Genomic DNA, 55546 nt, shown 5'->3' with positions numbered 1-55546 from the left:
GTGCCGTCCGGACGGAACACCGGCTTGAGCTGGCTGACCTTCTCGTACGTGGTGCCGGCGCGCGGGCCGTCGTCGGTCGAGACGACCGTGCCGTCGGGGAGTGTGAGCGGCGTGATTTCCTTCTCGAAGAACCCCGACTTGATGGCTTCCTCGGCCCGGTTGTGTGAGCGCACGCCCCACCGGTCCTGGTCTTCGCGGGAAATCCCCGTGTAGGACGCGACGTTCTCGGCGGTCTGACCCATCGCGATGTAGACGTCGGGCAGTGTTCCTTCGGACCGCGGATCCGTCCAGGCCGTACCGCCCTGGGCAAGAGTTTCGGTCCGCGCCTCTGCGTCCGCGAACAAGGGGTTCTTGGTGTTCGGCAGGCCGTCGGCGTTGCCGGTCACGAAGCTCGACACCGACTCCACACCGGCGGAGATGAACACGTCGCCCTCGCCGGCCTTGATCGCGTGAAGCGCCATGCGGGTGGTCTGCAGCGACGACGAGCAGTACCGGTTGACGGTCACGCCGGGAAGGAAGTCGTAGCCGAGCTGCACGGCGACCACGCGGGCGATGTTGAAGCCGGACTGGCCGGCGGGCTGGCCACAGCCGACCATCAGGTCGTCGATCTCCGCCGGATCCAGGTCCGGAATCTTCGCGAGTGCCGCGGCGACCATCTGCGTGGTCATGTCGTCGGGCCGGAGCGTCTTGAGAGACCCCTTCATCGCGCGCCCGATGGGCGAGCGTACTGCTGAGACGATCACTGCTTCGGGCATCGGAAGCTCCTTCGAGAGTTGTCGGTCGGGAATCGTCTGCCGGGACTACAGGCCGAGATCGCGGCCGATGAGTTCCTTCATGATTTCGTTGGTGCCGGCCCAGATCTTCGTCACACGGGCGTCCCGCCATGCCCGCGCGACACGGTATTCGTTCATGTACCCGTACCCACCGTGGATCTGAACACACGCGTCGAGGACCTCGGACTGGGTCTGCGCACTCCACCACTTGGCCTTCGCCGCGTCGACCGCGGTGAGCTTGCCGTCGGCGTGGGCCTCGACAGCCTGGTCGACGTACGCTTCGGCGACCTCGATCTTGGTCACCAGTTCGGCGAGCAGGAACTTGTTGTACTGCATGGTGCCGATGGCCTGACCGAATGCCTTGCGTTCCTTCGAGTACTCGAGAGTCTCCAGGAGAATGTGCTTGGCATGGTGCACGTTGTTGACGGCGGAGCCGAGGCGTTCCTGCGGCAGCAGTTTCATCATCGAGATGAAGCCCATACCTTCTTCGCCGAGGAGATTCGCGCCCGGAACCCGGACGTCCTTGAAGAACAGTTCGGCGGTGTCGGCCTCGGGCTGTCCCACCTTGTCGAGCTTGCGGCCGTTCTCGAAGCCCTCCATACCGCGCTCGACGACGAGCAGCGAAATGCCCTTGGCGCCCTTCGTGGGGTCGGTGCGGGCGGCCACGACCACCAGGTCGCAGTTGTAACCGTTGGTGATGAATGTCTTGGCGCCGTTGAGGATCCAGTCGTCGCCGTCGCGGACAGCCGTGGTCTTGAGGTTGGCGAGGTCGGAGCCGCCGGAGGGCTCGGTCATGCCGATGGCACAGATGAGCTCGCCTGTCGCACAACGGGGCAGCCAGCGTTCGCGCTGCTCCTCGTTGCCGAGGTGCACGATGTACGGAACCGTGATGTCCGAGTGGATACCCATCGAGGACGACAGCGCCATGTTGGCACGCGCGAATTCCTCGGCGACGATCGCGTTGAAGCGGTAGTCACCGGCCTCCATGCCACCGAAGCGCTCCGGGATCTCGAGCCCCAGGAAGCCCGCCTTACCGGCTTCGAGCCAGATGTCGCGGGGAATCTCGTGGCGATCGATGAGTTCCTCTGCACGGGGCAGTACGAACCGATTGACGAACTCCCGGGCCGAGTCCCGGAAGGCCTCGTGATCGGGACCGTACAGGGTGCGTCGCATCCAAAGCTCCTAGAGTGAAATAAGCGAGTGCTTATTTTCTAAGCACTCGCTTATGATGAAGCGTTGTGGTGAGCCTGTCAACCACACGAGCAGGCAAGAACTGGAGTAAACCGTGACCACACCGAGCACCGGCGTCATCAGCACCTCGAAGGCAGCCGCGCGCCTCCGCGAGGCCGCAATCGAGGCGTTCGCGGAACACGGTTACGGAGGCACGACCACCCGGCAGATCGCCACCCGGCTGGAGATGAGTCCCGCCGCGATGTATCCGCACTACAAGTCGAAGGAAGAGCTTCTCTATGCCATCTCCTACGAGGGGCACGACCTCGCCCTGCGGGTAGCGCGGGACGCCGACATCCCCGGCGCCGACGCCGTCACGCGCCTCTCCTCCGTCATCGGCCGGTTCGCCGGATGGCAAGCCGAACATCACCGGCGCGCGCGAGTCATCCAGTACGAACTGAACGCCCTCGACCGCGACCACTACCGCATCATCACCGGGCTGCGCCGGCAGACGACCCAGGTCGTCAGGGACGTGGTCGACGCGGGGCTCGAGTCCGGTGAGTTCACCGTCCCCGACGCCGAAGGCGTCACCCTCGCGCTCATGTCGCTGTGCGTCGACATCTGCCGGTGGTATCCGTCCGGCCGCTACAGCGAGCCCGAGGCCATCAGCACCCTGTACGCCGATCTCGCACTGCGCCTGGTGGGTGCGGTGCGCTAGCATCTCGCCACCAACAGATCGGGGGGTCGTGGTGGGGGAACATCGAGTCGTGTCGCGTTCCGGCGGCGAAGGAGCCGTCACCGGTTCACAGCGCGCGTACGCGCTGACATTCGTCGGACAGGGGCGGTAGCTGCATGTCGGACGACACTCCGCTGGAAGAACTCCTCCAACCTCTTATCGGCTCGGGTGTGCCCGGGTCGGTCACCAGGCGACAGGCCCGGCACGACGAACTCGCCGCGCGACTCGACGCGGGATTCGATCCCGAATACATCCGCGACTTCGAGAACTTCCACAGCATGGAGCATGCCGAGATCTATCGCATCGCCCAGACCATCAGCCCTATCGCGATGACCACACTGGCCGGTGAATGGGCCGAGCTGGGAAAGGGTTTCAGCCTTGCGGTCTCGCTCGGCACCGTGATGATCCGCGACCGGATCGCGCGGCACTGGGAAGGAGACGCAGCAACGGCGGCGGCCGAAGCCACCCAGCGTTTCGGCGAATCGGCTCAGCAACTGTGCGACGCAGCGCAGGCGGTCGCCCAGAAGTTGCACATCGCCGCGGATGTCGGGGAACGGGTCAAGTCGTCCGTTCCGCCGCCCACCGCCCGGATTCCGATGGCGTTCACCGCGCTCGATCCGGTGGCCGGAGCCGAGGCCGCACGACAAGCGGAAGCGGTCCGGGTGCAGTCGGTGCATGTGATGGAATCGCTGTACAAGCCGTACTACCGGGATTCGGGTGCGGCGGTTCCGGTGCTCCCGCCGCCGTTTGTGGCGGCCACGGCGTCCGGCGGAGAGGTTGCCGGTGGCCGGCAATGGGGCGCCGCGAGCGAGTCCGGCCGAGATTCCGCGGGCGTGGATCCGACGGCGGGAGGGTTCGGCTCGAACCGCCGCGAAGACCTCGATTCCGCGACGTCCCGTACGGCCGACGGACCCCACGACAATTCGGAAGACCGTTCCGCGAAGCGCGAGAATGCGGCGCAGCCAAGCCCGTTCGAAGCTTCCCGCTCCGATCCGGCAACGACCACACCGGCCGGCGCCTCGGGGCCGTCACCACTGCCCGGTCAGCCGTATGGTTCCGGGGCCTCCGGATCTCCCGCCGGCCTCGGAGCCTCCGGCGGCGCCGGCAGCGCAGGTGGCGGTGTCTCGTCACCCTGGGGTCAGGGGCTCGGCGCCGGTGCCCTCGGCGGAGCGGCACCTGCGGGAACCGACCGCTCGGCACCACAGGCAGCGGCCGGGTCACGCAACGGTGGCGCACGCCCGATGGGCATGTATCCCGGCATGATGCCGCCGAGTTCGGCGCAGGGTAGCGACGACCAGCGCCGCGTCCCCGGTTACCTCGTCACCAACGACCACGGCAACGAACTCATCGGCTCGATACCGGACACCGCGCCGCCCGTGCTGGGGGCGGACCCGACATGAGCCGACGCCTGACACCGGATCGGTTTCGGTCTCTGTGGACCGCCTCGGGAGACGACGACCTGCCGTTCCCCCTGCGGTACCGCTCCGCGGCCCGGTGGGAAGACGAACATATCGCCGACCTCCGCGCAGCCGAACGATGGCGGCAACAACTCGACGACCCTGTCCTCGAACGCGCGCTCCACATTCTGCGCGCGGGTGAGATCGCGATCGAGATCTATGCGAACTCGTCCCGTCCGGGCGAATCGCTGTTCCTCGCGGGTGCCGTCGCCGGAGAGGACGCCGTTCTGGCCCGGCAGCACGTGAACGCCGGAGACATCGAGGTCACGACCATGCCGATCGGCGGGCTTCCGGGGTCGATCGCCGCATTGCTGCCCACCGTTCCACCCGGCCGGATACCGGAGCACACCGCGCCGACACGCTCGCTCCTGGATCTGCCCGTCAACACCGCCGTGCGTCTCCCGCTCGGCGGTGGGGCGGCACCGGCCGTTCGCGACGTCCTGCTCCGACCCAGGACGGCGACCGGCAGCATCCGGTTTCTTCTCCGCTCCCCCGGCACAGGTCCTACCGGGGCGGGTGACGTGGGCTGGTTCGATGTCGCCGACGACGGCCGGTATCTGTTCGTCCAGGGTGCCGACACGCGCGTGGCTCCCGGCACGACCGAAGCGCTGCACACCGAGTTGTCGTCGCGTCTGGACGTCGCACGCGCCGCACCGCGAACACAGTTCCGCCGGCCGCTGCAACCGTACTGACCAGCCTTTGCGGCGATCCGCCGACGTCCACTGTCGTCTACCCTGAAGGCCATGACGGATCGGGACCGCACCCCCGACGGCCGACCGCAGAACGCACGTCCCCGTGACGCGCTCGGCCGTCCCCTGCCACCCGGCGAAGAGGGCGTCCCGCGCGTCCCCGACGACCTCGATCTCGACACCGAGGAGACCATTTCCGAAGGGCAGCGACTGCTCGATCAGGGGCATCCGTTCCACGCCCACGAAGTGTTCGAATCCATGTGGAAAAAGGCTCCGCCCGAAGAACGCCCGCTGTGGCAGGGTCTCGCTCAGCTCGCCGTGGGCCTGACCCACCTGCTGCGCGGCAACCCCCGAGGCGCCGCCTCGCTGCTACAACAGGGCAGGTCGCGTATCCGCCACTACGAGGACGCACCACCGTACGGCCTCGACATCGACGGATTGTCCGCGTGGGCAACTCATCTCCTGACCGAGATCGAACGCGGCGACCCCACCGACGAACCACCGATCCCGATGCTGAGGATGCCCTGATGCCGATTCTCCCCATGTTCCCTCTGGGTACCGCACTACTCCCCGGAGCCGGCCTACCGCTCCACGTCTTCGAGCCGCGTTACCAGCAACTCGTACGCGACTGCTCGACCGCGCCGGACGGCCCGCGTTTCGGCGTGGTGCTCATTGCACGGGGACACGAGGTCGGCGGCGGCGATCAGCGCAACGACGTGGGGACCGTCGCGAGAATCCTCCTCGACACCGAAATCGGCGGCGGACGGCACGTTCTGGAATGCGTTGCGGAAGAACGGATCCGCATCGATCACTGGCTCCCGGACGATCCGTATCCGCGCGCGGAGGTGGAACCGTGGCCCGATACCGACTCGGGGCCGGTCGACATGGCGCCGCTGATGGAGGCACTCGAGCGTCTTCACGATCTCCTCGACCGCCTGACCGACGGCAATGCTCCACCGCTGCCGTCCCCCACGGAGCTTCCCGACGATCCGGGCGCGCGGTTGTTCGCGATCGCGCGTCACATTCCCATGGGTGAGGCGGATCGGTATGCGGTGCTCGCGACACCCGGCCCGGCCGAGCGCGTGGAGGTGCTGACCGAATCGGTCGCGACCGCCATCGACCTGGCATCGTGGAAACTGCAGAACTGACACGCCACACCTGCCGACTATGTCCGGCGATCGACGCCGTGCGCCACGGATCCCGGGGTACGGTTGTCGGACGGTTGTCGGACGGTTGTCCCGTCGACTCCATCGCCAGGAGAAGCCCGTGTCCGACGAAACCGATCTGTCCTATGAAACCGATCCTGATCGGGCACAAGCATTCCTCGACGAGATCGCAGTCGAGTATCGCAGTGATCCCGCGGTCGAGATGGGCACGATGTTCCGCAGCCCGGGCCTGCGCGTGGGAGGCAGAATCTTCGCGTTTCTCGGTGGGGATCAGCGCTTGATCGTCAAACTTCCCCGTTCCCGCGCTCTGGAAGCGGTCGACACCGGAACCGCCCACCACGTCACGATGGGCAGCCGGACCATGAAGGAGTGGGTTGCTTTCCCACTCGACGGAAACGACCTTGCCGGCACCTTGGACACCTGGCGGCACGCCGCCCGGGAAGCGCACAACTTCGTCGCCCGGATCTGACCTCCGCCGCTCAGCCGACGACGACCACCACGAGTGTCCGCGGACCGTGCACCCCTTCGACACGTTCGAGTTCGATGTCGCTGGTCGCGGAGGGCCCGCTGACGAGTGTGGTGGGCCGCTCGGGCACCAGCCTCGCCAGCGCCTCGGGCACACCGACTTCGAGGGTATCCAGTCCCACCAGGCACACGTGGAGGTCGGGCACCAGCGTGAGTGCTCGCCTACCCTGATCCGGGCTTCCGTCGAGGAAGATGGTGCCCGTTTCCGCACACGACACAGCCGATCCGGTGAGCACACCGTCGAGTTGCCCCAGGTCGGGAGCGGGCACTTCCGGAGAGTCGACGACGATCCGGCCATCGAATTCCGCGAGCCACGACCGGTCCAGTCCGGGCGGCACCCCGAGGCTCTGCACTCCGAGTTCGGTGAGAATCCCGGAGAGCGCACTCGCAAGTTCCGCGGAGGTGTGACGATGCACGGTCGCCTTGTAGTCACGCACCCTGTCGGCGAACATCTCGTAACGCTGGTCGTCGGGCAGTGTCCTTCCTGTCCGGTAGCGGCGGACAACCTCCCCGGGAGGAGAGTCCGACAGCATCAGTGCATCTCGGATACGCCCCATGACAACGTCTTTCGAACTCATGACTGTTCCCCCGATTGTCTCGCCCGTTCGAGGGTGACCCGGCGTTCTTCGGTGTCCCACCACTGACGGAACGTCTGTTTCGGAGGTGCGGCGATATCGCGGGCGTCGGTCCACCCGCTCAGCGGCCACGGCAGCGTCGTGATGCGACCCTTCCGTCCCGCGAGCAGTCGCGCGATGCCCGCGGCCTTCTGGGCTGCGGTCCATCGCGCGGCCGAAGACATCGCGAACGAGGCCGCCTTCATGGCCGCGGCCTCGGCGCCCGGCCGCGCGTGTTCGGCTTTCTGGTGCCGCAATTCGACCAGCAGGGACGGAATGTCGATTCGGACCGGGCAGGCGTCGAAACAGGCGCCGCACAGGCTCGACGCGAACGGCAGGGTGGCATTGGGGTCGTGGGGTTCGTCCATGCCGGCCAGTTGCGGGGTGAGCACCGCACCGATCGGGCCGGGATACGTCGACCCGTAGGCGTGACCGCCGGTGCGTTCGTACACCGGGCACACGTTCAAGCATGCTGAGCAGCGGATGCAGCGCAGCGCCGCTCGTCCGACGGTGTCCGCAAGGGTTGCGGTGCGTCCGTTGTCGAGCAGGATCAGGTGGAACGTCTGTGGTCCGTCCCCGGGGGTGACACCGGTCCACATCGAGGTGTACGGGTTCATCCGTTCCCCCGTCGACGATCGCGGGAGCAATTGGAGGAACACCTCGAGATCACGGTAGGTGGGCAGAAGCTTCTCGATACCCATGACGGTGATGAGGGTCTGCGGCAATGTCAGGCACATTCGTCCGTTGCCTTCGGATTCGACCACCGCGAGTGTCCCGGTTTCGGCGATGCCGAAGTTCGCTCCCGAGACCGCGACCGGCACCGTCATGAACTTGTGCCGCAAGTATTTCCGGGATGCTTCGGCGAGATGTGCCGGGTTCGCGTCGAGATCGGGATCTACGCCGTCCATCTCGCTGAGGAAGATGCTGCGAATCTCGGACCGGTTGCGATGGATGGCGGGCACGAGAATGTGCGACGGTGTGTCGTGGCCGAGTTGGACGATGAGTTCGGCGAGGTCGGTCTCGTGCGCGGTGATGCCCTCGGACTCGAGATGTTCGTTGAGACCGATCTCCTGGGTGGCCATGGACTTCACCTTGATGACTTCGTCCGCCCCCGCTTCCCGAACCAGTTGTGTCACCAGTGCATTGGCCTCGTCGGCATCTGCGGCCCAATGCACCACACCGCCCCGTGCTACGACGGCTGCTTCGAACTGCTCGAGCAACTCGGGTAGTCGCGCGAGCACGTCGTTCTTGATTCCCTCTCCGGCGACCCGGAGGTCTTCCCAGTCCGGTAATTCTTCGGTGACCGCCAGTCGCTTGCCGCGGATCGTGTGCGTCGCTTTACCGATATTGCGCCGCAGTTGCGCGTCGGCGAGTTCGTGTCGTGCTGCGGCAGGGAAGGTTTCGGTTCCGCGCACGTTTCCGGTGCCGCGCGGCGGGATCGGCGGCATCCCCAGCGAGGCCGCGGTCACGAGCCCACCACCGGAGCGGGTTCGCGGACGGACGCGAGAATCTCGGCGAGATGCAGGGTGCGTGTCCCCATCCGCAGACGCGACATTCCCCCGCCGATGTGCATGAGGCACGACGAATCTCCGGCCGTGCAGACCTCGGCACCCGTCGAGGCCACATTTCTGATCTTGTCGCCGAGCATCGCGGTGGACGTCTCCGCATTCTTGATCGCGAACGTTCCACCGAACCCGCAACACACGTCGGCTTCGGGAAGTTCGACGAGGTCGATGTCGCGTACCCGGCGCAGCAACCGGAGCGGCTTGTCGCCCACCCTGATCATCCGCAGCGAGTGGCAGGTCGGGTGGTAAGTCACGCGATGGGGGAACGACGCACCGACGTCGGTCACCCCCAGCACGTCGACGAGCAGTTCCGACAACTCGTACGTCTTGGCCTTCACCACCTCCACCCGTCCGCGGAGCGCGGGGGTTCCATAGCGGTCGGCCACGATGTGGTGCTGGTGACGGATCGACCCTGTGCACGATCCGGACGGCACCACGACCGCGTCGATCGCGGTGTCGCCGAACTCCTCCGCGAAGTTCTCCACGAGCGGCAGCGCGTCCGGCTGGTATCCGGTGTTGATGTGCATCTGGCCGCAGCAGGTCTGCCCGGGCGGGAACACCACCTCGTGTCCGAGTCTCGTGAGCAGGACAGCGGTGGCCTCGAGCGCGGACGGGAAGAGGGTGTCGCCGAGACATGTGCCGAACAGCGCGATCCGCATCGAGTTCTCCGCATCAATCTGTGGTCCGTCCCACACTATCACCGGCGGCGGGAACCCTGGTGAAATCGTCTCCGAAAGTCGTGTATCGTTGGTCAGGCAACGCGGGGTGGAGCAGCTCGGTAGCTCGCTGGGCTCATAACCCAGAGGTCGCAGGTTCAAATCCTGTCCCCGCTACCACCACCGGCCCGGACTCTCACGAGTCCGGGCCGGTTTTGCTTTCCCCACGGTAGATTCGCTGTGCCTGCATCAGTAGCGGCCGCGGGGGCGACATGGACGACGTAGACAGCCCGGAACCGACGAGGGCGCCGCGGGGTGGTGCCCGGCGCGTCGAGCGCTCCGGGCTTCCCCGCTGGTTCCGCCCCGTGATCCTCTACGTCCTGTTCGCGATCGCCGCGTACCAGATGTCCGGGTGGCTGTTCCACAATCTCAAAGGCTTCCTCGGGCTGATGTTCCTCGCGTGGCTCTTCAGCATCACCGTCGAGCCCGTCGTGGACCGGATGGAACGCTTCGGGATGCGACGGGGGGCCGCAGCGGGACTCGTGCTGTTCGGGCTGGTCCTCCTGGTGGTCGGGTTCCTGTCGCTGTTCGGCGCGTTGCTCGCCGAGCAGCTCTCCCAGCTCGTCACCGCGTTGCCGGACGCGTTGTCCTCGGTCACCCAGTGGGCGAACCGCACGTTCGACACCAACTTTTCGGTCGATTCGGATGATCTCCGCATCACGCCCGACACGGTGCGCGAACTCGCCGCCCGGTTCACTCCGGGTGTGCTCGGTGTGGTGACTTCGCTCTTCGAAGTCGCGTTCCAGTTGCTGACGATGCTGCTCTTCGCGTTCTACATGTCGGCGGAGGGCCCTGCTCTGCGGCGCACGGTGGCGAGTTGGTTTCCGGCTCAGCAGCAACGAGTGATTTCGACCGTCTGGGAGATCTCGGTGGACAAGGCCGGCGGTTACGTCGTCTCCCGCCTCATTCTCGCGGCCTTCAGCACCGTGGCGACCGGCGTGTTCCTGGTCGCGCTGGATGTGCCCTACTGGCTGCCCCTGGCCCTGTGGACGGGCGTCGTCTCCCAGTTCGTCCCGACACTGGGCACCTACCTGGCGATCGCCTTGCCCGCGATCATCGCGGCAACGACGCATCCGATCAACGCCGTGTGGGTCGTGGTTTTCGGCACGCTCTACCAGCAGATCGAGAACTACGTGCTGCATCCGCGCGTCACCGCGCGCACCGTGGCCATCCATCCCGCCGTGGCCTTCGGCGCGGTGATCATCGGTGCGTCACTGTTCGGTGCCATCGGCGCGCTCGTCTCGGTGCCGGTCATCGCGGTGATCCAATCGCTGATCGAAACCTTCGGCCGGCGTTACGAACTCGTGCCCGAAATCGCCGGTTCACCCGGGCCCGATGCGCCGGACGCGAACCGCGACACCGGAGACGCCGGAGACACGAGGGCACCGGACGAAGGATCAGGTGCGTGAAGCCAGGTCACGTGCCGCGAGGTGCGCGAACACCATGCTCGCCCCGATGGGGTTTCCGCCGCCGGGATACACGGTTCCGCTGACCGCCGCCATGGTGTTACCGGCCGCATACAGCCCGGGTATCGGTGCTCCGGAGGTGTCGAGCACACGGGCACAGGTATCGGTGCGCAACCCTCCCTTGGTACCGAGATCGGACAGTCCGAACGCCGCTGCGTGGAACGGCGGCGTGTCCACCGGCACGAGAGGCGACTCGCCACCCGAGAACGCGCGATCGTAGGGTTCGTCCCCCCTGCCGAAATCCTCGTCGACGCCGGCCGCCGCGAAGGCGTTGAATCGTTCGACCGTCGCGGCCAGCACGTCGGCGGGAACACCGATCATGTCGGCGAGTTCCTCGAGCGTGTCCGCGGTCTTCCACAGACCGGCCTCGACGTACTGCTCCGCCTCCGCGACCGGCACGTTGGTGGCCTGGACGGGTGGTGCGAGACCGTCTTTGTCGTCGTAGATCATCCAGAACGGCATGGTCAGCTTTCCGCTCTCCGCATGTGCGAGGGCGGCATGCCCGATCCGGTCGTACGGTGCGGATTCGTTGACGAAACGCTCACCCCGGTCGTCGACGAACACTCCACCGGTAAACCAGAGCGCGAACGCCGAGCGGCCGTCGGGGTGCGTCAGTCCGGGCGACCACCATGCCTCGTCCATGAGATCGACATCCGCGCCCGCCGCGATTCCCGCGCGGTGCCCCTTGCCGAGGTTGGACCACGGCCCCATCGAATCGCGTGAGTGGCCCGGGACTCCGAATTCGGCCCGCATGTCGTCGTTGCGCTCGAATCCACCGGCAGCGAGGACCACACCCCGCCGTGCGCGGATGGCACGTCGCTCACCTCCGTGCGAGACGATCGCTCCGACCACGCCACCGTTCTCGACCACGAGATCTTCGAGGGCGGTGTCGAGATGGGTGTCGGCGTTCGGGTATTGCCGAAGGGCGACGAGGAAACGGCCGACCAGCGCCCGTCCTCCGATGAGGGTGCTGCGGAGGCGCTCGCCGGCGCGTTCGCGACCGAGGGGGCCGCGGATGGATTCGTTGAGTTCGAGGTCGTCACGCACCCGCAGCGGCGCGGCGCAGATGTGCCGGCCGGTGGCGCTGGCGTTGGGTGCCTTGCCGAAGTAATCGGGCCACGGCAGCACCTGGAACTCGAAGTTGTCGTCCGCTTCGAGGTAGTCGATGAGGGGCGCGCCACTGGTGACGAACGTGTCCTGCAGGTCGCGGGGGGTGCGGTCTCCGACCACGGAACGGAAATAGGTACGGGCGTCGTCGAGGGTGTCCGTGTCACCCGCCCGCCGCAATACGGCATTGGTGGGGAACCACATTCCCCCGCCACCGGAATACGCAGCGGTCCCACCGAAGTGCTCGGAGGCCTCGATGAGTATCACCGAAAGACCTTCCCGGGCAGCGGTGTACGCGCCGCAGCACCCGCCCGCTCCCGATCCGACCACGAGTACGTCGCATTCCTCGGCCCAGTCCACCATTGCGTTCCTCCGTCGGTCCGGCGTCGGCAGATGCTAACCGTCCGGCACGCGGGGGCGGGAGCGTCGTGTCCCACCGGGCGGGAGACCCTAGACGGCGAGAGGCGCGGCGGTGGCGGCGAGCACGTCGTCCACGGTCACTCCGGGAGCGGTGTCGACGAGCACCAGACCCGCGTCGGTGACATCGATGACGGCCATGTCGGTGATGATGCGCTGGACGCAATGCCGCCCGGTGAGGGGCAGAGTGCACTCCTCGAGAATCTTCGGGTCGCCCTTCTTGGTGACGTGCTCCATCATGACGATGACGCGCTTGGCGCCGTGGACCAGGTCCATCGCGCCGCCCATCCCCTTGACCATCGCGCCGGGCACCATCCAGTTCGCGATGTCACCCTTCGCCGAGACCTGCATGGCCCCGAGAACCGCGACGTCGATCCGGCCACCGCGGATCATTCCGAAGGAGGCCGCGGAGTCGAAGTACGACGCACCGGGAACAGCCGTGATGGTTTCCTTGCCGGCGTTGATGAGTTCCGGGTCGAGTTCTTCTTCGGTCGGGTACGGGCCGACGCCGAGCACGCCGTTCTCCGAGTGCAGGATGACCTCGATATCGGGATCGAGGTAGTTCGGCACCAGCGTGGGCATGCCGATACCGAGATTGACGTACTGACCGTCGGACAGTTCCCGTGCCACACGGGCCGCCATCTCCTGACGGGTGAGCCTGCGGATATCTGCCTGGGTCATGCTCGCACCGTCCGATTCTCGATGCCGACCTCGACCGGGCCGACGTGCACCACACGCTGAACGTGGATGCCTGGTGTGTGGATTTCGTTGGGGTCGAGTTCGCCCGGCTCCACGAGGTGCTCGACCTGCGCGATGGTGATGCGGCCGGAGGCCGCGGCGGGCGGATTGAAGTTTCGGGCGCTGGCGCGGTAGACCAGATTGCCGTGGCGGTCGCCCTTCCACGCGTGGACGAGAGCGTAATCAGCGGTGATGCCGCGCTCGAGTACGTAGGTCTTCCCATCGAATTCGCGGGTTTCCTTCGGCTCCGACGCGGCGGCGATGTGACCGTGTCCGTCGTAGCGCAGCGGCAGGCCGCCCTCTTCGACGGCGGTACCGACACCGGCCGGGGTGAAGAATGCGGGGATTCCGGCGCCTCCGGCACGTAGCCGTTCCGCGAGCGTGCCCTGGGGCGTCAACTCCACTTCGAGTTCGCCGGACAGGTACTGACGGGCGAACTCCTTGTTGGAGCCGACATAGGACGAGATCGTGCGCCGGATGCGGCCCTTCTCGAGGAGCAGCCCGAGACCGAACCCGTCGGTGCCGCAGTTGTTGCTCACGGTCTCGAGATCGGTGGCGCCCTGTTCCAGGAGCGCGGTGATGAGTATCTCGGGGATTCCGACCAGGCCGAACCCGCCCACAGCGATGGTCACGCCGTCGGGGATGTCGGCTACGGCCTCGTCGGCTGAGGCAACAACTTTGTCCATGTATCCCAGAATAGACCCGATTGTGCGTAATGTGAACCGGCGTTCGCATTGTGAACACTCTCCGCGGCGCCTTGCGAGGCGCGCTCCGGCGGATCTACGCTGTTCGCATAGCGTTCGATCGTCCACATAGCGAACACGAACCGACCCGCTTGCCCGCAGCGACCCGCAGGAGACCACCGATGACCGTCCCGCTGCATGTCGAGCACATCGCGCGCACAGAGCACGGCAGGACGGTCCACGTCAGCACAGAAATCCGCAGCGGTGGATCTCCCGCGCGACAGTCGTTCCTCGACTCCTCCTCGAAAGGCGCCGCCTCGTGAGCACCTCCGACCTGAACGACCCGCGCGAAGGTTCCGTCGCGTCGACCGATTACGTCCAATCGCTCGCGCGTGGACTCTCGGTGATCACAGCGTTCGGGGCCGACCACCCCAGACAGACCCTCTCGGACATTGCACGGGCGACCGGCCTCACGCGCGCCACCGCGCGCCGGTTTCTGCTGACACTGGTCGAACTCGGCTACGTGCGTACCGACGGTTCACAGTTCTGGCTCACACCCCGCGTGCTCGAACTCGGCTACAGCTACCTGTCGGCACTGTCCCTGCCGGATGTCGCACGGCCCCATCTCGAAATGCTTGCCGAGAAAGTCCACGAGTCGACCTCGGTGTCGGTGCTCGACGGCGACGACGTCGTCTACATCGCGCGCGTGCCCGTCCGCCGCATCATGACGGTGTCCATCACCTTGGGAACCAGGTTTCCCGCACACGCGACATCCATGGGACGGGCACTCCTCGCGGGCTTGTCGCCTTCCGAGCTCGAAAAGTACCTCACGCGAGCCGAACTCACCCCGATGACGTCTCGTACGCTCACCACCGTCGACGACCTGCGAACCGAAATCGAGAAGGTGCGCAGAGACGGGTACGCGATCGTCGACCAAGAACTGGAAGAGGGCCTGCGCTCCCTTGCCGCACCCATCCGCGACGAATCCGGTGCGGTGGTGGCGTCGATGAACATCTCCACCCACGCCGGGCGATACCCGGACGACACCGTCCACGACGTTCTCGTCCCCTCCCTGATCTCGACCGCAGAAGCAATCTCCCACGATCTCGTCCGCACCCGCACCAACTGAGACACCACCCCGAGGAACCCATGAACGACGTAGTGATCTGTGAACCCCTCCGCACCCCGGTCGGCCGATTCGGTGGCGTCCTGAAGGACATCGCACCCGAAGACCTTGCCGCGACCGTGATCCGGGAACTCGTGGCTCGCACCGGGATCACGGGATCGGACGTGGACGACGTGATTGTCGGCCAAGCCTCCCCCAGCGGTGAGAACCCTGCCATCGGCCGTATCGCCGCGCTGAATTCCGGCCTGGGTGTCGATGTTCCCGGCCTTCAGGTCGACCGTCGTTGCGGCTCCGGGCTCCAGGCGGTGCTCCAGGCCGTGATGCAGGTGCAGTCCGGCGGCAGCGACCTCGTCCTGGCGGGCGGCGCGGAGTCGATGAGCCAGGCCGAGTTCTACGCGACCGGAATGCGCTGGGGCGTGAAGGGAGAGGCAGTCGCCCTCAACGACCGGCTCGCGCGTGCCCGCGTGACCGCCGGCGGTCGCGATTTCCCCGTGCCCGGCGGCATGATCGAGACCGCCGAGAACCTGCGCGCCGAATTCTCTCTCAGTCGCGAGAACCAGGACGCGCTTGCCGTGCAGTCGCACCACCGCGCGGTTGCCGCACAGAAGAACGGAATCTTCGCGGAGGAAATCGTCCCGGTGCGCGTTCCCCAGCGCAAGGGCGATCCGATCACCGTCGACACCGACGAGCATCCGCGCGCGGACACGACCCTCGAGGGACTCGCGAAGCTGCGCCCGATCCGCGGCAGGATCGATCCGGATGCCACGGTGACCGCCGGTAATGCCAGCGGCCAGAACGACGGTGCCGCGCTCGCGGTGGTCACCACCGCGGAGAAGGCATCGAAGCTCGGACTGCGTCCGCTCGCGCGGCTCGCCAGCTGGGCCGTCGCCGGTGTCCCGCCACGGACGATGGGAATCGGCCCGGTCCCTGCCACGGAGAAGGCGCTCGGCCGCCTCGACCTGACACTCGCCGACATGGACGTCATCGAGCTCAACGAAGCCTTCGCCGCACAGGCGCTGGCGGTCATGCGCGTGTGGGGGCTCGAGCCGGACGATCCGCGGCTGAACCCGCACGGATCGGGTATTTCGCTCGGCCATCCGGTCGGGGCGACGGGCGCTCGTATCCTGGCCACCCTGCTGCGCGAACTCGACCGGCGGGAGGGCCGCTACGGCCTGGAAACGATGTGTATCGGAGGCGGGCAGGGACTCGCAGCGGTCTTCGAACGCATCGGTTGATCCGGCCACGAGCGCGGTCGCGCTCCGTAGCATCGGTGCATGAGTGATCTTCGGACGGACACACCGCCCACCACACGCCCCCGTACGGCCGCGCGACTCCTGCTCGCCGCCGCACTGGTCTTCGCGGGTCTGAGTCACCTGTTCTGGGGCCGTAAGGACTTCCAGGCCCAGGTGCCCGACTGGGTGCCCATGGACAAGGACGGGGTGGTCATGGCGTCCGGAGGCGTGGAGATCATGCTCGGCGCGGGGCTGGCCGTCCTCGGTCGCGACCGGGTCCGGGTAGGCCGGATCGCCGCCTTGTTCTTCGCGGCGGTCTTTCCGGGAAATCTTGCGCAGTACCGCGGGCGGCGCAGCGCGTTCGGGCTCGACACCGACCGGAAGCGCCTGGTGAGACTGTTCTTCCAGCCGGTGCTCATCCTCTGGGCGCTCTGGAGCACCGGCACGCCGCGCCGCTGACCCCGCTTACTCTTCGGGTGCCACGCGCACCAGCATCTTTCCGAAGTTCTTGCCCTCGAGCATCCCGATGAACGCCGCCGGTGCGTTCTCCAGGCCGTCGACGATGTCCTCCCGGTACTTCAACGATCCGTCGCGGACCCACGCCGACGCATCGCGCAGGAAGTCGCCGTACATCTCCTTGACGAACTCGGTCTGGATGAAGCCCCGGATCGTCAGGCTCTTGGTCAGCACCGACGAGAAGAACCTCGGCAGGCGGTCTGCCCGTTCCTCGACCGCGCCGTTGTACTGTGCCACCAGTCCGCACACCGGGATTCGGGCGTAGGTGTTGAGCAACGGCCACACCGCGTCCTGCACCGCGCCGCCGACGTTCTCGAAATACACGTCGATACCCTCGGGGACGGCGTCCTTCAGCTTCTGCGCGAAGTCGGGATCGCGATGATCCAAGGCGACGTCGAACCCGAATTCTTCGGTCAGTGCGCGGCACTTCTCGGGGCCACCCGCGATACCTACTGCCCTCGCACCCTTCAGCTTCGCGATCTGGCCCACCGCCGATCCCACCGGACCCGTGGCGGCTGCCACCGCCACCGTCTCCCCGGGCTTCGGCTGCCCGATCTTCAGCAGTCCGGAATACGCTGTGAATCCGGGCATCCCGAGCACACCGACCGCGGTCGAGATCGGGGCCGCCGCCGGATCGAGCTTCCGCACTGCCCCGGCGTCGACCACCGCGTGCGACTGCCATCCGGCGCCCGCCAGCACATAGTCGCCGGCGACAATATCGGCGGCGCGGGACTCGACGACCTGACAGACGGTGCCCGCCACCATGACGTCACCGAGTTCGACGGGCGGGGCGTACGACTTGGCAGTACTCATCCGTCCCCGCATATACGGATCGAGCGACAGATAGACGACCCGCACGAGGAGCTGTCCCTCGCCGACCTCCGGCAGGTCCACGACCTCGGTGCGAAAGTTGTCGGTGGTGGGTGTGGCGTCCGGGCGCGAGGCGAGAACGATGCGGGTGCTCTGGGCTGACGTGGATGCACTCATCACTCCAGTGTGCCGCACATCGCCCGGCGGCCTCAGACGATCCGGTGCGCTTCTCCTCGGGGCGGCACATAGTTGGAGAACAACCGGGAGTGGACGACCTCGGTGAACGAGGGCCCATCCTGTTCGACCCGCCGGGCAGGCCTGGGCTGCTCCCTACGCACCGGCGACATGTTGGATGTGGATCGAATAGACACTTCGACTCCTCTCGGAAACGGGGAGGAAGGCGCTACCGAACACCGTCGCGCATCGACTCGACGGGTGTGCGACCCCCCTTGCGAATACATATACCCCTTCGACGGGCGCAACGCACGCGCGGGTTTCCGCGGCGTTCTCGTGTCGCCTCCGGTGCCACCGCCCCGGACGAGCACCTACCTGCCGTCACCTGCGCGTATGGGAGCGGTCACCGCCGAATTGAGTGCTGCCACTCGGCCTGTCGGCCGATCCGCGAGACCGGCCGGTCGCAGGGGAACCGTGCGAGAACCACCGGGGGGCAGATGAAACCACGAATCGGTTGCGTCGAACCCGGCCACGTTCAGCCGCACGTATTGAGCAGCGCCGTCGGTGTCCACCGTGACCGACCACCCGTTCGCGGATCGGTGCGCGGTCGCCCTCAGGCCGATGCTGCGCTCGACGGGACGGGCGGCGCCCCCGATGAGATGGACATTCTCGGCGAGCACGACGCCGGACGTGTCGACCAACCGGACGGAAGCAGCATCGAATGCTTTTGTCCCGAAACGATATGCGTGGTTCACGTCCGCGAAACCTCCGGTGACTACGTTCCACGACAGAGTGCGCGCGTCGTGGGCAGCGAGCGTCAGCGGCACTGTGATGTCGGTCGAGACGACACCTGCGGCGGTGTGGGAACGGAGGTGCAGGGTGGCATCGAGCGGACGGTCGGTGTCGTTGAACACCAGGATCCGTAACCCGTCCAGCCCGTCGTCGACGAGAAGCGCTGCGACAGGCGCGAACACGCGGCGTAGGACGAACCATGGAGCTTTCGGGACACCCGCATGGTCGAGAACACCCCATCCGGCACCCGGTTCCAGATCCCGGGCCGCCAGCACCAGAGCACCCCGGCAACCGGAGTCCGGCCGACGCCAGTGCTGGAGGACTTCGGTGAAGGCTTCGCATACGGCGGCACGGCCGAGATCGAGGTAGCGTTCGGGGTCGGACCAACGCTCGGCTGCGGGATCAGTGCCGAATACACTGCGCACGTAGTGATCCCGCACATCCTCGAAGTCCCACGACGCCCCGTTGTCGCGCGGAACTGCGGCCTTCCACGCCGGGTGGTGACCCGCGACGGCCACACTGCCGAATGCCGCCTCGACAGCGTCGTTTCCGGGAGGAATCGAGAAGGCGAGACATTCGGCGGCGAACCGCACGCCTGCCGCACGCACATCGGAGAGTGGCCGACGATAACCTCCGACCCCGAAGTAATGCGCCACACCGGAACTCACATCGATCGGCAGTGCGTCCGAGCCCGGAGGCGCGGAGGGTGACGACGACACCCAGACGACTCCCGGAGCGACCGCGTCCGCGATCGCCGGAAGCACGTCGTCGATGGCGGGGATGACCGGGCGCTGCACTCCGAGCATGGCCGGTTGCTGCTCCGTTTCGCTCCCACCGCACAGCACGACGAGTGCGGGGTTGCCCGAGTGCCTCAGCGCGAACGACCGCAACTCTTCCTCGAGCAACGTGCGGAACCCTACGTCGTCGGGCGGGTCGGTCGTGGCCAGCATGACGTCCTGCCACACCATGATTCCCAGTTCTGCACAGTCCGAATAGAAGTCGTCGCGTTCGTACACAGTGGTCCCGGGGATCCGGATCATGTTGATGCCGGCATCGACGCACCGCTCGAGCACTCGCCGTGCCTCCCGCGGTGTGTTCAGCCCGATCGGATCGGAGGGTGTCCACACGATGCCGCGACAGAACACGTCGATCCCGTTGACCTGCAGCGCGAATCGGTTGTCGTCGTAGTCTGCCGTGACGGAGCGGAAGCCAGCCGAACCGAGGTGAAGGGCCTTTCCGTCGAGGTGCAGGTCGACGCTGTACCCGGCCGGTTGCCCGTGGGTATGCGGCCACCACAAGCGTGCCTTCGGTACCACGGCGCGAGCACGAACGAGTTGCGAACCGTCCTGTCGGGAGACGATTTCCGCGCGGGCTTCCTGCTCATCCACCGTGACGAGGGCCGATGTCACCGCGGGTCCGGCGAGCACGACTTCGATCTCCACCACGCCGTCGCTCCCGTCCAGATGCGTGTGGACGCGACGGGAGATTGTCACGGGGTCGGTGCCGTCGAGGAGTCGGACCGGCCGCCAGGGCCCGACCGGAGCGGGCACCCCACCGAATACGGGTGCGCGGCCGAGGAGTGTCGTGCGGAACCAGCGAAGACCCTGGGCGGAGATCAACGACGAGCGCCACCGGCCACGGGGCCGCCGTGTCTTCAGTGCCGCGGCGAGAGACGGGAAGCGGAGGGCGATTCGAGCCGAGCGAGGCAGTTCGTCGAGGACCACGACGAGCGGGACGAACATCGACTCCGATACCGCGACACGCTGCGATCCCACCCAGATCTCTGCCTGGGTGGCGAGGCCGTCGAAGGACAGGCGCCACGGCCCGCGTCCGCGCGCGGGCACGTCGGTGACGAACCACCAGTCGCTCGCGTCGGTCTGCGCCTGTCGTGCCGCGTCCACCCCGTTCGCGTCGCGGATGGCTCCCGCCGCGGTGCCCGGGACGGATACCGGTAGCCACTGGTCGAGCGCGTCGAGTTCGTCGGGGTGGCCGACGGAACCTGGCTCCACAGCGGTGCATACCCACTGAGCTTGGGCAAGGAGATCCATGCTCGAGTGCTGTTCCTAGCGAGATCCGGCAGCGCGCGCGGCCGTCGTGATCGAGGCATCCCAGGCATCCGCCATCAGGCCGAGTTGTTCGGCGGGATCGACAGTCCGTCCGCGGGCGGCACGGGCCATGCGGAACTGCACGCTCTTCGCTCCCTCGGAGACCGACCGGAATCCCGGCGCGGCGGTTGCTGTGCCCGGATAGCCGTGGTCCTCCATGTATTCACATATGTCGGCTGCGAGTTCGGCGCTCGCCCCGCACTGACGCAGCACACCGAAGGTCCACCGGTGGAACAGTTCCATCCCGCCCGAGCTCAACTGGTCGACGTCGTCGAGGACGCGCTCGGCGAGCGCGCGCACCGGGTTGGCAACGGACCGATGGCGGAGGTGGCGGCGCACGACAGCGTCGAAGGCGTCGCATTCCGGAAGCGAGACACCGAGTCGCACCTGCTCGATGTAGGGCGGCCAGGTGGAAATCGGATCGTCGAGCCCGAACACACCGCGGAAGTCGTCTGCGGCGAGCCGATGGTAGCCGCTGTTGTGGAAGTACTCGAGAACTTCCGCTTCACGGTCGATGAGGTTCGGCACGATGGTCGTCTTCGAATGCTCTCGGCGGTAACCGGTTCCGTCCGTGTCGGGCAGCCAGAAGGCGTCGACCTCGACAGTCGACAGCAGACCTGCATCCGCGTTCGCTTCGAGATGTTCGATAGGCCGGCGCGACACGTTCATCTCCGCGACCTCGATGCCGTACAGGGAGAACAGGTCCTCGGGCTTGAACTTCAGAAACGTCCACTGGCTGCCGTCGAAGCGCGCGGAGAAGGCACACGCCGCGGCCGGTACGGGGTCGAGTCCGAGCGAGTGCAGCACTTCGACCCAGAGGTCGACGTAGCAGTTGGTTTCGGTCCACACCCGGTCTGCGCCGTGGATCGCATGCGGAACGTAGTCCTCGACCTGGACGTCGATGAGCCGTCGGGTCACGGAAACATCCTGTTGCGCACCGAGTCCGGCCAGTTGCCGACGGCAAGGCCGTGCGTGCGCAGCATCGCCAGCGCGATGCGCTCCATTCCGAAACCTACGCACGCACTGTGTGCGACTTCGCCGTCCGGCGTGACGATGCCGAAGGTGTCCCCGAAGTGATCGCGGTGGCAGTTGCACGACACCACGGCGGTGCCGTCGTCGAGGTCTCCGTAGAGCCGCACCGTCAACTCGGTTTTGAGGTTCTCGTGGCGCTGATTCGCCGCGAGCATGCGTCCGGCCCGGCCGAAGAACGGGTCGTTGGCCGGCACCGCGGTGGCGTCGAGGCCGAGCGAGTCCAGTACCTCGAGTCCGCGCCCGATCCAGGTGTCGCGGTGCTGCGCGGCGTCGTCGGCGGTGCCCAGACGCACGAATTCGTGCATGCGGAACGCCTGCATGCGTGCCGGATCGATTGCCGGTTCGTGCCGGAAACAGTAGCCGTACACATCGAGCAGTTCGCCGCCCTCACGCAGGGTTCCGCTGTACTTCGCGTAGGCGGGGTGGCATGCCGCCGAGACCAGGACGGTGTCGGCCGGTTCGAGCCAGGCGTCCCACGCTTCGCCGCGCGCGCGGGCAGCGAGCAACTCCGCGTGTTCGGCGTTGGTCCCGGCGAACGTCGTCACGGCACCGGTCAGGTGCGGGAACGAGGCGATGTAGTCGGTTCGCTCGAAACTGGTGCGCGGGAAGACCGGAGGGAAGCGCAGGCGGGTCGCCGCCGCGCCCGGGCCGGCCGCAACCACGACCCGGTCGATTCCGTCGACGATGTCTTCGAATTCGCCGGAGCGGCCGTAGAGCCCGGGAACCGCGGTGTCGACGAGCAGTCCCGCGGCGAGCAACTGCTGTTGGAAGTCCAGCCGTGCCCGTTCGAGTTCCGTGCGGTCCCCGACGGCCGTGCTGGTCATATCGTCCCTCGGTATGCGATCGACATCTGGGCAGAGTTGTTCATGATGCGGTCGTTGTTGACCATCACCGCGGCACCGTGCGCGTCACGCAGGTGCCTGCCGAGCGAATAGGGGCCCTCTTCCCGGTAGCCCGCGATTCCGCAGATCAGCATCGACCGGTTCACGAGGTCGACGACGGCGGTGGAGGCACTGACCTTGAGATTGTTCATCGCCAGCGAGAACCCCATCCCCGTCAGCGATTCGGCCTCCGCCGAACCTGCTTCCGCAGCCGTGGTCCGGTCGAAACGTCCCGCGGCCGAGAAGACGAGATCGGCGAACTGCTGGTGAGCGGCGGCCGCCTCCGCGAGACGCAGCGCACCGGGCGGAGTGACGCCGGGCTGCTTGCGGGCCGCCGACCGCACGTACGCGCGGGCCTTCTCCATGGCCGCATCTGCGATTCCCAGCCACACGGCCGACCACACACTGTGAGACACGGGCAGCATGGTCCGTGACGAGATCTCGGAGTACGCCGCACCCACGATCAGATCCGCGGAAGTCTTTGCGGACAAGACGAATCCGGGACTGCAGGTGCCACGCAACCCCAGGGTGTTCCACGGTCCGGTCGGCTCGAGAGTCACGCCGTCACGGGGGCACACGACGAGAACCTGGTCGCTCGGCGGGCTGTCGGTGGTACGGCGTGCCGTCACCAGGACCGCGTCGGCGTACTCGCCGTACGAGATGACCGGGGCGTTCTTGACGACGGACACGGAATCGTCGACGCGCTCGACTGCGCAGAGGCTACTGCGCACGTCGCCGCCCGTGCCGAGTTCGGTCGTCGCCGACGCGATGAGGTAGTCGTGCTGTGCGGCGTCGGCGACGAACGCGGCCACACCCGGCGTCGAATGCCGCACGAGCGAGAGGATCTGCGTCTGGTGCATCGCGAAGATCATCGCGGTGGAAGCGCAGTAACGGCCCAGGATGCGCGCGGTCTCGCACAGGTCGCTCAGCGATGCGTCCTCGCCGCCCTGCGCCGCCGGAACGGCACACGTGAGCAGTTTGTGGGCGCGCAGCGCGTCGACGGCCTCACGAGGGAACCGGGCTTCGCGATCGACTTCGTCCGCCCACACCGCAGCGATGTCGCGGCCGACGATCTCGGCTCGCTCTCGCAACGACAACTGTGTGGGCGCACTGCCGAACGCAGCGTCGACGACGCTCACCCGACACCCAGTTCGGTCAGGGCGGAGCGGATGGAACCGACGCTCGCAAAGGTGCTCTTACGCAGGAGTTCGTCGGGAAACTCGATGTCGAATGCGTCTTCGAGAGCGAGCATCACGTTGACGCTCGCGTGCGAGGTCAGTCCCAGTTCGTAGAGATCCGCAGTGAGATCGAGTTCTGTGGCGTCGACCGACAGCTTGGCGTGCTCTCCGAGCACCTTGCGGATTGCCTGTTCAGTCATGCCTGTTCTCTTTCTGTCACTGCTGTGCGGGTCGCGGCCACGGTTGCGAAGGCGTAGTCGGGCTCGTGGGAGAGCGAGACCTGGAAATCGGTCAACTGTTCATCCGACGCGCGCGCGGCAGCGTTACCGTCCAGGTGCACGGCACATCCGCCCCACGGCGCACGGCGTATTTCGATGGAGCGCCACGGAATCGCGTCGTCGCGCGGGCGGAGCACTTTCATCACGGCTTCTTTCGCCGCGAACCGTGCGGCAAGTCGCTGAACGCGGCCTGCCCCGGTGCACACCGAGAGCTCGTGCGGTGTGAAGACCCGTCGCAGGTACCGATCCCCGAAGAGGTCGATGCTCCGGGCTACGTCGGCGACAGTCACCACGTCGCAACCGATGCGAGGCGTCATCGTCGGGGCCGGGCCGGCATTCACGGGTTCCTCCGGCGTGCGGAGACAGACAGTGGGCGAAGAGGTTCGGCCACGGCCACTTCGGAAGAATTCATCAGGTTCCGCCCGGCATCTGTGCGCTCCGACATGTCCCCCCAACGAGCCCCGACGCCCGTTTTGCGCAATTCGACGTGACTCTAGAGCTGTGCGTGCGCGAACTCAATCCCGCCGCGCCCACATGTGTCCCGGTTCACAAGTAGTCAGGACCCCGGCCGTGACGACGGCCGGGGTCCTGAAGAGCGAGTCCCTACGCGGACACGCGCACGGGTTCTGTGCCCGCCTCGTCCGCCGACGCGGACACCGGCTCCGGAGGAGCAGCGACCGGCGTGGGTTCCTGCGCGTAGTAGAAGTGCGGGCGGCGGTGGCCCAGGAAGGACCCGCACCACGACATGACCGCGATGTAGCGATTACGGAAGCCCACGAGGTACACGAGGTGCACGGCCAGCCACAGCACCCACGCGATGAAGCCGGTGAGTTCGACCTTCCCGACCCGCGTGATGGCGCGGAAGCGGTTGATGATCGCCATGCTGCCCTTGTCCTTGTACTTGAAGGGCGTGCCGGCCGGGATCTTGCCCAGGATCATCTTGGCGACGTGCCGGCCGCCCTGCATGGCGAACGGCGACTGCGCCGGCAGGTTGTCGAGCGTGACCATGTCGCCGATGGCGTAGATGTTGTCGGCGCTGCCCACCGTGAAGTCCGCGTCGACCACGAGCCGTCCTCCGCGGACCGTCTCGCAGCGCGTGCGCTCGGCGAGCACTGCGGCGAAGTCGTTGGCCTGGATGCCGGCGGACCAGATGATCGTCTCGGCGGTGAGACGACGCGATGCCTCGGTGGTCGGCGTGGACAGGGTCGCGCCGTGCTCGTCGATGTCGGTCACGAGGGTGTTGAGCACAACCTCGACGCCGGCTTTTTCGAGCGATTCCTTCGAGTACTCGCTCAGCTTGCCGCCGAACGGCGGGAGCACCTTGTCTGCACCTTCGACGAGCGTGACGGTGACGTCGTCCGCGGTGATGTTGTGGATCGCATCCGCGAAGTAGCGCTGTGCGAGTTCCTTGATCTGGCCGGCGAGCTCGACGCCGGTGGGTCCTGCCCCGACGACGATGAAGCTGAGCAGATTCTTCCGGTGTTCCGGATCGGAGGTCGTGTGTGCTTCCTCGAAGCAGCGGACGATCTGGCGGCGCAGCCGCTCGGCATCGTCGACGGTCTTGAGCGCGTACGTCAGGTCGGCGAACTCGTCGCGGCCGAAGTACGCCTGGCGGGCACCGGTCGCGGCGACGAGGTGGTCGTACCCGAGGGTGTGCCGAGTGCCGCCGGCTTCATAGGTGACGGTGCCGGCATCCGGATCCACGTCGACGACCCTGCCCAGCCGCACATCGGCCTGCGGGTACTTCGCGAGGATCGCGCGGACGGACGGTGCGATCTCGCCGGGCGAGATGACACCCGTCGCCACCTGGTAGAGCAGAGGCTGGAACAGGTGCTCGGTGGTCTCCGAGATGAGGACGAACGGCTTGCCGGCCTTCGCGAGTTTCTTCGCCGTCGCCAGTGCTCCGAAGCCGGAACCGACGATGACAACCTCTGTCCGGTCGATGATGTTCGCCTCTTCCTTTCCTGTCCCACCCACGCCAGCGATACCTCCACTCGAGTTCATGTATTAGTCCAACCTAGGTTTCCGACCCCTCCTGTATCCAGTAACCTGGGATATTCGGGGAACTGTTATCTGTTCTGCTCATAAGTAGGGGCGTGATGGACTTCCGGCAACTGCGGTACTTCCTCGCCGTGGGAGAAGAGACGAGCTTCTCGAGGGCAGCCGAACGATGCTTCATCTCCCAGTCGGCGATCAGTCACCAGATCGCGAAACTCGAGCAGGAGGTGGGCGCGAAGCTGTTCGAGCGCTCGACGCGCTCGGTCAAGCTCACCCCGGCGGGGGTACGGCTGATGCCCATCGCCGCCGAGGTGCTGAGCCTCGAGGCCCGCGCGCTCGAAGTCGGGCACGAGCCGCGGGGAAGTATCCGGATCACGGCGAACATGAGTTTCGCGTCGCAGAGTCTCGACGCCATCTCCCGCGTACGCGAGCGCCACCCCAACCTCGACGTCGAGTTCGTCATCAAGGACTTCACCGATCGGGTCAACGCTGTCGCGTCCGGCGAAGCCGACCTCGCCCTGATCCGCGGCGACGTGGACCGGCCCGGCCTCGAGGCGATTCGCCTCGGGATCGAAGATCTCGTCATCGTCACCTCGACGAGACACCCGTTGTCCGCCTTCTCCACCGTGGACATCGGAGAACTCGCGCACTATCCGTTGCTGCTGCCACCCCGGAACAACCAGGTTCTGCTGCACCGCGTGATCGAGGACGCGTTCGTCGAGGTCGGTCGCCGCGTCCGGCTCGGTCCCCCGATCGCCAGCGACCACACCGCCACCCTCGAGGTCATCACCAACCCACGGGCCTGGACGGTCCTCTACGCCGGCACCGCCGCCGAGACACCGCACAAGGGCCTGAAGTTCATGCGCGAGACCGACCACCGGCTGCGCGTGCCGGTGTGCGGTGTCCTGCGAAGCGGGGCGACACCGACACCGGAACTCGAATTTCTCGTTCAGGCGCTGGCCCACTCGATCGTGCCCACGACGACCACCCCTCCGGCCGCCGCACGCGGTGCCGGGAGCTGACGCCGGTCACGCGACCTCGCGGTCCGCCCGGTTCACCGTGAGGTTCAGATGCTTCCACCCCGCAACGTCCCGGCGAAGCTGGCGGTCATGGGTCGCGAGCACCACAGCGGCGTCGGTGACCTCCAGGGCCTCGGTCATCTCGTCCACGAGGGTGATCGACAGATGGTTCGTCGGCTCGTCGAGCAGCAGAACGTGGGGCCGGGTCGCGAGCATCATCGCCAGGTCGAGCCGACGCTGCTGGCCCATCGACAAATCCCGCACCCGCTTGTCGAGATCCCGCTCGTCGAGCAGACCGAGATCCTCCAGGGGCACGGTGCGGTCCTCGGGCACCACACCGTGGGCGGTGAGGAGTCCGATGTGGGTGTCGTACACCTCGCGTACCCGCTTCCCGGACGGCGGTGCCGACTCCTGCGCGAGTCGCCCGACCCTCACCACCGGGTCCACGACCAGCGTTCCCGACGTCGGCTCGATCGTCTGTGCGAGCACGGCGAGAAGTGTCGACTTCCCGGCACCGTTCGGTCCCGTCACCATCAGCCGCGACCCGGCGAGCACCGCGAGCGAGACCGGCCGGTCGAGCCGGCCCGCGACCGCGATCTTCTCCGCCCTGATCAGCGGCGCGTCGGGCTCGAGCAAGTCGAGTTCGGCGCCGAGTGAGGGCATCGTGAACCGCAGCGGAGGGACAGGCGTCGTGATCTCCTGCTCGTCGAGCGCGTCCTGCCGGCGGTGGACGGATCGAACCAGGCCGGGAGCGCGGGTCGCGCGCTGGTGTTTTCCCGTTCCCTTGTCCGGTCGCCAGCCGTCGATCAGCCTGTCCCGGGCGTGCTCGAGCTCGCCGGTGAGCCGGGCACGCTCGGCCTCCTGCCGGTTGTATTCCTCGACCCATCGCGCGTATTCGGCCTTTCGTCCCTCGCGATAACCGGCGTAGCCACCGCCGTAGAGGCGGGGGCGCCCGTCCCGGCTCGGGTTCAGGTCGAGGATCGAAGTCGCGACATCGGACAGCAAGGCCCGGTCGTGGCTGACGAGGACGAGACCGCTGCGGGTCTGTTGCAGTCGCTCGGTGAGGTAGTCGAGACCGTCGGCGTCGAGGTGGTTGGTGGGCTCGTCCAGCAGAAGGAAGTCGTGTTCCGCGCCGAGCAGGGCTGCGAGCCGCACGCGGTAGCGCTGCCCCACGGACATCTCGGACAGGAGCCGGGACCGATCGGTCACAGCACCGAGTGCCTCGAGGGCCGCATCGACGCGGCGATCGGCGTCCCAGGCCTCGAGTTGCTCGGCTGCCTCGAGCGCGTTCGCGTAGGTCTCCGCGGCAGCCGACCTGCCCTCGGACAGCCCGACGGCACTGTCGTCCAGCGCGCGCAGGGCTGCACGGGCCGCGGCGAGTTCGGTGTCGATCAGGTCGCCGACCGTACGACCGCCGCTGACGGTCATCTCCTGCTCTGCGACGCCGAGCGACCCGAATCGTCGAACGGATCCGGAATCGGGTTCGAGGCTGCCCGCGAGAATATGCAGCAGCGTGGACTTTCCCTGTCCGTTCTCACCGACCACGCCGATCCGGGAGCCGGGTGAGACAGCGAGGTCGACGCCTTGCAGGACGGGGTGGCCGCCGCGGGCGATGTGGACGTCGAGTGCTCCGAGTTGCGCGCGCGAACGGCGAGGCAGTGTGATTGTGGTGGTCATGTTTTCCTCCGCATACCGGGCACCTCGTCCCCACTGTGGTGGGGTGGAGTCGCTCGGTTTCCGACGAACGGCCGGGTCAGCGGCCGAGGGACACAGGCAACGGCCCGCTTCTCCGATTCCCGTCGCGCGGGCGAGGGAAGGGGCGGGCCGGCGGGCGTCAGTGGAAGAGGAGTGCCTGGATCACGACATCCAGGGTACCGATGCACAACAGGGCGTCAATCGGATTGATTCCCGACCGGTAACTCCGTTTCATCCGTGGCGAGTCCCGAGACGCGAGCCACACACGTGCAAGGATGCGATGGCCCCCACGTCGACCATCCGGCAGGAGACCCCATGCAGCACCGCGAGTCCTCGTTCACCGGCGGAAACGGCACTCGAATCGTGTACGACGTGTGGTCGCCGGACGGTGAACCCACCGCGCTGCTCGTCCTGGCGCACGGCCTCGGTGAGCATGCCCGTCGCTACGACCACGTCGCCGAACGGCTCACCGAACTCGGCATCGTGGTGTACGCACCGGACCATCGGGGACACGGCCGATCCGGCGGCAAGCGACTGCACGCGCGCACCATGAACGACTTCACCGACGACCTCGACGCACTGTTCGACATCGCGACCGCGGCCCATCCCGGCCTGCCGACGTTCCTCCTCGGCCATTCCATGGGCGGCGCGATCGCACTCGCGTACGCACTCGATCACCAGGACCGGCTCACCGGACTGGTGCTGTCCGGACCGGCGCTCGTGGTCACGTCCGGCACGCCGAAGCTCGTTGTGGAACTCGGAAAGCTGATCGGTCGGATTCTCCCTGCTGTACCGGTGCAGAAACTCGACAGCGCAGCGGTGTCGCGCGATCCCGCGGTGGTCGCCGCATACGACGCGGATCCTCTCGTGCATCACGGTTTGGTGCCCGCCGGCCTCGCGCGGGTCCTCGTGCTCAACGAGGAGAGTGTCGCGGAGCGTCTGCCCGGCCTGACGTTGCCGCTGCTCGTGCTTCACGGCTCCGCCGACACATTGGCCGACCCCGCGGGGGCACGCGTGGTTGTGGACCATGCCGGATCGGAGGACCTGACGTCGAAGTTGTACGACGGGTTGTTCCACGAGGTGTTCAACGAACCCGAGAACGACCGTGTGCTCGGCGATCTCGTCGAATGGTTGCAGCCACGTCTCCTGAAGACGACGAAGCACTAGCCTGCGTTCAGGCGGCGCGACCGTCGTCCAGCGCCACGACGGCGCGGCGTGCGAACGCAATGCTGAGCGTGATGAGTTCCAGGGCTTCGGGCAAGGCGCGCGCAAGAACCGGCCACGCATGGACCTGCCCGCGCCACAGGTGGGTTTCGACCACGCGACCCGCCTCGGCGAGGCGGTGCGTCATGATCTCGACGTCGGGGCGGGTGAGTTCGTATTCGGCCGCACAGAGAAACATCGGCGGAAACAGTGCGGGGTCGGCGTCGACCGGGTTCATTTCTCCCTCGATCGCGTCCTCCCCGATCCACCGAGGGCGTAGTTTGTCGAGCGCCTTGATCGGCAGATACGCATCCCTGACCATGTAGGCCCGGTCGTGATCGCCGAGATCGAGATTCAGCAGTGGCGAATACCCGATGACCGCCGCCGGCCGCTGAAGTCCGCGACGTGCCGCGATCTCGGCCACCTTCGCAGCCAGGTACCCACCGGCGGAGTCTCCTCCGACGATGATGCGCGTCGGATCGTCCGCGATGCCGAGCAGTGCCTCGTACGCGCTCATCGCGTCCTGCACCGATCCCGCAACAGGGACGACCGGCACCTGCCGGTAGTCCATCGAATACACCGGTGCACCCGATTCGAGCGCTAGTTGCACGCACAGTTGCCGGTGGGTGGACGGTCCGCAGAAGATGAATCCGCCGCCGTGGAAGTACAGGATGGTGGCGTCCTCGAGCGGATCGTCCACGGGTTTCGGCGACATAATCTGCTCCGCCGGGACACCGCCCAGCTCGGTCTCCGTGACATGGACATTTCTCGGTGTCGGAGTCACCTTGTCGACGAGCCAGGACAGCCGCCCGAGCACCGCGATCCCGAAATCGTTGCTGGGCCAGAGGGTGAGCAGGGGCTTGAACAGAAGTCGGGCAACCCACAGGACGATCAATGCGATCCTGCTCGTGCGTTCGTGCCACGTGACCGGAGCGGAAGTGCGCATGAGAACACAGTAAGTGGCACACCGCCCGAGTGCGGCGGCGTTACCGGACCTGGAGAAGAGGTACGAGAAGTTCGTCAGCGGTGAGTGCGCCGTGCTGGCCGGGCAGCGCGGAGAGCATCCGCTCGCCGTGGGAACGGATCACGGTCGCCTCGTCGCGGCCGATCACGACGATGTCCCCGATGCGGCCGGTGACGGAAGGGTCCGGGTCGGGTCCGAACAGTCCCGCCGACAGCACTTCGTCGCGGGTGCCGACCCAGAAGTCGTCGCCGAGTTCGTTCGCCCACCGTTCGAGGACCCGGTCTACGCGCCCCGTGTGAATGTGCCGGCACCGCGGCTCACCGGCGACGACGTCGACGTCCTCCTCGAGACCGGGATGACGGTCGAAATCGACGCGGCGGCCGCGAGAGGAATCGACCATGCCGTGGTCCGCCGTGACGAGCAATCGGGTTCCGTCCGGCAAAGCGCCGGCGAGTTGTTCCACGAAGCGGTCCACGACGGTCAGTTGCGCCAGCCACGCCTGGGAGTCGGGCCCGTAGACGTGTCCGAGCGTGTCCACTTCCGAGAGATAGCAGTACACGAGGTTCCGCTCACCGGCGCGTGCGGCCGCGACGACCTCCGCCAGCAGGTCACCGTAGGCGGACACCCCGACGAATCTGCCACCACGCAGGACTGCCCGGGTCAGCCCGCTGCCGTCGAACGCCCTGGGAACGACGGTCGTCACGGCCAGCCCCGCAGCGTCTCCGCGTTCGAAGGCCGTGGGATGGGGCTGGACCTGTTCGGGCACGAGCGTGTCGCGTTGATCGAGGGAGGTCCCCGCCGCCGTCCAGCTCAGCCAGTTGACCGCGGTCTCGGCTTCCTCGACGTACGACTGGTATCCGGTGATGCCGTGGCGCCCGGACGGCAATCCGGTGCCGAGCGACGCGATGCTCGCCGCGGTCGTGGTGGGGAATCCTGCACGGATCGGCCGACCGGGAAGGTCGGTGAGATACGGCGCCGTGTTCCTGTTGCGCCGCAGCAGTTCCCATCCCATACCGTCGACCAGCAGGACGACCGTGTGCGCGCTGTCCGTGAGGCCGAGGCGGTTGCGTTCACCGGGAACCCCCGCGGACGCGAGTACCGACGGGATCACGTCGGCGAGCGTGGGTTCGGCGTAGACATCGCGCAGCGGGAGAGTCATGGTCCGAGTATGTCCTGTCGTCGTCGTGGCGGCAGATGCAATGACCCCGCAGACCACCTCACTCGCGTCTACCCGAACTTCGGCATCCGCCCACGCAGCGAACTCGCAGTCCGGTTCCGGCAGGAGGAGTGAACCGCACGGCCGCAGCCGGTCTCACGCACCGACGTACTCCGCAAGGTGCTTGCCGGTGAGCGTCGAGCGGTCGTCGACGAGTTCGCGTGGTGTGCCCTCGAAGACGATGCGGCCGCCGTCGTGGCCTGCACCGGGACCGAGATCGATGATCCAGTCGGCATGGGCCATCACCGCCTGGTGGTGCTCGATGACCACGACCGATTTTCCGGAGTCCACGAGCCTGTCGAGCAGGCCCAGCAAGTTCTCGACATCGGCGAGGTGCAGGCCCGACGTGGGCTCGTCCAGGATGTAGACGTCGCCCTTTTCGCCCATGTGGGTCGCGAGCTTGAGTCGCTGGCGTTCGCCGCCGGACAGTGTGGTGAGCGGCTGACCGATCTTGATATAGCCGAGACCGACGTCCGCGAGACGCCTGAGAATCTTGTGCGCTGCCGGGAGCGACGAGCCGTTCGCGCCACCACCGAAGAACTCCTCGGCCTGCGCGACCGACATCGTGAGCACCTCGTCGATGTCCTTGCCGCCGAACTTGTACTCGAGCACCTCCGCCATGAACCGCTTGCCGTCGCACACCTCGCAGGGGGCCGCTACTCCGGCCATCATCGCCAGGTCCGAGTACACGACTCCGGCACCGTTGCAGTTGGGGCATGCCCCTTCGGAATTGGCACTGAACAAGCCCGGTTTGACGCCGTTCGCCTTGGCGAACGCCTTACGGATCGGTTCGAGCAGTCCGGTGTAGGTCGCCGGGTTGCTCCGGCGCGAACCCTTGATCGCGCCCTGATCGATCGAGACCACCCCGTCGCGGTGAGCGACCGACCCGCTGATCAGTGAACTCTTCCCCGATCCGGCAACGCCGGTCACCACGACGAGCACTCCGAGGGGTATGTCGACGTCGACGTCGCGGAGGTTGTGGGTGTCGGCGCCGCGCACCTCGAGGGCGCCCGTCGAGGTACGGACGGACGGTTTCAGCGACGCGCGGTCGTCGAAGTGCTTGCCGGTGAGGGTGCCGCTCGTGCGCAACTCCTCCACGGTGCCCTCGAACACGATCTTGCCGCCTTCTGTGCCGGCGCGGGGGCCGAGATCGACGACGTGGTCGGCGATCGCGATCGCCTCCGGTTTGTGCTCGACGACCAGTACGGTGTTGCCCTTGTCGCGCAGTTGCAGCAGCAGGTCGTTCATCCGTGCGATGTCGTGCGGGTGCAAGCCGATCGTCGGTTCGTCGAAGACGTAGGTGACATCGGTGAGCGACGACCCGAGGTGACGAATCAGCTTGGTGCGCTGAGCCTCACCACCGGACAGCGTGCCCGCGGGGCGGTCGAGGGCGAGGTATCCCAGGCCGATCCCGACGAAGGAATCGAGGGTGTCGCCCAGCGACTTCAGGAGCGGGGCCACCGACGGTTCGTCGAGCCCGCGAACCCACTCGGCGAGATCGCTGATCTGCATCGCACAGGCGTCGGCAATGCTGATGCCGTCGATCTTCGACGATCGGGCTCCTTCGTTGAGCCGCGTGCCGTGGCATTCGGGGCACGTCTGGAACGTGATCGCGCGGTCGACGAACGCCCGGATGTGCGGCTGCATCGCTTCTCGGTCCTTGGACAGGAACGACTTCTGGATCTTCGGGATCAGCCCCTCGAACGTCACGTTGATGCCGTCGATCTTGATCCGAGTGGGTTCCTTGTAGAGCAGATCGTTCAGTTGCTTCTTCGTGAACTTCGCGATCGGTTTGCTCGGATCGAAGAATCCGCACCCGCGGTATATGCGCCCGTACCAGCCGTCCATGGTGTAACCCGGGATGGTGAGCGCACCCTCTTCGAGCGACTTGCTGTCGTCGTACAGGGCGGTCAGGTCGAAGTCGGACACCGTGCCCATGCCTTCGCAGCGCGGGCACATGCCGCCGGTGACGGTGAAACTCCGGCGTTCCTTCACCGTTCTTCCGGACTTCTCCACGGTGACCGAGCCGGCTCCGCTGATGGAGGCGACGTTGAAGGAGAACGCCTGCTGCGAGCCGATATGGGGCTTCCCGAGCCGGCTGAACAGGATGCGCAGCATGGCGTTCGCATCGGTCGCGGTGCCGACGGTGGAACGAGGGTTGGAACCCATCCGCTCCTGATCGACGATGATCGCCGTGGTCAGGCCCTCGAGCACGTCGACGTCGGGTCGCGCCAGGGTCGGCATGAAGCCCTGTACAAAGGCGCTGTAGGTCTCGTTGATCATCCGCTGCGATTCCGCGGCGATCGTGGCGAACACCAGCGAACTCTTTCCGGAGCCCGAGACACCCGTGAACACGGTCAACCGCCGTTTCGGGATCTCGAGACTGATGTCCCGAAGATTGTTCTCGCGTGCGCCGTGTACGCGGATCCAGTCGTGGCTGTCGGCGGGGTGGGTCCGGGACGAACCGGGCTTTTTTCGCGTGGCAGAGCTCATGGGTCTCCATCCGTCCTCGACCAGGGCCTAACGTATGTATAGCAAAAGTGTGGTGCACCCGGGGGAACCCGCGCGACTGCTCGTCCTCGACGACATGGGTCCGCCCTGCCGCACACAGCGGCAGACCAGGTCGCTGCCGCCATGCTTACCTATGACCGCCCGGTGCAACAACTTTCGTGTTGCCGGTGACTCGGGCTCGGTCGTGAGTGATCGCTCAGCGTCCGATTCACGACTGGTCGAGACGGGTGACCACACCTCGGTCTCCATCCACGCGTACACGGTCGCCGGTCTCGAGCGATCGGGTGGCCACCAAGGTGTTCACGACGCAGGGCAAGCCGTATTCGCGGGCCACCACAGCGCCGTGGGACACCGAGCTGCCGATGTCGGTGACCAGCGCCGCGATGACGGTGAAGTACGGCGTCCACCCGACGTCGGTCACCGGCGTCACGAGGATCTCTCCCCGCTGCAGCTCGCGCGCATCGCCCATCGATTGTGCGACCCGCACAACACCTTCCACGGTGCCGCGACTTGCGGGTCGGCCGATGATCTCATCACCGGTGACACCTGGCGCAGGCCGGGCGATCAGCGGGGTCGGTCGTCCGACAGACACATCGTCGAACTCGAGAGAGTTCTGGAACGCCAGCGCTTCCCGACGCTTCAGCGCGTTCTGCACGAGACCGGTGATGTCGTCCGAACCGACGACGCGTGTCAATTCGGCACGGTCGAAAAAGAACACCAGATCCGAGTCGGGCAGTCGCCCGGTCTCGGCCAGCACCTCACCGAGGTGGCGGTAGCCCAATTTGAGCGCATGCGCCATGAGCGCCATCTTCGATTTCGTCTCCTCGCGCCCGCGTGCGCCGCCCTGTGCCAACCGGGCAAGAAACCTGATGGGGAAGGATCTTGGTGCTTCGACGTGGGTGCTTCCCGATTCACGACGAGTCGGATCGAGCGCCGAACGGACCATCACCTGCATCATCGCGCCCAGGCCTTCAGGATCCTCGGCCCAGGAGGGGTCACGCATGCACAACTCGCGGTATCCGCGGTGACCGTGACGGGTCAAGAACTGTCGCAACGCTGTGCCTGCGGCGCTTCGTGTGGACTGCAGCTCGTTGACCGCGGCGTCCGGCTCTGCTGCCGAGAACTGCTCGGCGACCCCCTCGGTGGCGGCTATGGCGCGTACCACCGAGTCGAGCTCCACGAGCATCATCGCACTCTCGACATCGGAGGCTCCGGCCATGAGCCGGGTTGCCTCGGCACGACCCTCGTCCTCGCTTCGTCCGTTCTTCACCGCTTTTCTCATCAGAACACTTTCGAGAATGTTGGCCGCAACCGCCGCGCGCGATGACGACCGCACATGTGTCAGCGTGATGTCGCAATACTGCTCCACGCCGGATTCCAACTGGCCCATCACGCGTCGTGGGTCGTCGCTGGTCGGGATCTGAAACGCGGCGATCTGGTCTTCGAGGCGCCGAATCGCGGGGCCGGCGGACAACGCATACGTGGTGAGCCGGACCGTGTTGATCAACCTGTGCACAAAAGGTTTCGGGGGTTTCGGCTTCAGCTCGTCAACCACCCGCCCGCAGATCGAGGTGGAGAACTGCTCCAACGAATTACCCAGGAGTCCGGAGCTCAGAGCTGTCCCCTCGGTCAGGTTCAGAAACATGTGGCCATGGAAGTAGCCCACCTGGAGCCACGGCTTGTCGTAACTCTGCTGTGCCCGCGCCACCACCTGCGTCATCTGCATCGCGTAGTCGATGGCAAAGCCGGAGACCGATGCGGTCAACGGGCAGAATGCACCCGGCATCATCTCGCCGATGTTGCAGCGCGTGTACACGTGGTCTGCGCCCGCGAGAGGCGAATCCATCTCTGCCAAATCGCCGGGCAGGGTGGTGATCGGTCGAGCCTGCAGCCACCACAATGTGCCGGATCGGTCGATCGCCCACTCGAGATCCATCGGCCTGCCCCAATGTTGCGCAGCACGCAGGGCGCCGGACCTGATATCGGCGACCTCGTCCGGCGACAGGACCGGCACCTCACCGACATCGCGGACGGCCGGGTTACCGTCCGAATCCAGGACGATGTGGTCTGAGGACGCCGTACCGTCGACGAGCGCTTCACCGAGACCGGCGACGGCGTCGATCACCGTGAGGTCGCGCCGGCCGGTCGCCGGATCGGCGGTGAACACAACCCCGGCGGCGCGCGCGTCCACCATCTGCTGCACCACCAGATGCATGGTGGCCGTGGGTTGCCCGCTGTAGGCCGCGGCGCGTCGCGAACGCACGGAGGCGGCGCACCTCTGCACGGCCGCGGCGAAGTCATCGACGGAGTTCACGCCGAGCACGGTGTCGTATTGTCCGGCGAACGACTGGTCGTCGCCGTCTTCCCCGACTGCCGAGGACCTGACAGCCACTGGTACAGCACCGACTGCGGCCATGCGCGAGAAACATTCCCCCGCATCATCGGTGCTGACCCACTCGGTAGCATCAGCAATGACGAATCCCACCGGTACCGGAAGTCCGAGGCGGCGCAACTGCGCGAGTCCGGCCGCTTTGCCGCCGTAGCGGTCATCGGTGACCTCGTCGAATTCGATTGCGTTCAGGGGCATGGTGATCCCCCCAATGCGTCGACGATTTCGGCGAGCGCCTCGACCTCGATAGGACCCGGTTGATACAGGCAAATCCGGTCCGACACACCGTCGACGCGATCACGGATGTGCGCGGCGACCTCTTTCGGGGTTCCGCACGCGGCGATGGTGTGCAGTATGTCGTCGTCGATCAACGAGGCCATCTCCCGCCAGCGGCCCTGCTTGGACATTGCGTTGAGTTCGGGTTGCAGATCACCCCAGCCGTGGGCGTCGAGCACCGGCCGGTAGGCCGGGGTGGAGCCGTAGAACGCCAGCAGCATCCGGGTCGAGGCATGGTCGTCGTCCCGTCCGGTACCCACCGACACGATGACCTCGGGCACCACCTCGAAGTCGTCCTCGCTGCGGCCGGCAGCCGCCAGCCCGTCGCGAACGGCCGGCAGCGTCGTCTCGTGCAGGAACCGCTTCGATCCGAAAGGCATCACCAACAGACCGTCGGCCACTTCTGCGGTGGCTTTGGTCAGCCGAGGCCCGAGCGCGCCGAGATAGATCGGCGGCGGACCGAACGGGTTCGGTCCGGGCACGAAGGTCGGTGTCATCAAGGTATGGCGGTAGAACTCACCGCGGAAGTCCAGTGGCTCCCCCTCGTTCCACGTCGCGAAGATCGCGCGCAACGCCCCCACCAATTCCTTCATTCGCGCGACCGGATGATCGAACTGTGTGCCGTAGCGCTTCTCGATCTGCGCCCGCACCTGTGTGCCCAGACCCAGGATGAAGCGCCCCTCGCTGAGCAGTTGCAGATCGTTTGCCTGGTGGGCGAGTTGAATCGGATTGCGGGGGAATGCGATCGCGACGTTCGACATCAGGTCGAGACCCTTGACCGACGACGCCAACACGAGAGGTGTGAACACGTCGAACGGTCCCTCGAAGGTGAAGACACCGGATGCACCGGCTTCCTGGAGCACTTGCGCGCGCTCGACCGCATCCGTGGGCCCGAACAGGGCTGTCATGATCTTCACTGAAGCGGCGCCTGATCCGCGACGTCTGTCCAGTCGGAGAAGCCCGACGGGTGGTGCGGGCCGATCACACCGTGCTCGAACAAGCCCGCACCTTCGCGGACCGTCCCGTCGGCTTCGGTGCACACAGCTTTGCCGACGTGGTCGATGAGACTGAAGGGCGCTCGGGCCATCACCTCCGGGTCCGTGAGGTCGAAGCTGACGCGTTCGGCGAAGGGGCCGCCCTTCCAGCTGCCGTGTGCCCACGAGGAGTCGCCCCCGTACCCCGACCCGAAAGCAATAGGCGCGAACAACTTCGATTCGACATCCAGCTGAATTCGGTCCCCTGCACGGTTCATGAACTCGACGTGGGCGCCCCGGGGAATCCTGGTTCCGGTCCGGTAGTCGATGGTGGCGCGCACTCCGTCGAGTTGTTCGACGCGCCCGTCCCGCCAGCGGCGCGTGCAGTCGTAGAGGCTGCGGTGGCCGTCGGAATCCTCTTGCAGGATCAAGAAGAGTTGATAGTCGTCGAAGGCCAGAGGTAGGTAGAGCCACCACATTCCGGCGAACGAAGCGTCTGGCCGACCGGCTGGCTCGGCCTCACCGACAGGTCTGATCCCCCACGATCGGTCACGGCTCGCCACGCTGGTGTCATGACCGACTTCGAGCCGTTCGCCGTCGACGTCGATCCACCCCTCCCAGGACCCGACCTGGGCGAAGCGACACGCCTGCAAGGTCACTCGCCGCTCGGTGAGCATCTCGTGCGGCTTCTCCAGCGCAGCAGGAAACAGCCCGCGCCAGGTGAGGTCTGCGGAAATACCCTCGGTCTGTGCCAGTGTCAGGTGCAGCTGCTGCAGTGGCTCGACGACTTCGAGACAGTACCCGTTGACGTTCTGGTGAAGGCGGTCGTCGTCGATGGCGTCACTGAGGTGAAGCGCGGTCTGCATATCGCCGCGGCGGACGACGAAGTAGGCGTCTTTCACGCCGAGGCGCGGGTAGTAGCCGACTCCGGTGAGCGCCATGAAGCGGCCCTCCCGATCGAGCACGTTGAAATACGACCGGTCGTAGAAGTTTCGATCGGACATGGTCGGCCACGTCAACGGCGCAGGTGCCTGATGGATCGGAAACTCGTCGAGCGGGCTCAAGTTCACAGGCACTCCCTCAAATACGATGCAGATCGTATTGGAAATATGATGCAGTCATGACAGCAGAAAGCCCAAAGGATGGCAAGAGGTCTGCGCAGCCGTCGCCGGGACGGCCGCGCGACAGCAGGATTGATGCCTCGATCATTGCCGCCACCCGCGAATTGATTCTCGAGACGGGCTATTCCGCGTTGTCGTTGTCGGCGATCGCCGCGCGCGCCGGGACCACCACCGCTGCCATCTACCGGCGATGGTCGGGCAAGGCGCAACTTGTCCACGAGGCAGTGCTTTCTGCCGAAACGATTACCATGCCGGACGATTCGGGAGATATCCGCAACGAAATCAGGGTTCTGGTCGAGACGATCCGGGTCATCTTCGACCGCCCCGAGGTGCGATCGGCATTGCCGGGTCTGATCGCCGACACCGTTGCCGACCCGGAATTGCACAACATGATGATCGCGCGATTGGCCGGGAATCTGACCGCATTCGAGTCTCGCTTCGGTCAGGAGCGTCGCGACGACGACCAATTACCCATGCTCGTGGAGGTGGTCGCGGGGACCGCGATTTTCCGTATCTTGATCCGCCGGGACGCCGCCCTCGACGACACCTGGGTGAACGAGATGACCGAGATGATCACCGGCCGCTGGCCCCCCGCGTGACGGAACCACTCGGCGTATCAGCGAATCAAGTCCGCATCCTTACTGCCGTACGCTGCGCGGAGTTCGGGTTCGACGACCTTGCCACCGGGATTGCCGGCGTGTCAGCTCGATTCCTGGATGCGAACCATGTTGCCGGCGGGGTCGCGGAGGGCACAGTCACGAACCCCGTACGGCTGGTCCATCGGCTCTTGCACGATCTCCGTGTCGCCGTCCTGCAGACGCGCGAAGGTCCCGTCGAGATCTGCGGTGGACAAGATGATCGAGGCGAAGGTTCCTTTCGCCATCATCTCGGCGATGGTGCGGCCCTCGTCTTCGGTGATTCCGGGGTCGGCGGTGGGCGGGTACAGGACGACGGAGGGACCGGTGCCGTCGGCGGAGCCGACCGTGATCCACCGCATCCCGCCGTAGCCGACGTCGTTACGAGCCTCGAAGCCGAGAGTGTCGCGATAGAACGCCAGCGAAGCGTCCGGGTCCGAGTGGGGAAGGAAGGTGTGATGAATGTTGATGTCCATGACGATCACCGTAAGTCGGATGCGGCCACCGATGCTTCTCGATTTCTGATCGGTCGTGTGACCTGTTTGGCCACGCACGACGGCATGCCGTCCGTCGCGAGTGCCGCCTCCCGCCGGTATGTGCTCGGAGGGACACCGACCAATTCGGTGAAGCGCGTACTGAAGGTCCCCAGAGAAGAAAAGCCCACCTCGAAACAGACCTCGGTGACGGTGCGATCGCCACGACGGAGCAGAGCCATCGCGCGCTCGATACGACGGGTCATGAGATACGAGTACGGCGATTCACCGTAGGCGATCCGGAATTGCCTGCTGAGGTGCCCGGCCGAGATATTCACCCCGCGGGCCAAGGCCTCGACGTCCAGAGGCTGTGCGTATTCGCGGTCGATCCGATCACGAACCCGCCGCAACAGCGCGAGGTCGCGCAGACGCTGTGCTGTGTCGGGTTTCCCGGTCACGGGGATATCCTGCCACGCCTCGCACCGTCGGGACCACGGCCGGAAAAATCGCGTCGAGGTGGTTCGTCTCGTCTGCGTCCGGGAACAACAACCGAGAGGCGCCACGGCATGACAGTCTGACCGGTACGCCCGTATCTGGACGAGAGGAATTCACCGATGGCACGTCCGGTTCGCGTAGTCGTTCTCGGCTCGGGTTCGTGGGGCACGACCGTCGCCGGTCTCGCCGCGAAGAACACGCCGACGCTCTTGTGGTCGCGGAACAAGGAAACCGCCGACGAGATCAACGTCGATCACCGCAACCGCCGCTACCTGGGCGACCGGAAACTTCCGGACACCCTGCGTGCCACCGCGGACATCGACGAGGCCGCCCACGAAGCGGACGTGCTCGTCGTCGGGGTGCCGTCGTACGCTGTGCGCTCGACACTCGAGCCGCTCGTCCACGAACTCCGAGCGTGGGTACCGATCGTTTCTCTTGCGAAAGGGCTGGAACCCGGGACGCGGTTGCGGCCCACGCAGGTGATCAGCGCGTGCCTCCCCGGCCATCCCGTCGGGTTGCTTTCCGGTCCGAACATCGCGAGCGAAATTGCGGACGGCAAGGCTGCCGCCTCGGTCGTGGCGATGCAGGACGACTCCGTCGGCACGGCTCTCCAGCCCCTGTTCGCATCCACGCTGTTCCGGGTCTATCGCAACACCGACGTCCTCGGCTGCGAACTCGGCGGAATCCTCAAGAACATCGTCGCCATCGCCGCGGGCATGGCGGAGGGACTGCGCGTCGGTGACAACACGCGCGCGATGGTCCTGTCGCGCGGTCTCGCCGAGATGACGCGCCTCGGGGAAGCGATGGGCGCCAACGCCCGGACGTTCGCCGGCCTCACCGGTATGGGGGATCTGATCGCCACGTGTACCAGTCCGGCCTCCCGCAACCGGAGGCTCGGCGAAGCGCTGGCGCGCGGGCTCAGCGTCGATGAGGCGGTCGCCGAACTCGGGCAGGTCGCCGAGGGAGTGAAGACGGCGCCCACCGTCATGGAGTTGGCTCGCGAGGCCGGAATCCAGATGCCCATCGCGGCAGAGGTAGCGGCCGTGGTCGGAGGGCACCGCAGTCCCGCGGACGCGTATCGCGGTCTGCGCCGGGTCACACCCGGCGACGAGGAGGATGTCGTCTGATCGGCGATTATCCGGCAGTCTCGGAATTGCACTAGAAAGCGGTACACCCGCCGAGACGACCGGGCGCCGCAAGTTTCTCGTCGAGATGAACGGCCCACCGGGATGACCACCGCGCCTACCGTGGAGGTCTGAGGCGGAACACTCCGACGGGAGACCGATATGCGAGTGGTGAACATGGTGACCGGCGCGGCGAAGGGCGTCGGCTCGGCGGTCGGGATCCGCACCGGCACCGAGGAACCGCGGTACGAAGTCCATGCGACGACTCACGGGCTCGAAGTCCGCAGGTACGGCCGTCGTATCGCTGCCGAGACCACGGTGCACGGCGACGAGGAACGTGCCCGCGACGTGGGATTCCGGCGTCTGGCCGGCTACATCTTCGGCTCGAACAGAGGCAAGTCGACGATCGCGATGACCGCGCCCGTATCCCAGGCCGGAGCCTCGGACGACTCGTCGGTCATCCGGTTCTTCATGCCGGCGAAGTGGGCCATGGAGGACCTGCCCGACCCCGAGGACCGGTCCGTGGAACTCGTCGAGATCCACGACGAGACGATGGCGGTGCTGCAGTTCAGCGGCGACCGCAGCCGCGCCGCGGTGGCGGAGCGCACCGCCGAGTTGCTGAGAACGCTGGAGGCGACGGAGTGGCTCGCTACCGGCCCACCGGTGGCATGGTTCTACGACCCGCCCTGGACGGTTCCGTTTCGGCGTCGCAACGAGGTGGCGGTCCCGGTCGCTGCTCGCTGATCCACGAGAGGCCGATCCGCGCGAGGCGGAAGATACCGTCGGGTACCGCGGCCCGGCCGGTATGCGAAGGTGATCGAATGACGAGTTCTGCCGACGTGTTGTCGAACCTTCTCGACTCCCGCTACAGCTGCCGCGCCTTTCTGTCCAAGCAGGTCCCGCGCGACGACATCGAGCGGATGCTCGGGATGGCTCAGCGGACGGCATCGTGGTGCAACTCGCAACCCTGGCGCGTCCACCTCACCAGCGGCACCGCGACCGATCGGTTGCGGGACGCGGTGTACACGCAGGCCGCGTCGGGAGCCATGGATCCGGACATCCCGGGTCCCGCCGAGTATCGCGGGGAGTACGCCGAGCGCCGGCGCAACGCCGGGTATGCGCTCTACAACGCGCTGGGGATCGCGCGCGACGATTACGCGCGACGCGGCGAGCAGATGCTCGAGAACTTCCTGTTCTTCGGGGCGCCACACGTCGCCGTCGTCAGCACCGACAAGGCGCTCGGTGTGTACGGCGCCGTCGATTGCGGTGGTTACGTGTCGAACCTGCTTCTCGCGGCGGAGTCGCTCGGGATTGCTGCGGTACCGCAAGCCGCGGTGCCGATGGCATCGACAGCATTGCATCGCGAATTGGGCATCGGCGACGACCGCGACATCGTGTGCGCGGTGTCGTTCGGGTACGCCGACGAAGCACACCCGGCCAATACCTGCCGCACCGATCGCGCCACCCTCGAGGCGACTGTCGAGTGGGTGGACGAATAGCCCGAGGAGGTGTCGCGGTCCGGGTCCGGCTCAGTCGGTTTGACTGCGGAGATACCGTCCGAAGTGCGGCACCGTGAAACCGATGAAACCTCTTTCGGCGGAATAGATCAGGCCTTTCTTGATCAATCCGTCGCGCGCGGGAGACAGTGAGGCCGGCTTGCGGCCGAGTTCGGCGGCGATCTTGGACGTTGCGATGGGTCCGTCGTCGCCCGACAGGTCCGCCATGGCTCGCATGTATTCACGCTCGGCCGGAGTGGCCCGCTCGTACCGCGAACCGAAAAACCCTACGGCCAGTTCTTCTTCCGCGGTGGGGGCCGCGACCCGTACGTCCGCTGCGGTGATCGGGCTGTCCGCGGCCAGATCCCAGGTGGCTTTCCCGTATGCCTGGACGAAATACGGATAACCGTCTGCCGTTTCGTACAACAGATCCAGTGCGTCCCTGGTGAATTCGACGTCTTCTCGCTGGGCGGGCGCAATGAGTGCGTGATCGGCGGCATCCCGGTCGAGGCGGCCGATCCGGTGGTAGGTGAACAATCGTTCGGAGTACGACTTGGACGCGGACAACACGGCCGGCAGGTGCGGCAGTCCGGCTCCCACGACGATCAGCGGAGCGGTGTCCTGACTCAATTCGTGGCACGCACCGCAGATCGCCGACACGTCGTCCGGACCGAGGTCTTGCATCTCGTCGATGAACAAGGCGATTCCCACCCCGACGTCCCGAGCGAGGCCGGCGGCGTCCACGAGCAGTTCGACCAGGTCGATCTCGATGTCACCGGAATCGGCGCGACCTTTCACCGCCGGTGCGTCGATTCCGGGCTGCCAGCGTTCGCGCATCCCTTTGTCCGCTGTGGCGCGCAAAGCGAAAGATTTGAGTACACCGAGGAAGTGGTCGACGGATTCGGGATCCGGATGTGCGGCCGCGATCTCACGCACCGCCATGTGCAGGGCAGACGACAGCGGGCGTCGCAAACCCTGGTCCGGGCGCGCCTCGATCTTGCCCGTACCCCAGCTCTTGGCTATGGCAGCGGAGCGCAGGTGATTGAGCAGAACGGTTTTCCCGACACCGCGCAGACCGGTGAGCACGACGCTGCGTTCGGGCCGGCCGCGGGAGATGCGCTCGAGAACGACGTCGAACGCCGCGAGTTGCTTCTCTCGGCCGGCGAGTTCGGGCGGGCGCTGCCCCGCGCCGGGGGCGTACGGGTTGCGGACCGGATCCATCGGTCGATGGTAACGAGCTGCGCAGCTGTTTCTGGGTTGCTCTAGCGCGTGTCGTAGAGAGCCGAATGCAGATGTACGCATAACCGACTTTGACATCCATTTTCATTACGGGATATTTCTGTACCCATGAAAACTCCCTCTCCGCGCGGAATCGCGCTCACGGTCGCGCTCTCCGCCGCACTGGCCGCCGGATGCTCGGCGCCTGCCCCCGCTCCTGCGCAGGAGCCCGGCAGCGGACCCGAGCAGGCCCCGGCCGAGGTCTCCGCCGCCGAACCGCGTCTCGCGCTCACCTACGACGGCGGGGTCCTGATCGTCGACGAAACGAACTTGACCGTGGTGGACGACGTCCCGCTCGGCGGATTCACCCGGCTCGCCCCCGCAGGCGACGGCCGCCACGTCATGATCTCCACGGAGGGCGGGTTCCGGGCGCTCGATACCGGCAGTTGGTCGGAGCGCCACGGCGACCACCGCCACCACTACTCCGGCCCTGCCGCGCTCACCGAGACGGTCTTCCCCGCCGGGAAACCGGGACACGTTGTCGCCCACGGGGGTACGACAGCACTGTTCGACGACGCCACCGGACGGGCCGAGTTGATCGATCCTTCCGGTCTCGCTGCTACAGAAGGCGTTACCGACTCCGAGTCCTACACCGCCCCACACGCACACCACGGGGTCGCGGTCGCACTCGCGGACGGATCGCTTCTCGTCACGCTCGGAGACAGTGATTCTCGCACGGGCATAGCACTTCTCGATTCGAGCAGGCGCGAGATTGCCCGCATCGAAGAATGCCCCGGCGTACACGGCGAAGCCGTAGCGGAGGGCGAGACCATCGTCTTCGGGTGCCAGGACGGCATGATGATCTACCGTAACGGCACTTTTACCAAAGCCACGAGCCCTGACGACTACGGCCGTATCGGCAACCAGGCCGGATCTCCGGCCTCCCCCGTCGTACTGGGCGACTACAAGACCGATCCGGATGCAGACCTCGAACGGCCCGAAACCGTTGCGCTCGTAGACACCCGTACCGCCGAGATCCGGCTGGTGGACCTGGGCACGAGTTACACCTTCCGCTCGCTCGGCCGCGGCCCCGACGGTGAAGCGGTCGTACTGGGCACCGACGGAGCCCTCCACGTGCTCGATCCGGAATCGGGGGAGACGATCCGCCGCATGGACGTCCTCGCACAGTGGACCGAACCCGAGGACTGGCAGACGCCGCGACCGGCGCTCTCGGTGAGCGGACGCACCGCGTTCGTCACCGATCCCGCGACCGACTCGCTCCACGCGGTGGACCTCGTTTCCGGCGACATTCGCACCGGTTCCCTTCCACACACGCCGAACGAGATCAGCGGGACGTGACCCACGTCCGGAGAATATTCGCCTATCTAGCGTTATTTCTAGAAAGCTGAATATTCTCCGGACGTCTCAGTCGTGAGAGAGATCACATTTAGAAGCCGGCGAACAGGGTATGCCAAAGCGGCTGCGGGACCATGCTTCTCGTCCCTCCACGGAAATTACAACGATTGTGTAACGTAGCCACATCTGTTTCCGACCCGGAGGTACCCGCCCGTGCTGTTGACCGAAGTCCGCTCCCGACCTGTGCAATCCGCGTTGATCGCGGTGGGTCTCGTGGTCTCGGTCCTGGCGGTGTGGGGCTATATGCGTGACGCGACCACCGAATACCTCATGGACCTCGACGTATTCCGCGACGCCGGCTGGGCTTTCCTCCACCACACACCGCTCTACACCGAGGGCTTCTTCAGTCATTCCGGGTTCCGGTTCATCTACCCACCGTTCGCGGCCTTCCTCTTCGCTCCGATGGCTCTGGTGAGCAGCGCCGTGCTGCAGGTGGTGTGGACGGCCGGACTCATCGCACTCGTGTGGTGGATGCTGCAGGTGATCTACCGTCGCCTGGACATCGGTCACGCCGGCCTGATCGCGTCGGCCACGCTCGGTGTCGTCCTCTTCCTCGAACCGTTCCGCTCGAACTTCGCGTTCGGCCAAATCAACATCGTGCTGATGGCGCTCGTCGTCGCCGACGTCCTCGGGGTCATCCCCAAGCGCTTCCGCGGTGTGGGTATCGCCCTGGCCGCCGCGATCAAGGTCACTCCGGCAGCATTCGGCCTGCTCCTGTTGCTGCGCCGGGATCTGCCGTCGGTAGCGCGCGCGTTCGGCGCGTTCATCGCGACCGTCGCGTTCGGCTACTGGCTGCGGCCCGAGTCGACCGTCTTCTTCTGGACCGAGGAATTCTTCGCGACCGATCGTGCGGGCGACCCCGGATTCTTCCGGAATCAGGCACTGACCGGCCTCATCGCGCGATTCGACTTGTCCGAGGGCCTCAGCAAAGCCCTGTGGCTGGCCGGCGCCGCGCTGATCGTGACCGCCACCGCGTGGGCCGCCTACCGCTTCCTCCGCGCGGACGAACCCGTGGTGGCGCTCGCGCTCGTCGGCCTCGCGTCGCTGCTCGCTGCCCCCATCGCGGTCACCCATCACTGGGTGTACGCGCTGTTCCTCGTGCCGCTTCTCGTCGCACCCCGGTATCGCTCCTGGTGGCCCGTCCTGCTCCCCGCCACCCTGGTCTTCCTCGCCGGGCCCAACCACCTGCTGCGCGACGCGGCGTCGCGAGGATGGGTGGAACAACTCCTTCTCGAAGTACTCGGCACGTCGCAGTGCCTCGCAGCCATCGCGGTGTTCGTCGCCGCGGTGATCGCGGCGCGCAGCCGCCGCCCGGCACTGGCCGAAGAATCCGACGTGTCCGAAGACGTACCGGCGCCGCAGCAGGAGGCTCAGCCCCACACGGTGGACGCGACCAGATAGAGACCTGTCCCCACCACCGTGCTGAGAGCGGCGTTGCGGCGCCACACGTGCACCGCGACGGTTCCCGCCAGGCCGACGGTCGCGGGCAGCCACGTCGTCTGCCCCACGTCACGCAGTGTGTACATCACCAGGATCACCATGACCCCCGCGGGCATCGTGCGGCCGAGAAAGCCGACGAAGGCCGAGTCCCGCAAAGCGGACAACGCCACGAAAGGCGCCGCGCGCAGCGCCACGGTCACCGCGAACATCACCAACAACGCGGTGAATACGTATCCGGCACCCGGCACCGAGTCAGGCACGGGTCGTCGCATTCCGGTAGACGAACCGGACGAACAGCGCCGCGACGAACAGCGTCAGGCCGATCACCAGCATCTGCTCTTTCGCGACCAGCATCGCCACGAGACCGCACACCAGCGCGATCACGGGCGCGGGCACGTCGCGGTTCGCACGGAACGCATCGATCGCGAGCACCGCGAACAACGCGGTGAGGGCGAACTCGAGACCCTCCAGTCCGGCGGGCAGCACCGCTCCGATCAGCGCACCGACCGTGCCCGACGCGACCCACACGATCTGGCACACCACTTGCACGGTGAGGATCCGGGTGCCGGACAGGTCGTCGCGTGCCTTGGGCGCGACGATCGCGTACGACTCGTCGGTGAGCGCGTAGACGCCGTAGAGCCGTCCGATACGACTGCGGATCCGGTGCAGCGGAAACGACAGTCCGTAGAAGACATGACGGAAATTGACCAGCAGCGTCGCGGCGGCGATCGACGCAAGGGGCGTCACGGCGCCGATCAGACCGATCGCGAGGAACTCCATCGACCCCGCGTAGATCACGGTGGAGAAGACCGGCGCCCACCACCACTCGAACCCGCCCTGCGTGAGCACCACGCCGAACGCGAGTCCGAGGGGGACGAGGCCGAGGCCGACGGCCCACGAATCGGCGATACCCGCACGGATCTGCGTGGTGCGAGGGTTGAGCATGGCTCCCAGGTTATCGACGGGCGCATTGCCCTCCGCGCGCACCGTACGATGACGCGTCCGTCCTCCCCGACAGTTCGACGGGGCCGCACTCGGCGGCCCGACACGGAAAGGTGACCGGTGGCGTCCACCCTCGATTCCTTCACGAATGCGGTGCAGTCCGCGTGGCAGGCCGTCTCCACGGTCGATGAGCCGGCTCCGTCATGGCTGGTGGTCGGTACCGCGGTCATCGCCCTTGCGCTGGTGTGGGTGCGGCCGCTGTGGCTCAAGACCCGGCATGTCATCACGCAGGCGCACGAGGGCTCCCACGCGCTCGTCGCCGCTCTCGTCGGGCGGAAACTCTCCGGGATCCGGCTGCACAGCGACACCTCCGGTGTGATGGTGTCCTCCGGAAACCCCCGCGGACCCGGAATGATCGCGACGACCTTCGCCGGGTACACCGGCCCCGCCGTCCTGGGCTTCGCGGCCGCGACGCTGCTGACCCTCGATCGTCCCGCCGCGGTGCTGTGGTCGATCCTCGCAGCGCTCGCGGTCCTGCTGCTGCTGATCCGCAACCTCTACGGGCTCATCTCGGTGGTTCTCGCTGGCGCCCTGGTCGGTGCGGCCGCCTACTTCGGTGATCCCGTGGTCCGCTACGCAGCCGCGTATCTGATCACCTGGATTCTGCTCCTCGGCGCGACGCGTCCGGTTCTGGAACTGGCACGCACCCACCGGCAGGGTCGCGGGCGCGGCTCGGACGCCGATCAGTTGCGGGGGCTCACCCGGATACCGGCCGGGATCTGGATCGCGATCTTCGCGCTCGTCACGGCGGGGACCGCCGTGTACGGGACGGTGCGGGTCGTGGTGACCCACCTCGGGTGACCGCCCCGCGGTCGCACTGCCGGCGCTCGGCCGGTCAGAAGATCCCGATGGCTTCCGCGGTGTCGAGAACGACCTCCGAGGCGTGCCACTCGGCCCACATCGCGGCCTCGCCCGCGCCCTCCGTGGCCGGGGACATCAGTGCCCGGCTGCTGGCCCATGCCACCGCACGCACCGTCTGGAAGAAGATTCCAGCGGCACGCTCACTCCCGATGACGTCGCCCACGATCGACACCGAGAAGAGTTCGCTGAGATCGGTTCCGTAGTCGGCCTCGATCTCGCGGATGATGTTCGGCGTCGCCGTGCCGAGGACCTCGCCGTACCGGTTGAAGTCGTCCCACCGCTCAGCCGGGGTATCGACCGCGGCGAGCGCGGCGGGCAGGTCGAGCAGCAGATGCGCGCTCATCCCGCTGGTGGCCACACGACCGCCGGAGTGCTCGCAGTCCGTCGCGGTCCGGTAGTAGAGCTCCCACGGCGCGGGCACCGGCGCGCCCGTCGCATGCGCGTGCACGCCTGCCAGATAGCGCTGCACGAAGTCCACGGCGAGGTCCTCGGCCCATTGCGAATCGTCGTAGTCGCCGCGCTCGATCGAGGGGACGGTGGTGTCGAGGATCTCCTTGTAGACGACCGCGAATCCGCCGCGCGGGTCTCCCGCGTCACCCCACAGCTCGGCGATCTCGGTGACGTTGTCGCGAGCGTCCTGCAGGGTCCGGTTGTTCTCGGCTGCCGATATGTCCGCTATTTCCGCCATGACCGCGGCGTCCACGCGGGGCGCGCAGGCGGAAGCGGGGCGCGCCTGGGCAGTGGACGTGGCCGTACCGACGAGGAGACCTACGGCCATCGTGACAGCGGTGAACGCAGAGACCATGAAGCCAGCCGGTTTTTTCATGAGGATCAAGGCTAGCCCGGTCCACCTGTTTCGGACAAACGCGGCCATTCGTCCTCGGATCACCGATCCGAGGAACGCGCCCGGCCCGAACGGGCCCGGCAGGAATCCCGATCATGGGGACGGACGCCGAACCGGACGGAGCTGAGCGGGTCAGCCGAAGTCGACCTGCCGGTGCGCATTGGCCAGCGCGGTGACCACCCCGGTCCCGAACGGACCGAGCCTGTCGAACAGTACGGCCGTGCCCACCGCGACCCCGTCGGTGCCGATGTGATTGTCCGCCTCCACACCCACTTCGAGGCCTTCGGGGAGGCGCGACAACGCCAGCGTCACGTCGGCGTTGATGAATCCCACACCCTTGTCGCCCCAGTTGGTCACGAAACTCGTTCCCTCACCCACCATCGCGGTGTTGACGAAGGGCGACTGTTCTTCACCGACGATCACCGGAAGCTGCCTCGACCACAGGCGTTTGCGATCCGCATTCTGGTGTTCCGACCGCCCCCTCGACCACCGTCCGTCACTGCTGTACCACGAGTAGGTGTCCGTGGCCGGAGGGGAATCGAGTACTTCCCGGGGTGGCTCCGGATGCTCGTCGCGGGTCCAGACCGATCCCGGAGGCTGCTCCGACCGCCGCAGGTACACGACCGTTGCCCGTGCGGACACCTTCCCGCCCTGGATCAGGCTTGCGTCGGCGACCCGAATCCGGTTCCCGTCCCGCACCCGGGTCGTGGTGAAGGTGATCGGCTCGTTGCGGACCGGTGCGAACAGATCGAGAGTGAAGCGCGCCGGCACGAATCCGTCCGGCGCGTGCGCATTCTCGAGTTCCCGGGCGATCAGCCCGCTCACACACGGCCCGTTGAGCATGGTGTCCGACCACGGACTGGCCGCATATTTCGTCGGCGTGTAGATACCGTCGGCTTCGGTGAAGAATCCACGTTCCGGGCGTTGGGGCATTCCCGGATTCTCGCAAGTACAGGTGTGAGCCCGTTCACCGGGGACGCCCCCGGAGGTGGCACCGAAAGCGGTGGGCGAAGATGAGCGCGTGCGCGCACACGAGGTAGATACGGCCCGGGCACCGATCCCACTGCTCGTCGATGTCGACACCGGCATCGACGACGCCCTCGCCCTGCTGTACCTGCTGGCGAGCCCGGAGGCGGAGATCGCCGCAGTCCTGTGCACCGCGGGAAATGTCCCGGTGCACCAGGTGGCGACGAATACCCTTGCGTGGCTGGAGGTGTGCGGCCGCCCGGATATCGAAGTCGCGGTGGGATCGGCGGTGCCCCTCGTCGCACCGTTGATGACGACCGAGGATACGCACGGCCCCCGCGGTGTCGGTTACGCGGAACTGCCTGCGCCGACGCGCGACCCCTCGGCACGCTCCGCTGCCGAAGCCTGGGTCGAACTCACGCGCGAGCGGCCCGGGGAACTGACCGGACTCGTCACCGGACCGCTGACGAACCTCGCTCTCGCTGTGCGACTCGACCCCGGTGTTCTCACCCGGCTCCGCCGACTGGTCGTGATGGGAGGTTGCTTCAATCACCCGGGCAACACCACGCCGACTTCGGAGTGGAACGTCGCGGTCGATCCCGAGGCCGCGAAAGTCGTGTTCGATGCCTTCGCGGGACTCGCCCCCGAGCGGCGTCCGCTGCTCTGCCCGTTGGATACGACCGAGTCGATCGAGATGCATCCCGCGCACATCGCCCGGATCGCAGAGCTCGCGGGAAGTGTTCCCGGAGAAGACTTGTCGCCGGACGATCCCCGCGGCCGGCGATCACGGGCGTCTGTTCCTGTCGTACGCCACCTGTCCGATGCGTTGCGGTTCTACATGGAGTTCCATCGAGACCAGAACCTGGGATACCTCGCCCACGTGCACGATCCGTTCGCCGCGGCGGTGGCACTCGGCACCGTCCCCTTCGTGACACGACCCGCCACCGTCGATGTCGAACTCGACGGGCGGATCACTCGGGGCACGACGGTCGCCGACTGGTCGGGAATCTGGGGACGAGAACCCGATGCCGACATCGTGGTCGGTACGGAACCCGAATATTTCTTCACTCATCTCGTCGAACGAGTCGCACTTTATGTGCGCGAGTTGTACGTACCCGGGAGTAACAACTAGCGTCGCGTTTGCAACATTTCGGGGACAAGGAGAATTGCGTGGCGCAGAAAGTGCGCGTCGAGTATTTCGACGACATCGACGGTCAACCCATCGCCGATGGTCTGGCGCAATCGTTTCGGATCTCCGTGGACGACGTGGAGTACGAAATCGACCTCCGGCCGGCCAACGCGGACAAGTTCTGGGCCGTTCTACGTCCGTGGCTGAAGAAGCCCCCCGGCGCACGCACACCGGCCGCGCGCGCCGATGTCACGGAACGGGTGATCAAGCCGTCCCGGCCACGGGCGGCCCGCAAGCGCAAGACCATTCCGTCCACCCGCTCCCCGGAACAACTGGCGGCGATCCGGCACTGGGCCCGCAACGAAGGGTTCGACGTCAGTTCGCGGGGCCGCATTCCGTCGCACATCCGCGAGCGGTTCGAGGCAGCGCACTCCTGATCAGGAAGTCAGGTGATGTCGATCGTCGCGGTGGATGGTCACCGCGGCGACGACTACACCCACCACCACGCCGATGAGGGTGTCCCCGACTCGACTGAGCGCGATATCGGCACCGAGTGGTTCGCCGATTCCGGTGAGTAACAGCGCCATTGCGGTGACGAAGATGCTTGCGACGGCGTAATTGCGGGTGACGAACAACTCGGTGATCGTCTGGAGCAGCACGATGACCGCTACGACCGGCCAATAACCGAGATCGAGTACCAGCACCGCCGCCGCGATGAGAGCCCCGACGACGTTGCCGAGCAGACGTTGAATCGCACGGGCGACGGTGTGCCGGTAATTGACGCCCTGCAGGGCGGCCATCGCGCCCATCGTCGCCCACAGCGGATGCTCCAACCCGACGACCGCCGCGAAGCCTCCCGCGAGTGCCGAAGCGGCCAGGACGCGGCACGCGCCGATGAACAGCGCCCGGTCTCGCAGGAGCAGCGCTCCCTCACGGACGAAACCCCGGGGGCGCTCGAGGTCCGGCACGGCCGAGATGTTCTCGCGAGGAATATCGATGGTGGGGCGCGTCTTCCGCAGTTCCGCCTCGAATCGGACGAAGTCGGCGCGGCGTCCCGCGAAGGTGTCGTGTGGCCCGCTGTCGATCACTGCTTCCGCGGCGCCCACGAGTGCCAGCAGTTCGGCGGTGTGTGAATCCCTGCGGCTGCCGAGCGCGATCACTTCCCGCGCCCGCGCGGCCGCCGCGCGGGCGGCGGACACGGCTGCTTCACCCTCGGTCTCGAGAGCAGCGGTCGCCGCGAGGGCACGCGCGACGGCGACGCGCGCCGGCCCGTGTGGATTCCAGAGCGCCGGGAGCAGCGCGACGATCCAGCCGACCAGTGCGCCCATCGCGGCCGCGGCGGTGGCGATCCGCACGTCGGAACCGGTGTGGGCGAAACCTGCCGCGCCGGCGGCGGCGAAGATCAGGATGACGGGTCCCGGGCCCGTCATCCTGAATGCGGACAGGAATAGATAGGCCAGTCCTGCCGCCACCGACAGCACCGCGATCTGGAGCCATATCGAGAGTCCGAGCGCGCCGAGCACCGCACCGGCGAACGTGTATGCGACGACACACGCTCCGATACACGCGAGCTTTCCCGCCATCCGCGGGTACGGCTCGTGACGCAGGAAGGCACAGCACAGCGACCCGAGCGCCGCAAAACCTGCGACCTCGCTGTATCCGAGCAATCCACCACCGACGAGCGCGATGAGCGTCGCGAGACCGACGCGTATCGCGATCGCGACAGTCGGGTCTGCGCGGCGCATTTCGACCACGTCGTGCCAAGCGGACGGCGAGACGGAATGGGCCAGCGCGCGTACCGAGTGCTGCACGCGACTGTCACGCGTGTCGGAGGAGGAACGCAGCATTCCCCCACGATAATACTTTGGGGATAAATTATCTACGAAGCGATTCGCTCCGGCCGTTAGAATGCGCATATGCCCTCGTCTTCCGACCGCCCCGACTACGTCGACCGCGCCCGTCGCGCATGGGAAGACCTCTACCCCGACCTCGATCTCCGACCCCTCGACGTGATCGGCCGCATCACGCGCATCGGTGCACTCGCCCTCACCCGACTCGAACGGGAACTCGAACCGCGCGGCATCGGACGCACCGAATTCGAGGTGCTCAGCGCACTTGCGCGAAGCCCCCATCCGCTGCGTGCCAGCGAAGTCACCTCGGTCACCGGCATTTCCGGTGCGTCCACCACCAAGCACACCGAGCGACTCGCGAAACTCGGACTCGTGGAACGGCTTCGCCTCGAGCGGGACGGACGCGTCGTGCTGTTGTCCCTCACCGATACCGGCCGTGCCCTGGTCGAGTCGGAACTACCGCGGCGGGTGCAGAGCGAGCGGCTCATGCTGGACGGGCTGAGTGAGGACGAACTCGAGGTACTGACGGGCCTGCTGCGGCGCATCGCACGCAACGTCGAAGATCAGACGTTCTCCTGATCGGCAGCCGCATCGCCGGCACGCCGTGATCCCATCCGGCGCTGCGAGATCAGGGCATCTCCATCGTTTCCGACCGTTCGATCTCCGCGATCGCCCGGCGCAGGCAGGGACCGGGGGCCGCCTTCCGCGCGGCGAGCAGATCGGTCAGTACCAACAGCCCGGCGGTGAGGTACTGCTCCGGCGCGATACGAGGATCCGTCGCCTCGACGTCCTGCACCCCCAGAGCGCCGGTGATCACCGCGACCACCGCGTCGGGCTGCATCGACGGAAGCCATCGCACACCGTCGCGTACGGCTCGCGTGAGAACGGTCTGCACGTCCTCACCCGTCAGGCCGTCGGGATGAAGTTCTTCGAACAACTCCCGCATCATCCCGGCATGGACCGCGGTGACCGTCTCGTACGGCAGCCCGACCAGATCGTCGAGTGCATCGCCGAAGTCCTCGCTCGCTCCGGCGCGCGCAGCAACGAGAGCCGCATCGGTCGCGGACGCGATCCGCTGGGTCGTCTTCGGCCAATGATCGGGCCACACAGTACTTCGCTCGCTTTCGGTCGCAGGTCCGCCGGGGGTCGGGGCGGCGAATCCTGCCGCATCAGTTTTCACGATGCCACCGACCCTTCTGCGAACGGGCCGCCCCCCGTTACCTTCTTCGTAGTCCCGCGCCGCGGGGCCACGGTCGCCGGGTTCGGTATGACTTTCTTCCCCTGT

Annotated in this window: 55 protein-coding genes, 1 tRNA gene and 1 pseudogene; 24 read left to right on the top strand and 33 right to left on the bottom strand. The window is 66.6% G+C overall.

The genetic code is table 11. The features are described 5' to 3' along the window. Both HF877_RS20065 and HF877_RS20060 read right to left on the bottom strand, forming a co-directional pair. Nucleotides 1-755 (bottom strand): annotated as a pseudogene (locus tag HF877_RS20065) (acetyl-CoA C-acyltransferase); the annotation flags it as partial. A gap of 45 nt (nucleotides 756-800) precedes the next feature. Further along, nucleotides 801-1946, bottom strand: coding sequence for an acyl-CoA dehydrogenase family protein (locus HF877_RS20060; RefSeq protein ID WP_169622962.1), 1146 nt, complete (start codon nucleotides 1944-1946; stop codon nucleotides 801-803). A 112-nt stretch (nucleotides 1947-2058) separates the two neighbouring features. Between HF877_RS20060 and HF877_RS20055 the strand changes: the two genes are divergently transcribed. The 6 genes from HF877_RS20055 to HF877_RS20030 all read left to right on the top strand — a co-directional run bounded on the left by HF877_RS20055 (nucleotide 2059) and on the right by HF877_RS20030 (nucleotide 6460). Further along, nucleotides 2059-2661, top strand: a complete 603-nt coding sequence (locus HF877_RS20055; protein ID WP_169622961.1) for a TetR/AcrR family transcriptional regulator — start codon at nucleotides 2059-2061, stop codon at nucleotides 2659-2661. Between the two features lie 134 nt (nucleotides 2662-2795). Further along, nucleotides 2796-4079, top strand: a complete 1284-nt coding sequence (locus HF877_RS20050) for a hypothetical protein (protein WP_169622960.1) — start codon at nucleotides 2796-2798, stop codon at nucleotides 4077-4079. After that, complete coding sequence (locus HF877_RS20045) at nucleotides 4076-4828, top strand: ESX secretion-associated protein EspG (RefSeq protein WP_169622959.1); 753 nt, start codon at nucleotides 4076-4078, stop codon at nucleotides 4826-4828. Before HF877_RS20050 ends, HF877_RS20045 begins: the two co-directional genes overlap by 4 nt. Before the next feature lie 51 nt (nucleotides 4829-4879). Beyond that, nucleotides 4880-5353 carry a DUF309 domain-containing protein gene (locus HF877_RS20040; RefSeq protein ID WP_169622958.1) on the top strand — a complete coding sequence of 158 codons (474 nt, stop codon included), beginning with the start codon at nucleotides 4880-4882 and terminating at the stop codon, nucleotides 5351-5353. Continuing rightward, complete coding sequence (locus HF877_RS20035; RefSeq protein WP_169622957.1) at nucleotides 5353-5973, top strand: LON peptidase substrate-binding domain-containing protein; 621 nt, start codon at nucleotides 5353-5355, stop codon at nucleotides 5971-5973. The genes HF877_RS20040 and HF877_RS20035 overlap by 1 nt, the downstream gene beginning before the upstream one ends. A gap of 118 nt (nucleotides 5974-6091) precedes the next feature. Beyond that, the gene (locus tag HF877_RS20030; protein ID WP_169622956.1) at nucleotides 6092-6460 is read left to right on the top strand and encodes a hypothetical protein; all 369 of its coding nucleotides are present in this window, start codon (nucleotides 6092-6094) and stop codon (nucleotides 6458-6460) included. A gap of 10 nt (nucleotides 6461-6470) precedes the next feature. On the opposite strand, the gene HF877_RS20025 is transcribed toward HF877_RS20030, so the two are convergent. Genes HF877_RS20025 through HF877_RS20015 form a run of 3 tightly spaced genes read right to left on the bottom strand, consistent with a single transcriptional unit; the run spans nucleotide 6471 to nucleotide 9354 of the window. Next, nucleotides 6471-7094 carry an LUD domain-containing protein gene (locus HF877_RS20025; protein WP_169622955.1) on the bottom strand — a complete coding sequence of 208 codons (624 nt, stop codon included), beginning with the start codon at nucleotides 7092-7094 and terminating at the stop codon, nucleotides 6471-6473. Then, nucleotides 7091-8578, bottom strand: a complete 1488-nt coding sequence (locus HF877_RS20020) for a lactate utilization protein B (RefSeq protein ID WP_169622967.1) — start codon at nucleotides 8576-8578, stop codon at nucleotides 7091-7093. The genes HF877_RS20025 and HF877_RS20020 overlap by 4 nt, the downstream gene beginning before the upstream one ends. A 17-nt stretch (nucleotides 8579-8595) precedes the next feature. Then, on the bottom strand, nucleotides 8596-9354 hold the full coding sequence (locus tag HF877_RS20015) for a (Fe-S)-binding protein (protein ID WP_169622954.1): 759 nt from the start codon (nucleotides 9352-9354) through the stop codon (nucleotides 8596-8598). Between the two features lie 100 nt (nucleotides 9355-9454). Between HF877_RS20015 and HF877_RS20010 the strand changes: the two genes are divergently transcribed. Together HF877_RS20010 and HF877_RS20005 are read left to right on the top strand one after the other, a co-directional pair. Beyond that, nucleotides 9455-9531 (top strand) — tRNA-Met (locus tag HF877_RS20010). Nucleotides 9532-9623: 92 nt separating this feature from the next. Further along, nucleotides 9624-10820, top strand: a complete 1197-nt coding sequence (locus HF877_RS20005; protein WP_169622953.1) for an AI-2E family transporter — start codon at nucleotides 9624-9626, stop codon at nucleotides 10818-10820. Here the strand turns inward: HF877_RS20005 and HF877_RS20000 are convergent. From HF877_RS20000 to HF877_RS19990, 3 genes are all read right to left on the bottom strand, one after another. Further along, on the bottom strand, nucleotides 10809-12347 hold the full coding sequence (locus HF877_RS20000) for an FAD-binding protein (protein WP_169622952.1): 1539 nt from the start codon (nucleotides 12345-12347) through the stop codon (nucleotides 10809-10811). The genes HF877_RS20005 and HF877_RS20000 overlap by 12 nt on opposite strands. Before the next feature lie 87 nt (nucleotides 12348-12434). Continuing rightward, nucleotides 12435-13082, bottom strand: coding sequence for a CoA transferase subunit B (locus HF877_RS19995; protein ID WP_169622951.1), 648 nt, complete (start codon nucleotides 13080-13082; stop codon nucleotides 12435-12437). After that, entirely contained in the window at nucleotides 13079-13825 is a 747-nt protein-coding gene (locus HF877_RS19990) for a CoA transferase subunit A (protein WP_169622950.1), read from the bottom strand. The genes HF877_RS19995 and HF877_RS19990 overlap by 4 nt, the downstream gene beginning before the upstream one ends. A 179-nt stretch (nucleotides 13826-14004) precedes the next feature. Between HF877_RS19990 and HF877_RS19985 the strand changes: the two genes are divergently transcribed. Genes HF877_RS19985 through HF877_RS19970 form a run of 4 tightly spaced genes read left to right on the top strand, consistent with a single transcriptional unit; the run spans nucleotide 14005 to nucleotide 16639 of the window. Then, nucleotides 14005-14145 carry a hypothetical protein gene (locus HF877_RS19985; RefSeq protein ID WP_169622949.1) on the top strand — a complete coding sequence of 47 codons (141 nt, stop codon included), beginning with the start codon at nucleotides 14005-14007 and terminating at the stop codon, nucleotides 14143-14145. Continuing rightward, nucleotides 14142-14951 (top strand): IclR family transcriptional regulator, encoded by an 810-nt coding sequence (locus tag HF877_RS19980; RefSeq protein ID WP_346765252.1) that lies wholly within the window; start codon nucleotides 14142-14144, stop codon nucleotides 14949-14951. Before HF877_RS19985 ends, HF877_RS19980 begins: the two co-directional genes overlap by 4 nt. A 20-nt stretch (nucleotides 14952-14971) precedes the next feature. Continuing rightward, nucleotides 14972-16183 (top strand): acetyl-CoA C-acetyltransferase, encoded by a 1212-nt coding sequence (locus HF877_RS19975; protein ID WP_169622948.1) that lies wholly within the window; start codon nucleotides 14972-14974, stop codon nucleotides 16181-16183. A gap of 39 nt (nucleotides 16184-16222) precedes the next feature. Then, nucleotides 16223-16639 (top strand): hypothetical protein, encoded by a 417-nt coding sequence (locus HF877_RS19970; protein WP_169622947.1) that lies wholly within the window; start codon nucleotides 16223-16225, stop codon nucleotides 16637-16639. 6 nt (nucleotides 16640-16645) lie between these two features. Here the strand turns inward: HF877_RS19970 and HF877_RS19965 are convergent, their stop codons facing one another. The 9 genes from HF877_RS19965 to HF877_RS19925 all read right to left on the bottom strand — a co-directional run bounded on the left by HF877_RS19965 (nucleotide 16646) and on the right by HF877_RS19925 (nucleotide 25890). Beyond that, on the bottom strand, nucleotides 16646-17683 hold the full coding sequence (locus HF877_RS19965) for an NADP-dependent oxidoreductase (RefSeq protein ID WP_169622946.1): 1038 nt from the start codon (nucleotides 17681-17683) through the stop codon (nucleotides 16646-16648). A 32-nt stretch (nucleotides 17684-17715) separates the two neighbouring features. Continuing rightward, nucleotides 17716-17877, bottom strand: coding sequence for a hypothetical protein (locus HF877_RS19960; protein WP_169622913.1), 162 nt, complete (start codon nucleotides 17875-17877; stop codon nucleotides 17716-17718). Nucleotides 17878-18051: 174 nt separating this feature from the next. After that, the gene (locus tag HF877_RS19955) at nucleotides 18052-20520 is read right to left on the bottom strand and encodes a glycoside hydrolase family 2 protein (RefSeq protein WP_169622945.1); all 2469 of its coding nucleotides are present in this window, start codon (nucleotides 20518-20520) and stop codon (nucleotides 18052-18054) included. 15 nt (nucleotides 20521-20535) lie between these two features. Next, the gene (locus HF877_RS19950) at nucleotides 20536-21495 is read right to left on the bottom strand and encodes a DUF1839 family protein (RefSeq protein WP_169622944.1); all 960 of its coding nucleotides are present in this window, start codon (nucleotides 21493-21495) and stop codon (nucleotides 20536-20538) included. Beyond that, complete coding sequence (locus HF877_RS19945; RefSeq protein ID WP_169622943.1) at nucleotides 21492-22433, bottom strand: amino acid--[acyl-carrier-protein] ligase; 942 nt, start codon at nucleotides 22431-22433, stop codon at nucleotides 21492-21494. The genes HF877_RS19950 and HF877_RS19945 overlap by 4 nt, the downstream gene beginning before the upstream one ends. Continuing rightward, nucleotides 22430-23629, bottom strand: a complete 1200-nt coding sequence (locus HF877_RS19940; RefSeq protein WP_169622942.1) for an acyl-CoA dehydrogenase family protein — start codon at nucleotides 23627-23629, stop codon at nucleotides 22430-22432. Before HF877_RS19940 ends, HF877_RS19945 begins: the two co-directional genes overlap by 4 nt. After that, the gene (locus HF877_RS19935) at nucleotides 23626-23868 is read right to left on the bottom strand and encodes an acyl carrier protein (protein ID WP_169622941.1); all 243 of its coding nucleotides are present in this window, start codon (nucleotides 23866-23868) and stop codon (nucleotides 23626-23628) included. Before HF877_RS19935 ends, HF877_RS19940 begins: the two co-directional genes overlap by 4 nt. Beyond that, nucleotides 23865-24263 carry a holo-ACP synthase gene (locus HF877_RS19930; protein WP_169622965.1) on the bottom strand — a complete coding sequence of 133 codons (399 nt, stop codon included), beginning with the start codon at nucleotides 24261-24263 and terminating at the stop codon, nucleotides 23865-23867. The genes HF877_RS19935 and HF877_RS19930 overlap by 4 nt, the downstream gene beginning before the upstream one ends. Before the next feature lie 286 nt (nucleotides 24264-24549). Continuing rightward, nucleotides 24550-25890, bottom strand: coding sequence for an NAD(P)/FAD-dependent oxidoreductase (locus HF877_RS19925; protein ID WP_169622964.1), 1341 nt, complete (start codon nucleotides 25888-25890; stop codon nucleotides 24550-24552). Between the two features lie 155 nt (nucleotides 25891-26045). On the opposite strand from HF877_RS19925, the gene HF877_RS19920 reads away from it, so the two are divergent. Further along, on the top strand, nucleotides 26046-26966 hold the full coding sequence (locus tag HF877_RS19920) for a LysR family transcriptional regulator (protein ID WP_169622940.1): 921 nt from the start codon (nucleotides 26046-26048) through the stop codon (nucleotides 26964-26966). Between the two features lie 6 nt (nucleotides 26967-26972). Here the strand turns inward: HF877_RS19920 and HF877_RS19915 are convergent, their stop codons facing one another. After that, nucleotides 26973-28640, bottom strand: coding sequence for an ABC-F family ATP-binding cassette domain-containing protein (locus HF877_RS19915; RefSeq protein WP_169622939.1), 1668 nt, complete (start codon nucleotides 28638-28640; stop codon nucleotides 26973-26975). 333 nt (nucleotides 28641-28973) lie between these two features. Here HF877_RS19915 and HF877_RS19910 point away from each other — a divergent pair, with 333 nt between their 5' ends. Then, a complete protein-coding gene (locus tag HF877_RS19910; protein WP_169622938.1) occupies nucleotides 28974-29825 on the top strand; it encodes an alpha/beta hydrolase in 852 nt (283 codons plus the stop codon). 7 nt (nucleotides 29826-29832) lie between these two features. Here the strand turns inward: HF877_RS19910 and HF877_RS19905 are convergent, their stop codons facing one another. The 6 genes from HF877_RS19905 to HF877_RS19880 all read right to left on the bottom strand — a co-directional run bounded on the left by HF877_RS19905 (nucleotide 29833) and on the right by HF877_RS19880 (nucleotide 39267). Further along, entirely contained in the window at nucleotides 29833-30807 is a 975-nt protein-coding gene (locus tag HF877_RS19905) for an alpha/beta hydrolase fold domain-containing protein (RefSeq protein WP_169622937.1), read from the bottom strand. A 40-nt stretch (nucleotides 30808-30847) separates the two neighbouring features. Then, nucleotides 30848-31984 (bottom strand): nucleotide pyrophosphatase/phosphodiesterase family protein, encoded by a 1137-nt coding sequence (locus tag HF877_RS19900; RefSeq protein ID WP_169622936.1) that lies wholly within the window; start codon nucleotides 31982-31984, stop codon nucleotides 30848-30850. A gap of 153 nt (nucleotides 31985-32137) precedes the next feature. Next, complete coding sequence (locus tag HF877_RS19895) at nucleotides 32138-34534, bottom strand: excinuclease ABC subunit UvrA (RefSeq protein ID WP_169622935.1); 2397 nt, start codon at nucleotides 34532-34534, stop codon at nucleotides 32138-32140. Nucleotides 34535-34760: 226 nt separating this feature from the next. Continuing rightward, nucleotides 34761-37139, bottom strand: coding sequence for a PEP/pyruvate-binding domain-containing protein (locus HF877_RS19890; RefSeq protein WP_169622934.1), 2379 nt, complete (start codon nucleotides 37137-37139; stop codon nucleotides 34761-34763). Next, nucleotides 37130-38134, bottom strand: coding sequence for a TIGR03617 family F420-dependent LLM class oxidoreductase (locus HF877_RS19885; RefSeq protein ID WP_169622933.1), 1005 nt, complete (start codon nucleotides 38132-38134; stop codon nucleotides 37130-37132). Before HF877_RS19885 ends, HF877_RS19890 begins: the two co-directional genes overlap by 10 nt. Next, nucleotides 38131-39267 carry a hypothetical protein gene (locus HF877_RS19880; RefSeq protein WP_296550377.1) on the bottom strand — a complete coding sequence of 379 codons (1137 nt, stop codon included), beginning with the start codon at nucleotides 39265-39267 and terminating at the stop codon, nucleotides 38131-38133. The genes HF877_RS19885 and HF877_RS19880 overlap by 4 nt, the downstream gene beginning before the upstream one ends. A 44-nt stretch (nucleotides 39268-39311) precedes the next feature. On the opposite strand from HF877_RS19880, the gene HF877_RS19875 reads away from it, so the two are divergent. After that, nucleotides 39312-39911, top strand: a complete 600-nt coding sequence (locus HF877_RS19875; RefSeq protein WP_169622931.1) for a TetR-like C-terminal domain-containing protein — start codon at nucleotides 39312-39314, stop codon at nucleotides 39909-39911. 101 nt (nucleotides 39912-40012) lie between these two features. Here HF877_RS19875 and HF877_RS19870 read toward each other — a convergent pair whose 3' ends face one another. Next, nucleotides 40013-40423 (bottom strand): VOC family protein, encoded by a 411-nt coding sequence (locus tag HF877_RS19870; protein WP_206037408.1) that lies wholly within the window; start codon nucleotides 40421-40423, stop codon nucleotides 40013-40015. 5 nt (nucleotides 40424-40428) lie between these two features. After that, nucleotides 40429-40878, bottom strand: coding sequence for a helix-turn-helix transcriptional regulator (locus tag HF877_RS19865; RefSeq protein WP_169622929.1), 450 nt, complete (start codon nucleotides 40876-40878; stop codon nucleotides 40429-40431). 156 nt (nucleotides 40879-41034) lie between these two features. Here HF877_RS19865 and HF877_RS19860 point away from each other — a divergent pair, with 156 nt between their 5' ends. The 3 genes from HF877_RS19860 to HF877_RS19850 all read left to right on the top strand — a co-directional run bounded on the left by HF877_RS19860 (nucleotide 41035) and on the right by HF877_RS19850 (nucleotide 43538). Continuing rightward, nucleotides 41035-42042 carry an NAD(P)H-dependent glycerol-3-phosphate dehydrogenase gene (locus tag HF877_RS19860; RefSeq protein ID WP_169622928.1) on the top strand — a complete coding sequence of 336 codons (1008 nt, stop codon included), beginning with the start codon at nucleotides 41035-41037 and terminating at the stop codon, nucleotides 42040-42042. Between the two features lie 159 nt (nucleotides 42043-42201). Next, the gene (locus tag HF877_RS19855) at nucleotides 42202-42783 is read left to right on the top strand and encodes a heme-binding protein (protein WP_169622927.1); all 582 of its coding nucleotides are present in this window, start codon (nucleotides 42202-42204) and stop codon (nucleotides 42781-42783) included. 77 nt (nucleotides 42784-42860) lie between these two features. Then, nucleotides 42861-43538, top strand: coding sequence for a nitroreductase (locus HF877_RS19850; protein WP_169622926.1), 678 nt, complete (start codon nucleotides 42861-42863; stop codon nucleotides 43536-43538). 30 nt (nucleotides 43539-43568) lie between these two features. Here the strand turns inward: HF877_RS19850 and HF877_RS19845 are convergent, their stop codons facing one another. Continuing rightward, nucleotides 43569-44756 carry an AAA family ATPase gene (locus tag HF877_RS19845; protein WP_169622925.1) on the bottom strand — a complete coding sequence of 396 codons (1188 nt, stop codon included), beginning with the start codon at nucleotides 44754-44756 and terminating at the stop codon, nucleotides 43569-43571. Nucleotides 44757-44882: 126 nt separating this feature from the next. Here HF877_RS19845 and aztD point away from each other — a divergent pair, with 126 nt between their 5' ends. Together aztD and HF877_RS19835 are read left to right on the top strand one after the other, a co-directional pair. After that, nucleotides 44883-46112, top strand: a complete 1230-nt coding sequence (aztD, locus tag HF877_RS19840) for a zinc metallochaperone AztD (protein WP_169622924.1) — start codon at nucleotides 44883-44885, stop codon at nucleotides 46110-46112. Between the two features lie 210 nt (nucleotides 46113-46322). Next, nucleotides 46323-47570 carry a glycosyltransferase 87 family protein gene (locus tag HF877_RS19835; protein WP_169622923.1) on the top strand — a complete coding sequence of 416 codons (1248 nt, stop codon included), beginning with the start codon at nucleotides 46323-46325 and terminating at the stop codon, nucleotides 47568-47570. Here HF877_RS19835 and HF877_RS19830 read toward each other — a convergent pair. Together HF877_RS19830 and HF877_RS19825 are read right to left on the bottom strand one after the other, a co-directional pair. After that, a complete protein-coding gene (locus HF877_RS19830; RefSeq protein WP_169622922.1) occupies nucleotides 47540-47869 on the bottom strand; it encodes an AzlD domain-containing protein in 330 nt (109 codons plus the stop codon). The two genes, HF877_RS19835 and HF877_RS19830, sit on opposite strands and share 31 nt — an antisense overlap. After that, a complete protein-coding gene (locus HF877_RS19825) occupies nucleotides 47862-48554 on the bottom strand; it encodes an AzlC family ABC transporter permease (RefSeq protein ID WP_169622921.1) in 693 nt (230 codons plus the stop codon). The genes HF877_RS19830 and HF877_RS19825 overlap by 8 nt, the downstream gene beginning before the upstream one ends. 117 nt (nucleotides 48555-48671) lie before the next feature. Here HF877_RS19825 and HF877_RS19820 point away from each other — a divergent pair, with 117 nt between their 5' ends. Next, nucleotides 48672-49412 (top strand): M50 family metallopeptidase, encoded by a 741-nt coding sequence (locus tag HF877_RS19820; RefSeq protein ID WP_169622920.1) that lies wholly within the window; start codon nucleotides 48672-48674, stop codon nucleotides 49410-49412. A 34-nt stretch (nucleotides 49413-49446) separates the two neighbouring features. Here the strand turns inward: HF877_RS19820 and HF877_RS19815 are convergent, their stop codons facing one another. Both HF877_RS19815 and HF877_RS19810 read right to left on the bottom strand, forming a co-directional pair. Beyond that, nucleotides 49447-50298, bottom strand: coding sequence for a DUF5995 family protein (locus HF877_RS19815; protein ID WP_169622919.1), 852 nt, complete (start codon nucleotides 50296-50298; stop codon nucleotides 49447-49449). A gap of 150 nt (nucleotides 50299-50448) precedes the next feature. Then, the gene (locus HF877_RS19810; RefSeq protein WP_169622918.1) at nucleotides 50449-51249 is read right to left on the bottom strand and encodes an acyl-CoA thioesterase domain-containing protein; all 801 of its coding nucleotides are present in this window, start codon (nucleotides 51247-51249) and stop codon (nucleotides 50449-50451) included. Nucleotides 51250-51337: 88 nt separating this feature from the next. Here HF877_RS19810 and HF877_RS19805 point away from each other — a divergent pair, with 88 nt between their 5' ends. Both HF877_RS19805 and HF877_RS19800 read left to right on the top strand, forming a co-directional pair. Next, a complete protein-coding gene (locus HF877_RS19805; RefSeq protein WP_169622917.1) occupies nucleotides 51338-52414 on the top strand; it encodes a nucleoside hydrolase in 1077 nt (358 codons plus the stop codon). Nucleotides 52415-52452: 38 nt separating this feature from the next. After that, a complete protein-coding gene (locus HF877_RS19800; protein WP_169622916.1) occupies nucleotides 52453-52848 on the top strand; it encodes an Lsr2 family protein in 396 nt (131 codons plus the stop codon). Here the strand turns inward: HF877_RS19800 and HF877_RS19795 are convergent, their stop codons facing one another. Beyond that, nucleotides 52849-54258, bottom strand: coding sequence for an FUSC family protein (locus tag HF877_RS19795; RefSeq protein WP_169622915.1), 1410 nt, complete (start codon nucleotides 54256-54258; stop codon nucleotides 52849-52851). A 69-nt stretch (nucleotides 54259-54327) separates the two neighbouring features. On the opposite strand from HF877_RS19795, the gene HF877_RS19790 reads away from it, so the two are divergent. Then, nucleotides 54328-54840, top strand: coding sequence for a MarR family transcriptional regulator (locus tag HF877_RS19790; protein ID WP_169622914.1), 513 nt, complete (start codon nucleotides 54328-54330; stop codon nucleotides 54838-54840). A 49-nt stretch (nucleotides 54841-54889) separates the two neighbouring features. Here the strand turns inward: HF877_RS19790 and HF877_RS19785 are convergent, their stop codons facing one another. Further along, nucleotides 54890-55369, bottom strand: a complete 480-nt coding sequence (locus HF877_RS19785) for a hypothetical protein (RefSeq protein ID WP_169622963.1) — start codon at nucleotides 55367-55369, stop codon at nucleotides 54890-54892. Nucleotides 55370-55546: the final 177 nt, after the last annotated feature.

This window comes from Rhodococcus sp. BL-253-APC-6A1W, from assembly GCF_012843405.1.
Taxonomy (GTDB): Bacteria; Actinomycetota; Actinomycetes; order Mycobacteriales; family Mycobacteriaceae; genus Rhodococcus.
Note: the sequence above shows the minus strand (reverse complement) of the source record. Positions and strands in the feature narration are given on the sequence as shown.

Coding starts and splice junctions, on each gene's coding strand:
- HF877_RS19815 (WP_169622919.1), bottom strand. CDS start 50,298: ATGAAAAAACCGGCTGGCTTCATGGTCTCTGCGTTCACCGCTGTCACG.
- HF877_RS19900 (WP_169622936.1), bottom strand. CDS start 31,984: ATGACTCTCCCGCTGCGCGATGTCTACGCCGAACCCACGCTCGCCGAC.
- HF877_RS19935 (WP_169622941.1), bottom strand. CDS start 23,868: ATGACTGAACAGGCAATCCGCAAGGTGCTCGGAGAGCACGCCAAGCTG.
- HF877_RS20005 (WP_169622953.1), top strand. CDS start 9,624: ATGGACGACGTAGACAGCCCGGAACCGACGAGGGCGCCGCGGGGTGGT.
- HF877_RS20020 (WP_169622967.1), bottom strand. CDS start 8,578: ATGCCGCCGATCCCGCCGCGCGGCACCGGAAACGTGCGCGGAACCGAA.
- HF877_RS19970 (WP_169622947.1), top strand. CDS start 16,223: ATGAGTGATCTTCGGACGGACACACCGCCCACCACACGCCCCCGTACG.
- HF877_RS20045 (WP_169622959.1), top strand. CDS start 4,076: ATGAGCCGACGCCTGACACCGGATCGGTTTCGGTCTCTGTGGACCGCC.
- HF877_RS19915 (WP_169622939.1), bottom strand. CDS start 28,640: ATGACCACCACAATCACACTGCCTCGCCGTTCGCGCGCGCAACTCGGA.
- HF877_RS20025 (WP_169622955.1), bottom strand. CDS start 7,094: ATGAGTTCGAAAGACGTTGTCATGGGGCGTATCCGAGATGCACTGATG.
- HF877_RS19955 (WP_169622945.1), bottom strand. CDS start 20,520: ATGGATCTCCTTGCCCAAGCTCAGTGGGTATGCACCGCTGTGGAGCCA.
- HF877_RS19860 (WP_169622928.1), top strand. CDS start 41,035: ATGGCACGTCCGGTTCGCGTAGTCGTTCTCGGCTCGGGTTCGTGGGGC.
- HF877_RS19845 (WP_169622925.1), bottom strand. CDS start 44,756: ATGGATCCGGTCCGCAACCCGTACGCCCCCGGCGCGGGGCAGCGCCCG.
- HF877_RS20040 (WP_169622958.1), top strand. CDS start 4,880: ATGACGGATCGGGACCGCACCCCCGACGGCCGACCGCAGAACGCACGT.
- HF877_RS20050 (WP_169622960.1), top strand. CDS start 2,796: ATGTCGGACGACACTCCGCTGGAAGAACTCCTCCAACCTCTTATCGGC.
- HF877_RS20015 (WP_169622954.1), bottom strand. CDS start 9,354: ATGCGGATCGCGCTGTTCGGCACATGTCTCGGCGACACCCTCTTCCCG.
- HF877_RS19975 (WP_169622948.1), top strand. CDS start 14,972: ATGAACGACGTAGTGATCTGTGAACCCCTCCGCACCCCGGTCGGCCGA.
- HF877_RS19985 (WP_169622949.1), top strand. CDS start 14,005: ATGACCGTCCCGCTGCATGTCGAGCACATCGCGCGCACAGAGCACGGC.
- HF877_RS19995 (WP_169622951.1), bottom strand. CDS start 13,082: ATGACCCAGGCAGATATCCGCAGGCTCACCCGTCAGGAGATGGCGGCC.
- HF877_RS19790 (WP_169622914.1), top strand. CDS start 54,328: ATGCCCTCGTCTTCCGACCGCCCCGACTACGTCGACCGCGCCCGTCGC.
- HF877_RS20000 (WP_169622952.1), bottom strand. CDS start 12,347: ATGGTGGACTGGGCCGAGGAATGCGACGTACTCGTGGTCGGATCGGGA.
- HF877_RS19795 (WP_169622915.1), bottom strand. CDS start 54,258: ATGCTGCGTTCCTCCTCCGACACGCGTGACAGTCGCGTGCAGCACTCG.
- HF877_RS19920 (WP_169622940.1), top strand. CDS start 26,046: ATGGACTTCCGGCAACTGCGGTACTTCCTCGCCGTGGGAGAAGAGACG.
- HF877_RS19825 (WP_169622921.1), bottom strand. CDS start 48,554: ATGCTCAACCCTCGCACCACGCAGATCCGTGCGGGTATCGCCGATTCG.
- HF877_RS19890 (WP_169622934.1), bottom strand. CDS start 37,139: ATGCCCCTGAACGCAATCGAATTCGACGAGGTCACCGATGACCGCTAC.
- HF877_RS19990 (WP_169622950.1), bottom strand. CDS start 13,825: ATGGACAAAGTTGTTGCCTCAGCCGACGAGGCCGTAGCCGACATCCCC.
- HF877_RS19895 (WP_169622935.1), bottom strand. CDS start 34,534: ATGAGCTCTGCCACGCGAAAAAAGCCCGGTTCGTCCCGGACCCACCCC.
- HF877_RS19875 (WP_169622931.1), top strand. CDS start 39,312: ATGACAGCAGAAAGCCCAAAGGATGGCAAGAGGTCTGCGCAGCCGTCG.
- HF877_RS19945 (WP_169622943.1), bottom strand. CDS start 22,433: ATGACCAGCACGGCCGTCGGGGACCGCACGGAACTCGAACGGGCACGG.
- HF877_RS19905 (WP_169622937.1), bottom strand. CDS start 30,807: ATGCGCACTTCCGCTCCGGTCACGTGGCACGAACGCACGAGCAGGATC.
- HF877_RS19965 (WP_169622946.1), bottom strand. CDS start 17,683: ATGAGTGCATCCACGTCAGCCCAGAGCACCCGCATCGTTCTCGCCTCG.
- HF877_RS20060 (WP_169622962.1), bottom strand. CDS start 1,946: ATGCGACGCACCCTGTACGGTCCCGATCACGAGGCCTTCCGGGACTCG.
- HF877_RS19810 (WP_169622918.1), bottom strand. CDS start 51,249: ATGCCCCAACGCCCGGAACGTGGATTCTTCACCGAAGCCGACGGTATC.
- aztD (WP_169622924.1), top strand. CDS start 44,883: ATGAAAACTCCCTCTCCGCGCGGAATCGCGCTCACGGTCGCGCTCTCC.
- HF877_RS19850 (WP_169622926.1), top strand. CDS start 42,861: ATGACGAGTTCTGCCGACGTGTTGTCGAACCTTCTCGACTCCCGCTAC.
- HF877_RS20035 (WP_169622957.1), top strand. CDS start 5,353: ATGCCGATTCTCCCCATGTTCCCTCTGGGTACCGCACTACTCCCCGGA.
- HF877_RS19855 (WP_169622927.1), top strand. CDS start 42,202: ATGCGAGTGGTGAACATGGTGACCGGCGCGGCGAAGGGCGTCGGCTCG.
- HF877_RS19910 (WP_169622938.1), top strand. CDS start 28,974: ATGCAGCACCGCGAGTCCTCGTTCACCGGCGGAAACGGCACTCGAATC.
- HF877_RS19870 (WP_206037408.1), bottom strand. CDS start 40,423: ATGGACATCAACATTCATCACACCTTCCTTCCCCACTCGGACCCGGAC.
- HF877_RS19930 (WP_169622965.1), bottom strand. CDS start 24,263: ATGACGCCTCGCATCGGTTGCGACGTGGTGACTGTCGCCGACGTAGCC.